The sequence below is a fragment of the Runella salmonicolor genome, from assembly GCF_024158025.1.
Taxonomy (GTDB): domain Bacteria; phylum Bacteroidota; class Bacteroidia; order Cytophagales; family Spirosomataceae; genus Runella; species Runella salmonicolor.
The window spans coordinates 115,343-173,013 of sequence record NZ_JAMZEL010000006.1; the positions used below are offsets into that span (position 1 = coordinate 115,343).

Here is a 57,671-nt window from a genome sequence, read left to right on the forward strand (position 1 = left end):
AAACATAGCGACTGATTCATCCCCTATTGTTGATAAAAACGGCGTTTGGTGCGTAGCTGATGCTCGAATAGATAATCGGGCAGCATTGCTAACTCAATTATTCCCTTCTCTACCCAGCAGTGAAGCAGAGAGTTTGGGTAATACTGCCCTCCTTTTGGCGGCTTACGCGCATTGGGGGGAGGAAATGCTTTTTCACCTAATTGGCGACTTTGCATTCGTTTTGTGGGATGAGTCGCGCCAAAAACTCATTGCTGGACGAGACCATTGTGCGGCACGACCGTTGTATTACTGTTATCAACCTGGTGGTTTTGTTGCTTTTGCTTCAGAAATTAAGTCTTTGTTAACGCTTCCAGAAGTTTCTAACGAATTTAATTTTGATAAAATCCACCGTTATTTGGAATGGGCCTCGTCTCTGAGACCCTACCGAGCGGAGACTTTTTATAAAAATATTCATTCGTTGCCACCTGCCCACTTGCTTACTGTGGAGGCACACGCGTTTAAATCCCGTTTTTGTTGGGATTTGAAATTGGAACGTTTTGCCCACCTCCGTACCGATGAAGAATTCATTGAAGCATTCAAAACAACGTTTTTAGAAGCAGTACGGTGTCGGCTTCAAACGTCATATCCTGTAAGTGCGCATTTGAGTGGTGGGCTAGATTCTTCTTCCGTTTGTGCCACCGCCCATCACCTGCTCGGACAAGAACTGAACACACTCCATTTCGACATGGGAGAGGCCACACAAGCAGAAGAAAAACGATTTGCCGAACGTATACTTCAATGGGGGATTTATCAGCATCAGTACATTACTCCAATGACTGATTTGATGGCTGCTGTACAGACGCTGACCACTCTTTTTGACCGTCCCGACCATTTTACACTTTTGCCCACCTATTATTTGGCGGCGGCTGAGGCTATAAAAAAGCAAGGAAGCCGTCTACTCTTAACAGGACATGACGGCGATAGTGTGGTGGGATACGGAAAAACGTATCCTATGCGGTTGCTTCAAAGCCAAAGGTGGGGAGAGTTTAAAGAATTGATGAAACAATACGCTCAAATTGCGGATTTTAGCCATCGTTTTGAACAATGGCCTGAATGGCCCTTATCAAAAAGGTATGCATTTATCGTGCGGAGTTATACCCAGAGATATTTTGTAAAAATAGCAAAAAATAAAGAATGGAAACGCTTAACAAAGGAAGGATGGGAGAGTGTCAAAGCGCTGAAAATGTTGCCTTTTGGAGTGAATGTGCTGCTGGTTGATGGGGTGCTAAATTGGATTAGAAAATATAAGAAAAAACAAAAGTTCATTGTCGAAACAGACTACGGATTTTTGCCAGAACAGGCGCATTTAGTGGCCGATATTCTCCACGAAGGGATGTTGGAGAGCACCGAAGAATTTGAACAGATTGCCGCGCACTATGGCTACGAAGCGGCGCATCCTTTTTATGATAAACGGCTCATTGAATTGTGTTTGGTCATCCCCGACCGCCTGAAATTTAACCTAGGCTATGGACGTGGCCCCCTCAGGGCTATGATGAAAGAAGTACTGCCCGAGGAGGTTCGATTACGAACCAGCAAAGCCCTGATGAATCAGCCTGTTAAAATGCAAATTAGCCAGCATCAGCGCGAAATCACTGGTCTGTTTGGGCAGGCACAACAACTGCTACCATTGTTATTTACCGAAGCGCAGGCCCTTATTTTGGATGGCTATTTTAAACGAGCCTTGAAAGAAATGGCTAAGAAATCTTCAGGCAGTATACACCTTTACGTGCGAGAAATTCATTTGGCCCAGTGGCTGCTGAACCAAAAACGTTCCTAGAAACTGCCACGGTCGTAGAACGAGCGGCGGCGAGAGAGTTTTAAGTCACGTAGCAGTGCCGATTTGGCCCGGATTTCAAACGAATAGTTGTTGGCCCGAATGCCCGAACCCGCAAATGGTGTCCAGTTAAACGACATTTCCCAGCAGTGTAGGTCGCGGGTGATGCCGATATTGGTGATGGAAGGGGCTTTGGCAACGACATCGACGCCCGTATCAAACACAAATTTCCAGTTGGGCGTAAGGCTGAAATCACCGTTGACGCGCAAAGCCTGAATGGTGGTTCCTTTGGACAGCCCTTGGCGTGAGTACCCAAAGTTATAACTTAAATTGAGCGTCCAAGGAATATTGAAGTCTACGTAGGCGTCTGGGTTGGCATTGATGAGGCGCTGTTGCTCTTCGGTATTTGGAGTGTTGGCTTTTTTGGGCTTATCGGAGCCTTTGGGTGCAAAACGAGTACTTAGTGCTACATTGACGTTGTTGAGCCGGGCCAATCCTTGCTTTTCAGTAAACGACCAGCGGTTGATTTTTCTCCCTACGGCACCATACAGTTCGTCTTTTACGTAGGCGTACGGGTCAAAATTGGCCGAAAAGTTAAAGTTCAAATTCTTGAAAAGCTGGGCATTGGCGTTGAGACTAATGTCCGACATTTTCAATGAATCAGCCAGCAGGTTATAAGAGCCGTTTAGGCTGAGGTTGTCCAGAATAGATTTTTTTTCAAACTGCTTACCCGTTGAATCTGATTTGGGACGCATTTTGGCTTCAAATAAGTTGTTCAAACTCCACGAAATACCCGCCGCCGAGGTGCCCGAAGTGGTGAGGTTACCACCAATGGTGCGGTAGCGATTGAGGTACCTCACGTCGCCGCGTTGGTTGACGACGGTTTTCTCAAAAAGATTTGATTGGTCAGGAACGTAGCTGAAACTAGCCGAAGGAATCAAAGTGTGTCGAATGGCTTCCAGTCTTTTTCCGTGAAAAAAGAAGGTGCCGTACACTCGGGTGTTCATGCTGGCACTAAACGAGACGTTGTTGGCAAAGTAAAAACCCTGAAGGGTATCTACCTTCACTTTGTTGTTGCCCATGTACTCATATTTGAACTTCTTGGTAAAGGTTTCTCCCGACAGTGAAATGCCAGGGGTAATGTTGATGTAGCGGAATAACTTGATATTGGGTAACGAAATCGGGACCGAAAAGCGCCCGGTGAGTTGACCATTTTTAATAAATTCGGGTAAACTCTGGGAGTTTAAGGCGTAGGTTGTAGGTGCTCCTGATTCTGGGGTCACTACCGTGGGTGGGTTAAAGAGCGAAAATCCCAGCCGGGCCGTAGAAGTATCAGCGTAAACCTTGGTATTGTTGGCACTGATGCCGCCGCTAAAATCCATTCCTAAACGGAAGCTTTCGTACCATGCGCCTGTGCCGCCTTTTAGGGCAAACGGGGCGATTTGGTTAATGCCAAAGTTGAAATCTATCCCTGCATCTAGTGCACCGGGATCGGTATTGGTCACGCGCCCCAACGAATCTCGGGTTTCTTTGGAACGGTCTGGAAACCGCTGGTTGACGCGGATGCTGCTTCCTATCCGGGCAAATTGCCCAAATTGCTTGTTGTACTGCACCGACGAGCTTGCCACGTTTTGGATGTACCGCGTGGTGCTAAATTCATTAAACTGATTAAAGCTGTTGCTTCCGATGTTGACCGAAGCACCAAAACTTGAGGTTCCTCGTGGCACGGGCGCATGACTCCACGTGAGGCTGAAATCATTGCGCGGTCTGTTCAATGCTTTCACTTCATTTCCTTGCAAATTGCGGTTGAAGCGCGCGTTGAAACTTCCGCTGTAACGGTATTTTTGGGCATAAGTCGAGGCAACCCCTAACCCCCAACTTCCTTTAGAATAAATCTGCCCCGTAAAATTCATGTTGATTTTTTCGCTGATGGCCCAGTAATAGCCACCATCGCGCAGGTAATATCCCCGGCCGTTGGGTTCTTCACCGTATTGAGGCATAATGATGCCCGAAGTGCCGATTTCTTTTTTCTTCGGAACGGGAAAAAAACCAAATGGCAAGCCCACGGGCAGAGGCACATCGGCAATGACCAAATGAAAAGGCCCAGAAATGACCTGTTTTTCGGGAATCACCTTGATTTTTCGGGCCGCAATGTGAAAGTGAGGCTGGGCTAAGTTGCAGGTGGTATAAATTGAACCCCTTACATACATATTGTTTTCTTCGTCTTTCTTGACGGTGGTGCCTCGGATATTACCGTCGCCTTGTTGGGTTACAATGCCTTTTATAAAGCCTTTTTTACTTTTAAAATTATACCGGAGCTCTTTGGTATCGTATTTTTCACCATTGTCTTGAAAGATGGGCTGCCCAATCCACTTTTTAGCGGTTGAATCGTAATTGCCTCGCGCAAAAACCTCGTTGGTTTTCCAGTTGAGACGGATATAGTCGGCATCCAAAATGATGGCACCATACGTGACGTTTGCTTTGCCGTACAAATGAACTTCCTGCTGCCCCGGGTCCATGACGGTTGAGTCTTGGGCGCTGTATTTTACGGTACTTTTTAAATCACTGTCGGATTGGAGTGAGTCGGTTTTGGTGCTGTCGGCATTGATACCCACGGCAGAAATAACCTTCGGAACCACTGGAGTGGCCCTTTTCATGGAATCCAAAAAAACGGGAGTGGATAGTCTTTTGGGGGCTAATACCTGTGAAAAAGCCTCAAAGCCAACCCCCAGAAAGGTCAGCCAGAGAAGGCTTATAGCCACACGCGCACTGATTTTACGATTGGAAGAGAACAATTTTACACATGCTTTATTTGCAAAAGTACGTCTTTACAGGTTTGAAAAGGCCGAAACATTGTTAAAAGTTATTAAACGAATTAAAATTTTATCAATGAGATGAAAACAGGCATCAGTAAAAATCGGCGGTAAACGCCTTAAAAAGAGACATCTTCTAACCGTTCTTTTGAATGAAACATACCTATTTTCTGCCGGTGGTTGTATGTGCCGCATTCTTTGCTTTTCGCCTTCCGCAGCCTGTACCTGCTTCTGCTCCGATACAAACGAAAACCCCGCCCAATATCTTATGGATTACTTGCGAAGACATGAGTTTTCAATTGGGGGCCTACGGAAATAAACTGGTGAAAACGCCGAATATTGACCGTCTGGCAGCAGAAGGGGTTCGATTTACCAATGCCTTTGCCACCGCAGGGGTATGCGCTCCGAGCCGTTCGGCCATTATTACGGGCATGTATCAGCAGTCTATTGGCACCCAAAATATGCGCACGTTGGCGGCCTCAGCAGCGGCGCTTGATGCCTATCCTCCTGGTTTTAAGGGCTATTCGGCGGTTGTGCCCGAGGAAGTCAAATGTTTCCCAGAATACTTGCGGGCGGCGGGGTACTATTGCACCAACAATTCTAAAGAGGATTATCAGTTTCAAGCGCCCCCCACCGTTTGGGATGAAAGCAGCAACAAAGCCCACTGGCGCAACAGAACGGATAAAAATCAGCCTTTCTTTGCCATTTTTAATCTTACCGTGACGCACGAGTCGCAGGTTTGGGTACGGGCCAAAGAGCCTTTATTGGTAAAACCCGAAGACGTAGTGTTGCCGCCGTATTATCCTGATGTACCAGAAGTGCGTCTGGACGTGGCGCGGCATTTATCCAATGCCATGGTGATGGACGAGCAGGCGGGCAAAATTCTAGCGCAGCTTCGAGAAGATGGCCTTGAGCAAAATACCATCGTTTTCTTTTATTCCGACCACGGCGACGGGCTTCCTTTTGTAAAACGGGAAATCTATGACCGTGGCCTTCGGGTGCCGTTTATTGTAAAAAATCCCTTTGAAAAAAGTAAAAAAGGCGTTGTCGACCACCGATTTATCAGTTTTGTGGACTTGGCCCCCACCATTTTGTCGTTGGTAGATTTGCCCATTCCCGCGCATTTGCAGGGGCAAGCGTTTCTGGGGAAACAGCAGGCACCTAAACCTCGTCAGTATACCTTTGCCGCCCGCGACCGGATGGATTCAGAATACGACCGCGTACGAACCGTGCGCGACAGTCGCTACCGCTACGTACGAAACTATATGCCCGAAAAACCCTACTACCAAAATATTCAGTACCGCTTGCAACAGCCTTCCATGCGGGCCATACTAGCGTTGAAAGAGCAGGGAAAACTCAACGAGGTTCAATCTTTGTGGTTTAGGCCGACCAAACCCAAAGAAGAATTGTATGATTGCCAAAAAGACCCCTATGAGTTTAATAACCTTGCAGAGCTACCTCAATACCAGGCTAAACTGAAAGAATTGAGAAAAGTGTATGAAGCGTGGATTCAGAAAGTCGGTGATACCGCCGCCGAACCCGAAATGGAGATGGTGCGCCGTTGGTGGAACGGTAAAGAGCAGGCGCCCGTCACGGAAACGCCCAAAATACAGTCTGAATTTTCTAAAATTACTTTATCTTGCGCCACCAAAGGCGCCTCGATTGGCTACAAACAACGTTGGAAAGACCCAAGCTGGAAAGTATATACGCAACCCATCAATGCCTCCGCAGGGGATTCGTTGTATGTGGTGGCGCATCGCATTGGTTATCAGAAAAGCCCCGTTGTAGTACTGAAACTCAATTAATAATTCACCGATAAAGAATAAATTCAAACCCACGTTCAAAACCCAAAAATACTATGTCAAAAACCCAAGTAGCCGTTGTAGGGCTCGGCTTTATTGGCCCCGCGCACATCGAAGCACTTCGCCGCTTGCCAGATGTTGAAGTCGTAGGTATTGCTGATTTTTCGGCTGAGATTGCACAGGCCCGCGCTAAGTCGCTGGGGATTCCCAAAGCCTACGATTCGTTTGATGATTTGCTGAAAGACGATTCCATTGAGTGTGTTCACATCTGTACGCCCAACTTTCTGCACTACGAGCAATCGAAAAAAGCATTGTTGGCGGGCAAAAATGTGGTGTGTGAAAAACCCTTGGCCACCAACACCGAAGAAGCTGAAGAACTCGTAGAATTGGCGGATAAACTTGGATTGGTGAATGCTGTTCACTTCAATTTGCGCTACTATCCGCTCATTCGTCAGATGAAAACCATGCGCGAAAAAGGCGAATTAGGCGAGGTGTATTCAGTGCAGGGAAGCTATCTTCAGGATTGGTTGTTTCTGCCTACCGACTACAACTGGCGTTTGGAGCCCTCGCAGTCGGGTGATTCACGGGCCGTGGCCGATATTGGCTCCCACTTGTTTGATTTGATTGAATACATCACGGGCTTGCACATCACGGAAGTAATGGCCGATTTCAACACCGTCCATAAAACCCGGATGAAGCCTAAAAAAGCCATTGCTACTTATTCGGGCAAGTTGTTACAGGCCGAAGACTACGAAGAGGTACCCATCACGACCGAAGATTACGCCTCAATTTTGTACCGTTTCGAAAACGGAAACAAGGGCGTTGCAACGGTCAGTCAGGTAGCAGCAGGACGTAAAAACCGCGCCACGCTCGAAATCAGCGGCTCGAATCAAACTTTTAATTGGTGCTCCGAAGCCCCCAACGAAATGTGGATTGGTCGCCGCGACGGGTACAATCAATCTTTGATTCGTGACCCAGCCTTGGTACACGAAGAGGTGCGTCCTTTATTGACGTTTCCGGGTGGCCACAACGAAGGATTCCCCGATACGTCGAAGCAATTATTTAAGGAAGTTTACGCGGCCATTCGCAACGGTCGTCCCGAAAATCCGACCTATCCGACCTTTGCGGATGGGCTTCGCGAACTTAAATTGTGCGACAAAATCGTCCAAAGTAGCCGCGAGCAGCGTTGGGTTCAAGTATAGATTCTGAGGAATAGTTGAACCGTTCTTGATACATATCGTTAAACGATGATAATATTTCCGTAATTTTGCGGAACGTTTTAACGAACTAAGTTCCATACCGCCACAGCCTTTAAACTCTTTTTTTAAGATTTTAAGTGACGTGGCGGTATGTTTTTTTTCTATTTTTAGCAACACAATTAACGAAAAGCTCATGGAGCGCATTAAGATTGCCGTTTTGGACATGTACGACGGTCATGCCAACGAAGGTATGCGTTGTATTAAAACATTGGTGGAGAATTTTCTAGCACAGGAGGAAATCGAAGGCAGTTATGAAGTGTTTGATGTTCGTCAAAAATGCGAAGTCCCTGATTTAAGCTACGATATTTATATTTCATCGGGCGGCCCCGGAAACCCAGTACCCGTAGGTGAGCCTTGGGAGAAGCCATTTTTTATGTTGCTTGACCAAATTTGGCAACACAATCGCCAGCCGCACCATCCGCAAAAAAAGCACCTGATGCTGATTTGTCATTCGTATCAAATGGCCTGTTTGCATTGGAACGTCGGGCTGGTATGTAAGCGGCGGTCAACGTCTTTCGGTATTTTTCCGATGCACAAAACCCAATTTGGCTTGAAAGAACCCGTTTTTGAGCAATTGTTAGATCCATTCTTCGCCGTTGATTCGCGCGACTATCAAGTCATTGAGCCAAACTATCATGAGCTAGAACGCATGGGAGCCAAAGTGCTTTGCATCGAAAAAGAACGCCCCCACGTGGCGCATTTGGAGCGGGCCGTGATGGCGGTGCGATTTTCAAGGGAGATTTTCGGTACGCAGTTTCACCCCGAAGCCGACGGTGAAGGCATGTTGCGGCATTTTCAAAAAGAAGAAAAACGGAGCTTGATTATCAAAAATCACGGAGAAGCCAAGTACAACGACATGGTCAATTCATTGCAAGACCCCGACAAAATCCGGCGCACCGAGGCGGCCATTATTCCCACTTTTCTTCAACGGGCAGCGGAGCAGTTGGTAGGGGCGCAGTTGGTGTAGTGCTAAATTTGGTATTATCAATTTCTTCTTTATTTTTGATATAAATATTTCAGCATTAACGATGAATGAACTCATTTTTGTAGTAGAAGAAGACCCCGAAGGAGGATATACCGCGCGTGCTTTAGGAGAAAATATCTTCACTCAAGGAGAAACAATGCAGGAGTTGAAAGAAATGATAAGAGATGCTATTGCGTGTCATTTTGATTCACCAGATTTGGCACCTAAAGTTATTCGCCTGCATTTTGTGAAAGAAGAAATTTTTGCGCTCTAAATGAAAATTCCGAGAGACATAACAGGGGCAGAACTTGTCAGATTGTTGAAAAAATTAGATTATGAGGTAGTTCGACAAACAGGTAGTCACATCCGAATTCGTACCGAACTGAAAGGCCAACATCAAGTGACGATTCCTAATCATATTCCCATAAAAATTGGAACGCTTAACGCTATATTGAATAACATTTCTTCTCATTTTGGATTAACAAAAGAACAACTTATTGCAATTTTGTTTGGGTAAATGCCCTCTATAACCTATGATTTCTTCCCTACGACAAGCTTACAACGCTGCTTTTAGCGATGAAAAATACAATGAATTCATCAAAGGTATTCAGGCCGATTGGCCCGGTCAATTGGAGTTTCGAGTGGCAGAAACCCCCGTTTTTGTGCCAGCAGGCCTTAAAAACAAATTGATTGAAGCGGGAGAATCTTTTATTGATGTGATTGTTGGGCCTCATTATAAAGCCAAGACCCAGCACGCTATCCCGCCAGGGCAATTTGTGCCGCACGAAAATGACCATGCTTCATTTTTGGCCATCGACTTTGCCGTTTGTAAAGATGAAAACGGTGAGTTGATGCCTCAATTGATTGAGTTGCAGGGGTTCCCGTCTATTTTTGGGTTTCAGACCTACGTGACCGAGAAGTTCCGTGATTACTTTCCTGTTCCGGCCGAGTTTAGTAACTATTTTAGTGGTATATCTAATCAGGCAGAATACATTGCTAAGTTGAAAGCCGTGATTTTGGGGAATGAAAACCCCGAAAATGTGATTTTATTGGAAATTTATCCGGAGCAGCAAAAGACCCGTATTGACTTTGCCGTGACCGAGGCCTTGTTGGGTGTAAAAGCCGTTTGTTATACTAAAATAAAAAAAGTAGGCCGTCAGCTTTTTTACGAGAAAGACGGCCAGACCATCGAAATCAAGCGCATCTACAATCGACTTATTTTTGATGATTTAACCAATTTTCCTGACCTTCAAACTGAGTTTGACCTCACGGATGATGTTGACGTGACGTGGGTAGGACACCCCAACTGGTTTTTTAGAATCAGTAAGTATACACTTCCGTATTTGAAAAGTCCTTATGTACCAGACACCCATTTTTTGAGTGAATACAGCGATGATTTTCCCGAAGATTTAGAAAACTACGTGCTGAAACCCCTTTTTTCCTTTGCAGGGAGTGGCGTAAAAATCCACGTTACGCGTCAGGATATTGAGGAAGTAACCGACCCCGAAAATTGGATTTTACAACGAAAAGTAACGTATGAGCCGGTCATTGAAGCGCCAGATGGGTTGGTGAAATGTGAAATCAGAATGCTCTATGTTTGGGAAGATAATTCCCCACGTCCACAGCTATTGACGAGCCTAAGTCGACTGAGTAGAGGCGAAATGATTGGTGTAAGATTCAATAAAGATTTTACTTGGGTAGGCGGAAGTACGTGTTTTTATCAACCTTAATGGGGGAGTGAAGTCGGTACAATATCCCCTTTTTCAGGGGATTGAATCTTCCTGATGTTTTGACTTTTTAAGTATCAATCAGTACATTTGTGCAGGTATTTGAAGGTATCTGCACTAATTGCGAATGGAACGTTTAGTCAAAAAAAAATAGAAAGTAAAAATATCCCCAAAAAAGGGTGATTTGTGGAATTATTCCAATGCGCAAATTTGTACTTTCTGTTGTTGAGCCATCATTCATATATTCTGCCCGAATCGGCTCAGGAGCTTAACCTAAACAATCACTCCCTTGCTTTTTTGTAGATACAACTAACAAAAATCTATTTTAGTGGTTTTTTGATTGAATAACCGCAATCGCCTTTTTCGCTTTTTGCTTAAAAGGAGTAGGTTGCTTTTAGATGTATACCTTAGTTTACCGTTTTTAATTTTCATTTTATCAACTCTAACAAATCAAATTGCATGAGACACACTTTACGTATTAGCTTGTGGATGCTGGTATGCTTGTCGTTCGTTGCCGTAAGGGCGCAGGACAAGGTCGTGACTGGAAAGGTCACCTCATCCGAAGAGGGTGCCGGGCTACCGGGCGTTTCGATTACGGTAAAAGGTACCACGCGCGGTGCCAACTCCGACGCCGAAGGGAATTATCGTATTTCTATCCCTGACAATGCCACGCTGGTATTCAGCTTTGTCGGATTTTCTCCTTTGGAGGAAAAAGTAAACGGACGTTCGGTGATTAATGTTCAACTGGCACAGGATACCAAAACACTGAGCGAGATTGTGGTAACGGGTTTTGGTTCACAAATCAAGCGCGAATTGACGGGTAACATCGCTCAGGTAAAAGGAAAAGACATTGAAAATATGCCTACCCCAACCGTAGATGCCGCTTTGCAAGGAAAAGCCGCTGGGGTGTTTATCAATTCAGGTTCGGGTAAATTAGGCCAAGCCGTAACAGTGCGCGTTCGCGGAAACTCCTCTATCAGCGCTAGCAGTCAGCCGCTGTACGTAGTAGACGGAACGCCTATCACTACGGGAGACTTCGGTAACTACGGCGGTGAAACCAACGCTTTAGCGGATATAAATCCAAACGATATTGAATCTATCGAAGTATTGAAAGATGCCTCTGCGGGGGCAATCTATGGTGCCCGTGCCGCAAACGGGGTGGTGTTGATTACCACCAAACGCGGTAAGGCAGGAAAAACCAATATCTCCTTCAATTTACAAACCGGCTCTGCCACTGCCGCCCGTCGTTTGCCTTTCCTTAATTCTGAAGAATTTATTTCTTTTTATAAGCAAGCGGCTGGATACCGGGACCGTTTGGCCAATATTGATCCAAATGACCCAGATTCTTTTACTCAGTCTATCTTTGGAGCAGGCGGATTCTTGGATTATTACAGTTATGGTACCTACGGAACTCCCCAACAAGCCGATGTAAACTGGCAAGAACAGGCGTTTCAAAAAGCACCGATGCACCAGGCTGATTTGCAGTTGAGCGGTGGGAATGATAAAACACGATTCTTTATTTCAGGTCAATACTTAGACCAAACGGGAACGATTATTGGTAACCGATTGAAGCGTATGTCGGGTCGCTTAAACCTTGACCACCAAGCCAACAACTGGCTTTCGGTCGGTTTGACGATGAACTTGGCCCGTACCGAAAATCAACGTTTGCCCGATGATAATGCCTTCTCTAACCCATTGCAGATGGCGGCATTGACACCGCTGACGCCGTTTCTGGATCCCAACACGGGTCTTCCAGCGGGTACGCCTCCGGGGGATATTAACATTCCTTTGTACTACAACCCGATTATTTCAATCAACTACGCCAAATTTGTGGCAACGTCTATTCGTAACCTTACGAATGGTTATTTGCAGGCCAACATTTTTAAAGGCTTGAAATTCCGCAGTGAAGTAGGGGTTGACTTATTAAACCAACAGGAAGAAGGATATTTCCAGAGCCAAACTGTGCGTAACCAAACCCGTGCCACCAACGGTATCGGTGCCAACTACGGTACGTTTGTGACCAACTACAATACCAATAATTTCTTTGCGTACGACAATAGTTTCGGCCAACACGGAATCAGTGCTACGCTGGGGATGTCGTATCAACAATCGCAGACCAAGACCAACTTCGTCGAAGGTACGCAGTTTCCGTCAAACTCCTACCAGCGGATTGCCAGTGCTGCCACGAAATCTGACGGTAGTAGTACCGAAACAAACTTCCGTTTCTTGTCTTATTTTGCCCGCGCCAACTATAAATTTGCCGACAAATACTTACTCTCGGCCAGTGCACGTATCGACGGTTCTTCACGTTTCGGGGCCAACTCACGCTACAGTTTCTTCCCTGCGGTGTCGGTGGGATGGGTGTTGTCGGAAGAGAATTTCCTAAAGAATAATACTGTCATCAGTTTCTTGAAAGCCCGCGCTAGCTACGGTGGAACAGGTAACTCAGAAATCGGTAACTTCCCACAATTAGGCCTGTTTCAGGGTGATGCAGGGTACGCAGGTGCGGCAGGTCAGCGGCCTTCACAAATCGGAAACCCTGATTTGAGATGGGAAACAACCTATCAAACTGACTTTGGTATTGACTTTGGAATTCTTAACAACCGTATCAACGGTGAAATTGATTACTACGTTAAAAATACCTCTGGGTTGTTGCTGAACGTAAACATTCCTGCCACCACTGGTTTTGTAAGCCAAGTGCGTAACGTGGGTAAGTTGGAAAACAAGGGCTTTGAATTTGTGGTAAACACCCAAAATTTTGTGGGTAAATTTAAGTGGAATACGTCATTCAACTGGGCCAACAATAGAAACAAAGTGACTGATATTCAGGGTCAAGTCATTGAAGGCGGGATTCGTAACATGAACCGCGTGGTGGAAGGCCAGCCCATCGGGGTGTTTTATACGGTTGAATATGCCGGCGTAAATCCTGATAACGGTGATGCCTTGTTTTACAAAAATACCACCGGCACCGACGGCTCGGTTGACAGAACAACGGTAACCAACTCGGGTTATAACTCTGCTCAGCGCGTAGTGGTTGGAAACCCCAACCCCAAATTTATCGGAGGAATTACCAACTCTTTCTCTTACAAGGGCATTGATTTGAGCGTATTCTTCAACGGAGTTTATGGCAACCAAGTTAACTTTTATGGGGTAGGTCAGTATTCGTCGGCCAACGGTATTTATGAAGATAACCAAACCAAAGACCAGTTGAACGCTTGGACTCCAGAAAATCGTAACACCGACGTTCCAGAGGCGCGTTATCTGCGTGGCAACGGAAACCAGGCATCAAGTCGCTACATTTTTGATGGTTCGTATCTTCGTCTTCGTACGGCTACATTGAGCTATACACTGCCAACGAGCCTTGTCAATCGTGTAAAACTGGAAAGAGTGAAGGTCTATGTTTCGGGAATGAACTTAGCAACCTTTACCAATTACAAGGGTTGGGATCCTGAAGTAAGTGCCGATAGCTTTACCAGCAATTTTGCCATTGGTAACGATTTCTATACGCCGCCTCAGCCACGTACCATTTTGTTTGGTATCAATATTGGTTTGTAATATCCTCTCTAAAACGACTTTCAGAAAATGAATAGACTATTCAAATATAGCTTTTTAACCGCTGCGGCCATGACGCTGTTGAGCGGTTGCGACCAAAAACTCGATGTAGCACCCACTCAGAGTATTGATGATGTGGCTGCTTTGAGTACTTCCAAAGACGTTGAAGTGACCCTGATTGGTTGCTACGACGGTATTCAGGATGGTGATGTGTACGGGGGCGCTTTTCAGTACGTAGCCGATTTATACGGTGATGCTGGAGAAATTCGTTTTGGCGGTACTTTTGCCAACTTATTAGAAATCTTTGATAAGCAGTTAACAACCGCCAACTCAACCGCCAGCACTACGTGGATTGACACTTACAATGCCATCAACCGTTGTAACAATGTATTGTCGGCGTTGGATAAGGTAGAAGAGGCCAAAAAGGCCCGTATCGAAGGAGAAGCGCGTTTTATTCGCGGGGCTTTGTACTTTGAACTGGTACGCCTTTATGCCAAAACATGGGGTGATGGCGACAATGCCGCCAATCCAGGGGTACCACTTGTGCTTGAGCCTACGCGCAGCGTAACCGATGCTGATTATAGAAAACGTAACAGTGTGGCCGAAGTGTATGCTCAGGTATTGGACGATTTGACCAAAGCCGAGAATTTATTGCCCGCTTCCAACACCATCTACGCCACCAAAAATGCCGCCGCTGGTATGTTGGCCCGGGTGTATTTGCAGCAGGGAAATTATGCCTCTGCCCGCGACGCCGCCAATCGCGTCATCACTTCTGGTCGTCAGCGTTTGGTAACTCCTTTTAGTTCTTTGTTTTATACATCTTTGAGAAACGGTGGCGCAAACCCCGCAGAATATATTTTCTCAACGACCGTAACCGCCCAAGATGGTGCCAATAGCCTCAATACGTTTTTTGGGGTGACAGTAAGTGCAATTCCAGGTACCGCAGGTCGCGGTGATTTTCGTATTTTGCCCGCTCACCGTGCCCTTTATGGAGCAGGAGATACCCGAGGAGAATTTTTTGTTACTCCCCCAAGCAACTTAACGTATACCCAAAAGCACCTAGATCGTTTTGGGAATGTGCCAATCATGCGTTTGGCGGAGATGCATTTGATTCGTGCCGAAGCTAATTTCCGCCTTGGTACTACCGTGGGAGCGGCTCCTTTGGCAGATATCAATGCGATTCGTGCCAGAGCGGGTGCAACGGCTTTAACCGAGGTGACCATTGCTGATATTTTGAAAGAACGCAAGTTGGAACTGGCCTTTGAAGGGCACACATTGCACGATATTAAGCGTTTGAAAGGAAAAGTGGGTGCGTTGGACTTCAACAGCCCGCGCTTGATTTTCCCGATTCCGCAACGTGAAATAGATGCAAATAAGCAATTGACGCAAAACGTGGGTTACTAGAAACCGCCCCACGGTTTTGTTATTCTTAAAAACAAAAAACCTTCGGCCTTGGTCGAAGGTTTTTTGTTGATATTTGCAGCTGAAAAATGGAATTCTCAATGACCAACGCACTTTCTCACCGACAACAGCTTTTTTATAACCACCTCGCCCAAACCTCCGATTTTCCGTTGGCACTGGACATCGAACGGGCCGAGGGAATCTATTTATACGGTCAAAACGGCCAACGCTACATCGACATGATTTCGGGGATTGCCGTCAGCAACGTGGGGCATCGGCACCCAAAAGTATTGGAAGCTATTCATAATCAGTTGGATAAATACCTGCATTTGATGGTGTATGGCGAATACATCGAAACCCCGCAGGTCAAACTGGCCGAAGCGTTGGTTGAAACCTTGGCAGGACTCAAAACCCTGCCAAGGTTCCGGTCATTAGATAATGTCTATTTCACTAACTCTGGCACCGAAGCCGTGGAAGGAGCCATGAAGTTGGCCAAGCGTTTTACCGGACGTTCCGAAATTATTTCCTGTTTTAATGCCTACCACGGCTCTACGCAGGGCGCGTTGAGTTTGGCGGGGGCGGAATTTTTTAAGCGGAGTTTTCGGCCTTTATTACCTGATATTCGTCATATTCAGCACGGGATACTCGAAGATTTGGACAAAATTACGACCCGTACGGCAGCGGTGATTATTGAGGTGATTTCGGGAGAAGCGGGCGTGCGCGTACCCACCGAAGCCTACCACCAAGCCCTCCGAAAACGTTGCGACGAGACAGGCACGCTCCTGATTTTTGATGAAATTCAAACGGGTTTTGGCCGAACGGGTACCTTCTGGGCGTTTGAACACTACAACGTGGTGCCTGATGTGCTTTTGTGCGCCAAAGGCATGGGCGGTGGTATGCCCATCGGAGCCTTTATTGCGTCCAAAGAAATCATGTCTGTTTTTAAAAATAATCCTATTTTGGGGCATATAACCACTTTTGGCGGGCATCCAGTGAGTTGCGCGGCATCGTTGGCCACGTTGGAAGTAGTGCAGGACATTTTGTATGGAACACAGAAAAACGAAGAAACCGAGGGATTGAGCGTTAATCAGAAAGGAGATTTGATAAAAAGCTTGTTGGTTCATCCAAAAATAAAAGAGATACGCGGCAGGGGGCTGATGTTGGCGGTGGAGTTTGAATCTTTTGACGTATTGAAACCCGTCATCGACCGGGCCATTCAAAACACCCAAAACGGCGGTGGCGTTATCACGGATTGGTTTTTATTTTGTGATAATTCTATGAGGTTGGCGCCACCTTTGGTTATTTCTGAAGCGCAGATTCGCGAAGCCTGCGCGATAATTTTGGAAGCGATTGATTAACAAATTTTGATACCTTTGCAGCGAAAGTCGTGACCCGATTTTTAACCTCCACCAATCTCAATTAATAACTAACGGAAAAAGTACCCAATGGACACCAGATTTTTAGGCGTAGGCGTTGCGCTTGTGACCCCTTTTGACGCTAACCACGACATTGATTTTCCTGCTCTCCAAAAACTCCTTCACTTTGTAAGCGATAGTGGCGTTAACTACCTTGTGGTACAGGGTACTACGGGAGAAACATCGACCACCACCGCACAGGAAAAACTCGATTTGCTGAAGTTTGTGCAGGAAAACAACCCTAAAAAGCTCCCCATTGTGTATGGGTTGGGAGGAAACAATACCCGCGCAGTGCTGGAAACATTCAAACAAACAGATTTGACGGGCGTCGATGCAGTTTTGTCGGTATGTCCTTACTATAACAAACCTTCGCAAAAAGGGCTGATTGCGCATTTTACGGCCATTGCTGACGCAAGCCCCGTGCCCGTTTTTCTGTACAATGTACCCGGACGAACGGTGGTCAACATGAAGGTAGAAACCATCGCTGAATTGGCAAAGCACCCAAACATCATCGGTATCAAAGATGCGTGTGGAAATTTTGACCAGTACATGGAACTCGCCAGCGAATGTCCGAGTGATTTTCTCTTGATTTCGGGAGACGATAACCACGTAACACCGATGGTAAGCGTGGGTTGGAGAGGGGTTATTTCGGTGATTGCCAATGCATTCCCGAAAGAATTTACCGAAATGACCTGGCACGCCATTGAAGGCCGCATGGAAGAAGCCGCCGCGATTCAGTACCGTTTTCTGGACATGGATGCACCGTTGTACGCTGAGTCTAACCCCGTAGGAATCAAAAAGTGCCTCGAAATCAAAGGCATTTGCAGCAGTGAGGTCCGTTTGCCGTTGGTCAAAGCGTCAGACGAACTGGGGGTTACGCTGAAAGCAATTATGGAAAAAGAAGGGCTGATCTAAGCTCTGTGACATTGATATACAAAGCAAAAGCGCGAGACCCAGTCTCGCGCTTTTGCTTTAGAGTGGGCAGGTTTTGAGAAACCTGCCCCACATTCTACGAAAACCTGTACCACCTTCTCGTTAAGGAACCATAAATACCGCGTTGGAAAACAGCAGTTTGCCGTTGTACCAGAAACCACGGAAGAGCGGGTCGTTGGCCATGTAAATCACCTTGCCGCGACCAATTTCTTCTACGCCGTAAAACAGCGCATTTTGTAGTTTTTCTTTGGCATTTTTGCCCGTAAAGCCAGCCACGTAGCTATCTTTTTCTTTCTTCAAATACCCCACGTTCCAACCATCTTTCAGGAAGTCGTAGTTGTAAGTGTTGTTGACCAAAGCAAAGAAATGGTCAGGAAAACCAAAAGCTAACGGGTGAGAATTGTCAAGTTTGATGCGGTAAATACTACCTGGGGTATCGTCAGAAACCGCCTCACGCTCACGGTTGCCGTATACTTTGAGTGAGTCGGCCGATGTTTTTTTGTCCATTTTTTTGCCGTCCTCTTTTTTGTTTTTGAGGCCAAATCCTTCTTTGTCGGCCAACAATGAGGTTGCGTTTTCTAACAAAATCAATTTGCCGCCACCGCGCAACCACTCGCGCAACGCAGGGAATTGGCTTTCGCGCAGGATATTTGCACCAAACGAAGTCGGAATAATCAACACGTCCAGTTTCGCAAACGGTAAGCTGCTTGTAAAACGGCTGTTGGGGTCAATCAGTGTGATGGGGTATTTGAGTTCTTGATCGAAGAAATGCCACACCTCGCCCACGGCGGTCATTGAGGTGCCTTCGCCCGCAATCAGGCCGATGCGCGGAGCTGCTTTCAGGTTAAAGACATAATCAGAACCAAAATCAGAGCCTTTGGTCGCACCACCGCCCTCGGTGGCGTTGAGGTTTACGCCAAGTTTGGTGGCTTCTGCCCGAATGATTTTGTCAAAGGCATCACCTAGTTGCTCATTGCCTGCGCGGGTAATGACAAGCGTTCCTTGCGCGTAAGCCTTGCCGCCAATTTCAAACGGCTTTTCGGCCGCCCGAACGCGGATTTTTTGTTTCAGAATGGCAGCCAAAAACTTAGCATCTTCGGCTGATTTCCAATTGACAAGGTACGCGTAAGGCTTGTTTACCATTCCAGTTGCGGGTTGAGTTGCGGCGGTTGGTTGCGCGCCCGGCGTAAGTTTCTCTTTAACACCGTAGGTTTTGGCCCCAAATGCCAACGGAACACACCACGACGTAATGTCATACGTCACCGAATCTTCCAGTTTTGGCTTGGTTTCAAATAATATTTTCAACAGGTTGGATTTGGGCTGATAGGCGCTGATGACCAAGTCGCCAGCGTCGGTTTTGAAGGCTTCGTCTTTTTGATTTAAGTAATTATAACCGGTCAATGACTTGGAGTCGGTGGCGTATCCGTAGCGAATCTGGTTTTTGTCCAACAACTCTTTCAATGCCTTGATACGGCCTTCTTCGCCAGCGGTTTTTATCACGTACGACTTATAAGTGCCAAGCGGGTTGTTTTGGTTACGGTCATAAAATTTAATGAATTCATCCACCACTTTAGCGGAGCGGTCGGCAATGGCTTCCATGGTGGCAATGCTGGCCGCTGCTACGTGGGCTACGCGGTCGGTAAGGCGCAAGGTGTCGCCTTCTTCGGTGCGCTCATATGCCAATCCGGCGATGCCGCCGCCACCCTGTTCGTAGGTCATCGCAATGGCACCGTTGTAGGTAGGCCAAGTGTCGCCGTAGCTGGGGTAAAACAAATCGAAGCGCTCGCGGGTGTAGTACAACCAGTTGTTGCGGTCAAAATAACGTTTGTTATAAGTTCCGACCACATCCTGCATTTCGCGTTGCCAAGGGGTAATATCTTCGTGGTAGGGCTTGGCAGAAGGGGCAAAATAATACGGACTGTTGGGGCCCATTTCGTGAAAATCGCCGTGAACGTGCGGCATCCATTGGTGATATACGGCAACCAACTGTTGCATGATTTCCTGCGTTTGCCAAGCCCAATCGCGGTTGGGGTCAAACAAATAGTGGTTGTAGCGACCACCTGGCCACGGCTCGCCGTGCTCCCAAGCGGAGGTATTGGCGTTGGGCGAAGTGCCTATTTTTTGGTTGTACCAGTTTACATACCGGTCGTGGCCGTCGGGATTGAGACAAGGCGCGAGAATGACAACGGCATTTTTTAGGATTTTTTCAGACACGGTTCCACCCGCCAATAGCTCATGTAAAACTTTGGGGAAAGCGGCTGAGTTGGTGGCTTCGTTGCCGTGTACGTTGTAGCTCATCCAAATCACAGCTGGGCGGGTTTTGCTCGTGGGCTGACCGGCCAACATTCCAATGCTTTTGAGGTGGTCGGTGCGAATTTGCTCCAAGTTCTTCATGTTTTCTTCGGAACTAACCACGACCATCATCAGCGGGCGTTTTTCAAACGTTTGTCCATACGACATCACTTTCACCTTGGCAGGAACCTGAGAGGCTGCATGGTCGGCGTATTGGTACAACCGATGCGTAGGAACCATTTGTTCGCCAGGGGCAAAACCGAAAAATTGTTGGGGAGATTGGAGTTGAGCAAAGGATTGAAGCGTCAGGAGTAATCCTGCTAAAATGAACGTAAATTTTCTCATTGGGTTTTGTTTGAAGATAAATGGCATTCTAAGGACTTTTGTAACAAAGATAGACAAACTTCTTTTGAATGTATTTGACAAATTTAGCCGTAGTAACCATAGAAAACGACGTATTGGTGCTTTTTAGAGAAACTAACTGTAACAACTTCATGAAATCTCGTCGTGATTTTCTTCTCAAGATTGGTGGCTCGGCGCTCACCCTGCCTTTGGTATCTGCACTGACCCCAGCACAGGCCGCCGTACTTCCTGAAACTAGCCCTGTAGCCGACAAACAACTTCGGGTGGTCTTGGTAGGCCTTGGAAGTTATGCTGAGCGGGTGGCTACTGCCATGAAAGACTGCAAAATAGCCAAGTTGGTGGGGGGAGTAACGGGAACACCCGAAAAAGTCGGTAAATGGTCGGATAAATTCGGTTTGGACAAAGCCAATTTTTACGATTATAAGGACTTTGAAAAAATCAAAGATAATCCCAACATCGACGCGGTCTACATTACGCTGCCCAATTCAATGCACCACGAATATACCCTTCGGGCCGCTAAAATGGGCAAACACGTCATTTGTGAAAAACCCATGAGCGTCAGCGTAAAACAGGCCCAAGAGATGATTGCCGCCTGTAAAAAAGCAAATGTGAAGCTATATATCGGCTACCGACTGCACTTCGAACCCTACACCCGCGAATTGATACGGATGCGAGAATCGGGCGAATTGGGCAAAATTATGCATGTAAATACCTACGACGGCTTCAAAAGCGGCAACCCTAATCAATGGCGACTCAAAAAAGCCCTCGCGGGAGGAGGTGCCCTGATGGATGTGGGTATTTATTGTATCAATGGTGCTCGCTACGCCACGGGTGAAGAGCCCATTTGGGTTTCGGCAGAAGAAGCCAAAACTGACCCCATAAAATTTAAGGAAGTAGACGAGACCGTGACCTGGCAAATGGGCTTTCCTAGTGGCGTAATAGCCTCCTGTTCAACTACTTACAATTTCAATAATTTTGAACGTCTCTACGTAATTGGCGAAAAGGGCTTTGTCGAACTCGGTCCTGCTTTTGGCTACGGCCCCATGAAAGGCCGCACCCACAAAGGCGAAATGAGCTGGGACACAACCAAAATGCACCAAACTTGGCAAATGGACGGCATGGCTGATTGTATTCTGAACGGAAAACCTGAGCCCAATATATCGGGCGAAGAAGGGTTGAAAGACATGAAAGTGATAGAAGCGATTTATAAATCCATCGCGGCGGGAGGTAAGAAAGTACCCGTTTAGCTTCTTAGCTACCTCATTCATCAAAAAAGGCTTGCCATCGGCAAGCCTTTTTTGATAAGTAATTGTCCTGTTTTTTATGCTTCGTCAATAAAACTTCGGCCTGAAGGCGTCAAAAATGCGTCGTGTGCCTCGTCGGGTTGGCCATCATCGTGGGTGTTTTGAAGAATGGACCATTCTGGAAAGTCCTTGGCTTCCTGCGCTAAATTTCTGGGATTTTTTGGTTCATCATACACTTCGTTGGCGGCCTCGTTGGGCTGCTCGGCATCTGGAATCCACAAGTCAGATGCAGAATTTCCAATGGATGCACTTGAATTGTTATTTGAAGGTGTTTGCATGTCTTTTATCGGTTTTGGAGGAATACATTATCCTGTTTATGATAAACAATTGGACCACCTACCTTATGCCTGATTGGGCTATTTCTGTTTTTTGGGTCGGGTAGTTTATTACCCTTTTTGTAGAAAGTTGGGGCTGGCTTTTGCCCTCTTTTAGCTGATTTACCGATTGGTACAAAGTTTTTACCCTATCAAAACATATCAATAATTATCGTTAAAATCTAAGTTGAAAATTATGAAAAAGTACATAATAACAGTTGCGCTATTGGTTGGGGGATTGGTGTTTGTGGGTTGTGAAAGCAAGCAGGAAAATGCCCAAGAAGAATTGACCGAGGCCCAAAAAGAAGCCAAAGAAGCAAGCGCCGAAGTAACCGAAGATTTGACAGAAGCTAAGGAAGAGGCTACCACCAAGCGCGAAGAAATTTCGGCCGAACTCAAGCAGGAAGAGCGGGAGTTTTTGGTGACGATGGAGGAAAGAAGAATGGAAATAAAAACCCGTATTGAGAAGTTAGACCGCGATATAGACAAAGCCAACAGCTCTGAAAAGATTCGTTTGCGGGCGCAAAGGGACCGATTGGATGCTAGATTGAAGGACGTAGACAATGATATTACCGAGCTTAAAGGAGGATTGAAACGCGATTGGAGAGAATTTAAATCGGATTTTCAGAAAAATATCGACGAACTCAAGCGTGACTTAAAAGATTAATTAGCGCCATAGGATGTTTCTGGTGAGAAAAATCAAAAACCTTCTAAATCTATTTGCCCAAAGAATGCCGTACGTTAAAAAGTAAAGCAATAACGGTTGCGGAAAGACGATAAACGAGTACCCCTTGCTTTTGCCTTTATTAGTTTCAGTACTATTTTTTAACAAACCAATTGTATGAACATTTTAAAAAACACACCATCATCCCTTGAAAGCAACAGTGGTTTGCTGGTAAAGGGTGTGCATCGGCGCTCATTTCTCAAATGGGCTGGAGGAACGGCAGCGGCTACGTCGCTGATTTTGACGGGATGTAAAGAGGACGATCCAGTGATTGTGGCGGGAGAGGTGAATTTTGGTACTGGCGACAACGCGGTGTTGAATTATGCGTATGCATTGGAACAACTGGAAGCGGCTTTTTATCAGCGAGTTATCGAGTCTCAGTTCTCGGGAATTACCGCCGATGAAAGGTCTTTATTGACCGACATCAGGGACCATGAAATGGCACACCGCGAGTTTTTCAAGGCGGCTCTTGGGGTCAATGCCATTGGTGGATTGGAAGTGGATTTTAGTTCTATTGACTTCTCAAAACGTGAAAGTGTGTTGAATGCCGCGAAGACCTTTGAAGATTTGGGAGTGGCAGCTTACAACGGAGCGGGACGCTTCCTGACTTCGCCCGATTTGCTGGCCATTGCTGGAAAAATCGTGTCGGTAGAGGCACGTCATGCGGCCTATATCCGTGATTTAATCAACAACGGCACGTTTGCCGACAGCACCGTCATCGACGCCAACGGCTTGGAAATGTCCAAAGAGCCATCGGCAGTGTTAATGGCGGCGGCTCCATTTATCAAAACAAAAATCAACGCCGGTACATTGGCCTAACCAAGGGAACATCATGGATTTTTTGAAAATATTAAATATGATTGAGGAGCGTGACCCTGAAATGAGTGACCGCCTCAACAGTCGCCGCAAGGCACTGCGTGACTTTGCCGATTTAGGTAAAAAACTAACCATGGCGGCGGTGCCGCTGGCGGTAGGCAGTATGTTTCAGAAGGCTTACGGCCAATCGACCACCAATGTGGTGGATGTGCTCAACTACGCGCTTACCCTCGAATACCTTGAGTATCGTTTTTACGAAAAAGCGCTGGCAAGTGCGGGCTTGATTCCTGCGGGAGCGCCCACTGCGGCCATCACGACCATCATGAACCACGAAAAAGCGCACGTGAATTTTCTAAAAACGGCCATTACGGGAGCAGGTGGAACGCCAGTTGCAGAGCCAAAGTTTGACTTTTCTGGTGGGCAAGGTACTGGTACGGGGCCGTTTGCCACGGCTTTTACCAATTACCAATTGTTTTTGGCCGTTGCCCAATCGCTGGAAGATACAGGCGTTCGTGCTTACAAAGGACAAGCCCCCAATTTGGTACAGCAAAATGCCGTCCTCACCGCCGCGCTCAATATTCACTCGGTAGAAGCCCGTCATGCGGCTCATATCCGTATGATGCGGAAAGCCAATGGCGCTTCGGTCAAGCCGTGGATAACGGGTAAAGACAGTGGCATTGATAACGCCGTTGTTCAGGCCATTTATAATGGCGAAGAAAATACCACCCAAGCAGGGGTAGATGTCAAAACGCTCGGTGGCTTCTCGGCCAATGCCATCACTGAAGCATTTGACGAGCCATTGACCAAAGAGCAAGTACTGGCCGTGGCTACGTTGTTTATCGCTTCGTAGGTTTGAGTCAGAATCAGTACAAAAAAAGGGAGGCTTTCGAGTCTCCCTTTTTTTATACTTAAAAAATGAAATGTCGGGCGGCTTTTAAAAGTTAAGTACAAATACGTATGTTTCTTAGAATGCTGAGTAGTAGAACTGTATAGACAAATAATGACTTTTTGTCGATAAAATTATATTTTTTGTAGAATACGAAAATTCAAACTGTATGAATCTTTAATTATCTAAATAACTATTTTAAATTTTCTCATAATAGCCGAATTAAATTTTGAGTTAGCGCTTTTGGTCAGTAAGTTATGTTGACAATTAACCTAAACAACAAACTAAATGCCCATTATGAAGTGTTCTCTACTCATTCTTTTGCTTGGTTTGATTGGTATATCTACCTACGGACAAACCCGCAAGATTACCGGTAAAATTACCGATGCCGAAAATGGCTCCGTCCTACCTGGGGTCAACGTTTTGCTCAAAGGCACCAACACAGGGGCCAACTCTGACTCTGAAGGAAATTTCGCCCTCAGTGTGCCTTCTGGGGGAGGAATTCTGGTGGTTTCATTCATTGGAATGTCTACCCAAGAATTGCCCATTGGCGACCAAAGCAATTTTTTAATTAAGCTTAAAACCGATACCAAACAGCTCATGGAAGTGACCGTGACGGCGTTGGGTTTTGAGCAAAACAAAGACATCCAAGGCGCGACCTCCTCCAAAGTAACGGGCGTAGCCATAGCCCGAACGGGCGAAACGGGCGTTATCAACGGTTTGGCTGGTCGAGCCGCCGGGGTCCAAATCTCCCGTTCATCAGGTGACCCAGGCGCAGGCTCGTACATTCAAATACGTGGGCAAAGCACCATCACTGGCGATAATCAACCTTTGGTCATCATTGACGGGATTCCGATGAGCAATAGCAGCATTGGTGAATCGGCTGGTGGGGTACGCCAACAGTCGCGACTCAATGACCTGAATCCCAATGATATTGCGGATGTGCAGATTCTTAAAGGAGCCGCCGCTGCCTCTCTGTGGGGCTCGCGCGCGGCCAATGGGGTGATGGTGATTACGACCAAAAAAGGCCGGAACAGCAACAAAGTTGATATTTCGTTCAGCTCGTCGGTTTCCATTGATAAAGTAAATCTTTTGCACCCCATGCAAGACAAATACGGGCAGGGGGTCAACGGGGTTTTTAGCCCTACGGCCTCCAACTCGTGGGGGGATAAAATCGAAAACCGTTCGGGGGGCGCCGATGAATTCAACACCACGGGGCAGTATTTTGAAGCCCTAGACGGAACGAAGCATTATCCGATTACAAAGAAAAATTCCAAAGAAACCTACAACGATCAACGCATCAATCAGGTGTTCAGGACGGGATATTTTGTGGATAACAACATAAGCCTCAGTGGCGGAAATGAGCAGGGAACCTATTATTTGAGCGTGGGCGACCTGAACCAAAAAGGGATAATTCGCGGACAAAGTGACTATCGCAGGACTACCTTCCGCCTCAATGCCGACCGTAAGTTTGGAGATATGCTCTCACTTTCGACTAAGACCTCATACGTTAAATCTAAATCGAATCGAATCCAGACGGGGTCAAACGTCAACGGACTTTACTTGGGGATGGTACGCACGCCCCCTGATTTTGACGATACTGATTACAAAGGCTATTACTATTCTTCTCCTACGGCCGCCCCGATTTTGCGCCAACGGTCTTATCGTCGCTATTTGGGCAACGATAATCCCATTTATGATTCGCCGCTGTGGGTGATCAATGAGTTGCAAAACCCTACGCTCGTCGACCGTTTTATCACCGCCACCGAAATCAGTTTCAAGCCGCAGAAATGGTTTGAGTTGAAAGCACGCGGAGGGGTAGATTCTTATACCGATACGCGCAAAAGTTATTATCCAGTAGGCTCGGCAGGGAGCGCATTCACGGGAAGTTATACTGAAGAGATGTTTAAAGAAACCGAGCTTAACTTTGATGTGATAGCCCGCGCCGTGAAAGACATTACGCCTAATATTTCGGGGACGTATATTTTGGGTTGGAACGTCAACAATCGTGATTTTTTGAATTTGGGCTACTCAATGGTCAATTTCTTGATTCCCAATGGCCCGATGGATGCCAGCAACTCCACCGCAGCCAACCGCACTCCTTTTGACGAAGAGCGCCGGATTCGTACCACACGACTTTACAGCACTGCCAATTTTGGGTTTTATGATCAAGTTTATCTGAACCTCGGTGCGGCGGCGGAGTCGGGCTCTCCTTTTGGTGAAAAAACCGACCGAACCTTTCTGTATCCTTCGGTAGATATGGCGTGGCAGTTTACCAAACTAGACCCGTTGAGAGAAATCGGTTGGTTGAGTTTTGGCAAACTACGCGGGTCTTACGGCGTAGTGGGTGTACAGCCGCAACCGTACCGAAGTACGACCGATTTTGTGACGGCGGAGTTTTCGGGGGGCTGGGGCGGTACGGCCAGCGGCGTGGCGTACGGCAACGGTGCTTTTGTGCAGTCGTCGCAACAGGGAGATGCTTTTTTGCGTCCCGAACGTAAAACGGAGTGGGAAATCGGAAGCGATATGCGCTTCTTCAGAGACCGCCTTTCGCTGGGCTTTACGTATTATCGCAATACCATCAAAGACCTGCTACTAGAAGTGGCCGCCGCGCCGAGTACGGGTTTTACGAGTCGTTATACCAATGCCGGAACCATGTCTAACAAAGGTTGGGAAGGTGAAGTTTCGGCCGAGGTGTTTCGCCAAGGAGCGCTTGATATTCAACTCATTGGAAACATCAGTCGGAACATAAATCGGGTGGAAGATTTGGCGGGAACCGACCAGATTGTTTTGGGAGGATTTAGCACGCTTACCAGCTCAGTAGCTAAAGTTGGTTATTCATTATCAGCGCTTTATGGCGGAACGTATCTCCGTAAGGCCGACGGCTCATTGAGTTTGAACGCCAACGGTTTTCCGCAATTGGCACCTACCTACGGTGTGATTGGTGATCCTAATCCCAAATACCGGGCAGGTTTCGGAACCAATGTCAATTACAAAAACTTCTCGCTCAATGTGCTTTTTGAAACCTTCCAAGGCTCCACGTTTGCGCCCAATACCCAATCTGTTCTCTATAATTTCGGAACACACGCCGATGTAGGAAATGAAGTGACGATTCCCGCTGGCGGCCTCAAAAACTACGACGGAAAAGTGTTTGAAGCAGGCAGCGCAGTACGCGGCAATATTCAGGATTTTGGCGCAGGGCCCGTATTGCTTGATCAAGCTTGGTACACAACTTTGGGGCAGGGATTCAGTGCTTTGCAGGAACAATTCATGGTGGACGGCAGTTGGACCCGACTCCGCGAGGCTACCCTTGCCTACAACTGGCGCAGCCCTTGGTTGAAAGAAAAACTCAAATTGGGTTCGATTAGTGTATCGGCTACGGGGCGTAATTTATTGCTTTGGACGGATGTGGTGGGTATTGATCCCGAAACGTCGCTCAATGGTACTGGCAACGGTCGTGGTCAAGATTACTTCAACAACCCAGGCTCTAAATCGGTCGTTTTTTCGGTCAGAATCAATTACTGATAAAACAAATACGAGCCTTCCACATTTTTTAATCTCCAAAATGACACAAAAAATGAAAAAATATATTTCAACCGCCGCCCTTGCCATCACGTTGTCTCTGACGGCCTGCGACTCCCTCGTGAGTAATCTTAACGATGATTTAAACAACCCGACCGATGCGCCCGCAGAGCTGATGTTTACGGGTATTGAGTTGGCCGCGGCCTCGGTACACGAAGGCTACAACTCGCTTTTGTCGAGTATTTGGAGCGGCTATTACTTCGGTTATGACCGTCAGTGGGCCGATTTTCACGTTTACAACGTGGCGGGTTCTTATTTTGACGGCATGTGGAGTAGCAGCTATTACGGTATTCACCGCAATGCACGCCTGTTGTTGGCCAAAATTGAACCGCAGGGCGTCAAGGTTTTAGCGGGGATGACCAAAGTACTCATGGCCCACAACATCGGCACCATGACATCGCTTTACGGAGATATTCCTTTTTCGCAGGCGGCTCAATTGGAGGAATTTCCGAATGCAAAATATGATACCCAAACCGAAGTCTACGCTGGCGTGCAAAAACTGCTGGACGAAGCCATCAAAGACCTCGAAACGGGCGTGGGCGTACCGCGTGCCGGCACGGATGTGCTGCTGGGTGGTGATCCCAAAAAGTGGATTGAAGTGGCCTACACGCTCAAAGCCCGGTTTTATACCGATACCAAAGAGTACCCATTGGCGGCGGCCGCGGCGACAAAAGGCGTAAGCAAAGCCACCAATTCTATGTACATGCCGCACGGGGTTATTCAGGGACAAAATCAAAATTTTATTTATAACTTCTTGGCCGTGAGTAGGATTGGCGATGGGGCGGCCGTTACCAAAGCCAATGCGCCTTGTCATCTGTTAAAACTGATTGACCCCACGCTCACCACCACCTACCGGGGCAATGCCAAAACCGACGAAACCGCCCGTTTCAATTTTTATTATTTGCGTCAGGGGGTTAATGTGCCCAATCGGGTGGAGCCGAATACCCAAAAACGGGCCACGCAGGTAGGTTTTATGAGCGTAGATGCGTCGTTTCCGTTGGTGACGTTTCAGGAAAATAAACTAACTCAGGCCGAAATGGCCCTACGGGCGGGTAGTTTTGCGGATGCACTTGCGTATCTGAATGAATACCGGGCGTTTATGAACACGGGTGGCGGCTACATCAACAGTGTGACAGCCGCCAATTTTTCGTATAAATACCTGCCTTATGTAGAAGCTGATTTTGTAAAAGGAGGCATGGAAAATACCGACGGAATTGCCCAAAATGATGCCCTCATGCGGGAAATTTTGGAGGAGCGCTACGTGGCTTTTTATTGTCAAACCATCGGTTGGAACGACGAACGCCGCAATCGCACCAGCCCAACAGGGATAAAGTTGACTCCCAACGCGGGGGATAAATTGCCCATGCGTTTTATCTATTCACAAAACGAAATCAACGGAAATCCGCTTTCACCCAAACCTGTGCCGGGGGTGTTTGACGCGATGGCAATTTATAAATAAGCTCTTTTATTCGTAGTATTAGGAACGTTTGCCCCTTTGCTGATTCAGACCAGTAAATGGGCAAACGTGTTTCCACCCAAACCTTTTTATTTTCTGTATCTTAACCTGCTGCAAATGAAATTTTATACAATCGCATTTTTATTTTTTTCGATGCACGTCGCGGCCCAGCGTCTGGATTCCAAACAAATTACGGTCAATGAAGGAACCAATATGGCGATGGCGCTCTCGCCCGACGGCCAAACCATTGCCATTGATTTGCAGGGAACTATTTACACGCTTCCCGCCAAAGGTGGAGTGGCTAAATCACTGACCGATGGCATGGGCGACGACCGCCAACCCTGTTGGAGTACGGATGGGCAACGGGTTGCTTTTCAGTCGTATCGGGGTGGTACGTACCATATTTGGAGTGTAAATAAAGACGGAAAAGAGCTCAAACAACACACCTCTGGACCCTACGACCACCGCGAACCTTTCTGGGCACCCGATGGCAAAAGCATTGTTTGCTCATCGGACCGAAAAGGCAATTATGACATCTGGAAAATTGACCTTTCAACGGGTACCGCTACCGCGCTCACCACTCATTTGGAGCACGATTATACCCCTGCTTATTCGCCCGATGGCAAGACATTGGCTTTTGCGTCAAGTCGGGCCAATGGCGCGGGTATTTATCTGCTATTGGAGGATGGTACGGAAAAATTACTCGCTCCAGCGGGAAAAGGCACACCGAGCGCGCCCGCGTGGAGCAGAGATGGGAAATGGATTAGTTACCAATTATTGACTGTTGCCGAAACGTCGCTGTTGTCGGTCGAAGTGGCAACGGGCAAAATTGTTCCGTTGAGCAAAACGGGCGATGATGTGTTTCCTTTCCGGGCGGCGTGGGCGGCTAATGGGAGTATTTTGTATACTACTGACGGAAAAATCAAGCGGCGTGGTGACGAAGATGGTGGTAGCGTAGAAGTGCCGTTTCAGGTGACGATGACGGTCAGTACGCCCGTGTATCAACGAAAAATCTACGATTTTGACGGCCCTTCTTTAAAAACAGTAAAAGGCATTCGTAGCCCAGTGGTATCGCCTGATGGCAAGCAAGTGGCTTTTATTGCGCTCGGTGATGTGTGGCTGCTGACGATTGGCCTACCTAAACCCGTAAAGCTGACCGACGATGTGTATTATGAAACCGACTTGGCGTGGTCGCCAGATGGCGCAAAACTACTCTTTTCTGCCGACCGAACGGGCAACATGGATTTGTACACGTTGGAGCTTTCGACCCGAAAAGTCACTCAATTGACCCAAACATCTGACGATGAATTTCAGGGTTCGTGGTTGGCCGACGGCAAGAAGATTGCGTTCATGAAACAGGGCCTGCGCAATACGCTGGCCGTGGGAACGGTGCTGCAAATCATGGATTTGACCACTAATGTGACCAAAGCGGTCTACAAACCCATGTTTCAGCCAGGGCAGCCTTCGTGGTCGCCGAATGGAAAATACGTGTTGCTGGCGGCACTGGAAGCGTATTCTTCCAAGTTTCGTGAAGGGATAAGCAAGTTTTTATTGGTCAATTCCGAGAGCGGACAAGCGGTTAGTTTCGATACGCCCATACCCTACCAAACCCCCGCGATGCGCTACCGCAACGGCCCGACTTGGTCGCCCGATGGCACCAAACTGGCCTACGTCAAAGACGCTTTGCTGTGGGTCATTGATGTCAACGAAGACGGTCAATTTAAGGGTCAACCTCGCGCCGTTACGTCGGAGTTGGCCGAAGCGCCTACGTGGACGGGTGATTCAAAATCGTTGGTGTATGTGGCCACCGACCACCTTCGGAAAGTAGCCCTCGCCGACACTAGCAAGCAGGATATTCCGTTTGATTTGACGTGGACCAACGCCAAACCCAAAGGCACCGTCGTGATTCATGCAGGGCGGTTGTTTGACGGGAAAAATGAAAAATTACTTACCAACGTCGACTTGGTGGTGGAAGATAGTCGCATCAAAGCAATTCAACCGCACCGCACTAATTACCCCGCCAATTACCGCAAAGTAGATGCGTCCAACCTGACTGTGATGCCCGGATTGTTTGAAACCCATTCTCACCTCGATGCGCAGTTTGGTGAAAAAACGGGGCGGATTTGGTTGGCCTACGGCATTACGACGGTGCGTGAGCCGGGTTCTGACCCGTATGATGCCGTAGAGCAGCGTGAAGCATGGCACAGCGGTAAGCGCCCGGGGCCGTTTCACTTTTTGACGGGAGCCCTCACCGACGGTGGTCGCATTTATTACAACATGGCCACGGCCATCGGCTCCGAAGCACAGCTTAAACTCGAACTCAACCGCGCCAACCGATTGGGCTACGACCTTATCAAAACCTACGTGCGGATGCCCGATGAATGGCAGCAAAAAATCACCGAATATGCCCACCAAAACGGCATGACGGTATCGTCGCACGAGATTTTTCCTGCTGCCCGGTACGGCGTGGATGCGGTGGAGCACCTTGGCGCAACGAGTCGCCGGGGGTATTCGCCCAAGCTGACCTCAACGGCCCACAGCTATGACGATGTAGTGCAAATCATCAGTCAATCAAAAATGGTGATTACGCCTACATTGGCGCTTTCGGGTGGGTATTGGAGCACCATCACGAAAGATACGAGCCTGTTTGATACGCCGCAGTTTCGGCAATTGTATCCCGCCTATTACCGCGCTGGAATGTTGGAGACTGCCCAACAGATGAAAAGCCAGCCTTCGGCCATTGTGCTGAATTATGCCAATTCGGGCAAAGTTGCCAAGCGCCTGCTGGACAGCGGAGCGCGCATCACGAGCGGCACCGATTCGCCCATTATGCCCTACGGTACGAGCTTGCACGTAGAACTGTGGAGCTACGTAGAAAGCGGGTTTACGCCCTTTCAAGCCTTACAAACGTCGATGATTAATGCTGCAAAAAGCCTCAATGTTGATAAAGATTTGGGGACGTTGGAAGTGGGAAAAATTGCCAATATCAGCATCGTAGAAGGCAATCCTCTCCAAAATATTCATGATGCACAGCGCGTACGCTACGTGCTTGTCAATGGAAAAGTATATACGTTGGAAGAGTTGTTGAAACGGCCTTAAGCCGCATTTTTTCACACAAAGTCGCAGAGACGCAAAGAGTCTGTTTTCGGCGACTTTGCGTGAGTAAACTTAGTCTTGGGTCGTTTCTAAATCACATTCCATGCGGTACATATCGAAGCCTTCGGCCCAAAAATCTTCCACGATTTCTTTGAGTTCGAGACCGAATTTTTGATAAAAAGGATACACCAACTGCGACGTTCGGACCGAAATGGTTTTTATCCCTTCCATTTCCCTGATTCTTTCGATTCTGTACTTTGTCAAAGCACTGCCAATGCCTTTTCCTTGGTGGTCAGGATGTACAATATCCCAAGATATTTTGGCCGTGAGGCCGTCGTCGGCGAGGTTGATGCCGCCGCAACCAACCACCACGCCAGCTATCTCCACCACGTAATAGTATTCGACGTGGTGCGCTAAATAATACACTAAATCTTCCTCCTCGTCGGGCGAAAAGTACTCGGGGGTGTTGAGACGTAGGAGTTGGATAATCTGTTCTTGATCAGCACTTTTGTATTTTCTTATCTCCATTGGATGGGTATTTATTCGAGATGCTCTTTTTTGTAATTGCCAATGTGGATTTCACTTTCCTTTATTTTTTTGCTTTGTCTGAAATAGTTGACAGTACCCACGGTGAGAAGGCTGAATGAACACCCAAAGAAGAGGAGTTGAATGGACAAAGCGCTTTCTATTTTCAACAGACTTTTCATGCTTAGCCCAGCCACTAGAAAATACATCGACGTGCGCAAAAATGACAAAAAAGTGGATTGATTGGCCAAAATTGTTCGTTGGATGGCCAGTTTTTCCCGTAAAATCAGGTCCTTGTTTTGAGTGTTGTCCATTTTCTAGTGGCTGTTTTTTTTACTTGATAAGTTCTAAACGAACAGCGTTCCCCGAAACTGAAACCTGCTCTATATCGCCGACGGTTTGGGGTTGCACCAGTTTGCCGTTCAAAATCCATCGGGCATATTTGCCTTTGGGCTGGGCCAAAACGATTTTCCAATCGGCTGATTTTTGGTTGATATTAAACGTATCGCTGCCCGTCGTTTGTTTGAACGTAACCGAAATTTCATTTGTTCCGACGATCACATTTTCAATTTTTCCTTCTGTCAAGGCGGCAGGGAGCAGCGGCGAAAGCGTGATTTGTTTTTGGTAGGCGAGGGGCTTGATGCCAAAAAACTGCTTGATGATGGGCTCCCCAAAAGCGTACATGTTCCAGGCTTGGGTCATCATGCCGTAGTCGGGCGAAACCTCATAAATGGAGCCGGGAAACGCGTAACTAAACGACTTGGTCATCTTTTTGAGCAAATTATATGCCTCATTAGGGCGACCATAGTTGTTTTCGGCCACGGCTTGCACCCCCGTGGGTAGCGTCATGACGGCACCCGTGTAGGTAAATATTTTTTTGTCGGATACGGCTGCAAAAGAGCCTTCATCGGTGCCAGCTGTTTCGTCGCGGTCGATGCCCGTCACAAACATTCCGAAGGGGTTGGTAAATTTTTTGGCGGTTTCCAACGCCGCAAGGGCCTTTTCTTTGTCGGCAATGCCCATTTCCATCGGGGTATTGACGACCCAGTTGTGGTGCATCACAAATCCCTTTTTCAGGCCAGCTTCGTAAGTTTCAATTTTGGCTTTTGTGTCTTTGAGTTCTTTGACTGCCCAAGGTTTTTTGAGGGTATCGGCGCGCACGATGGCATCTTGGGCCAAATGCAATGCTTGTTCTTTGGTGCCGATAAAATCAGCATACGAGCCAAATTCTTCCACCCAAAAGTCTTTATTGATTTTTGCTTTGATGAGGTCTGCTTTGCCTTGGTAGTTTTTTACCAACGCATTCTTTCCCAAAATCGCCGCCATTTGGGCCGCATCGGCAAAGCCTTTTTGGGAGTAGGCCGCTACGTCAATCATCTCGGAATTCATGCCGTGAATCTCCATCATTCCAAAGCCATCGGGCAGCGAATTGCCGTCTTTGTCGTTTTCTTTGATGAGCCAATCCAGCCCTTTTTCAATGCCAGGAAAGTATTTGTTCAGAAATGCTCGGTCGCCCGTCCAGCAAAAAACATCCCAAATCAGGGACGCAAATTGTGGCGTTTCGTTGACGTTGCCCGGATTAAAAACCGCCCCATTCGTAGATACTTCATGAACGATTCGGCCGTTGCCGTTGGTCTTTTCGGAGATGCGATGGATGAGGTCAATCGTGCTGTAAGTCAGCGACTTTTGGCCAGTAGCAACCAGCCCTTTGAGGGTGTAGACCATGTCTCCACCAAACCACCACGGATAATCGGGCAGGCCTGCACTCACGCCCCGGCCTTGGCCCGCCACGTCGACGATGAGCCAGTCGGTGTTGTATTTGACCCAACGAAACGCCGTTTCAAGTTCTTTGTCGTTGAGCGTAATGCGGGATTTTTGATTGATTTGCTCAAATCTTGCTTTCTTTTTTGAAACCAACGCAAAGGCATTTTCGCGCACTTCCTTAAAGGCCTGAATGGCCTCGGCTTCGCTTTTGGAAGACCCCGCAATAATCAACGGAAAGCTAAAAACGCCATTCGGCGCGATTTCAAAGGTGTATTGGGTGCGGGTCGTTGAGGCGTTGGGCTTGGTGAGATTGGCTTCTGAAGTACTTGAGGGGGTTCCCTTTATGCTAGAACCATACACCGCATACCACGGATTGAGGGCGTCTTTGGCGACCCAAAAATTGTCCACCGAATGATAGGTCGCGGCATCTTTCCCGTCCACCATTCCGGTGCGCTCACCCAGCCAAACGGGCATGAGGTTGGAAATAGCTTTGAGGTCTAGCGTCACATTGAGTTTTTTGTTGGTCTTGTTTTTGACCAAAAACTCGACGTAGACCGCACTTTTTCCATCGGGTACAAATTGAAGGCGTTCGACGGTTATTTTTTCTGAAAAAGTATTGAAAATATGTTTGTTGCCAAACGGGTAATTGACAAACGCATCGGCCTTGGTGAGAGCTACGGTGGCACCGTCGGTGGTGACGCTCGCCTCAAAACCGTCCATGAGTTTGATGGGATGATGCCAAATGCCGCCCATTTCGCCTTTGACGTGCCAGCCCAAATCGGGAAACGTGCCGTTTTGGTGACCTACCATGTAGAGCCGGTCACCAGCGGTGTTGAAAGGACTATCGAGGTAGTTTGGTCGGCCAGTGATGCTTTCGGCATGGGCAAAAACGGGGGCAATGCTTTGCGGAATAACCTTTTGCGCGGGAAGGTAAAAGCTGATTCCTGACGCGAAAAAGAATCCAAGGAAGTGTTTATGTTTCATCATAGGTTTGAATAATTATCGCCCCTAAATTAGTATAATTACAGACACTCTACGCAAGGAGTTCAATTTGGAATAGCGTAGTTGACTTTCCATCTTATTTGTGTTACCCATAATTTGGTAATAGGCCATCGGCTTGTGTAATGTCCTATTTTTTGTACTTTTGACCTATTAAAATCTCTTTATAAAATATTGACGCTTCTTGTTACGAAAGTCCAAAAGGCTTTTGCTGGTTCGTTTTGTCTATTTGGATAAATACGGATGTAATTGTTTGCTCAAATTTTATAAAGAACGAGAATGAAAAATAATATAAAAATTGCAGTAATTGGCGGTACGGGTAAATCAGGGAAATACCTCGTAAAGCAACTAATAAATCAAGGGTTTCAACTCAAAATTCTTCTCAGAAACCCCGATAATTTTCCTATCAATAGCCCACTTATCGAAGTTGTTAAGGGTGATGTAACGATTTACAGCACCGTCGATACCTTGGTTAAAGGTTGTCACGCCGTAATTAGCACACTAGGTTTGGGAATTCCTCCAAGTGCACCTACCATCTTTAGCGAATCAACTGCCAATGTTATTCAGGCGATGAACAAGTATAATGTTCATCGTTATATCGTAACTACTGGGCTGAACGTGGATACTCCTTTGGATAATAAAAGCCCCAAAACAGCTTTCGCAACAGAATGGATGAGAAAAAAATATCCCATTTCAACGGCTAACAAGCAGTCTGAATTTGAGATTTTGACAAATAGTGAGGTTGATTGGACTTTAGTAAGACTTCCTTTAATTGAACAAACCGACGAATATGGTCAAATTCGTGTCAGTTTGGAAGATTGTCTTGGGGACAAAATAAGCGCGACAGATTTGGCACATTTTCTTATTCAACAGCTGTTTACCCAAACGTTTGTTAAAAAAGCGCCATTTATTGCCAGTGTCTAAATTTGCCAATAGTGAGTCTGAAAATGGCTCACTATTGTTCATTTTTACTTAATCCTCGATTGCCTCAATCCCAAGTTGCTTCAGTCGCGCAAGGTGCTCCTTCATGGCATTTAGCTGTTCGGGGGCGTGTCCTTGCCAATCGGTGACCTCGCCCGAGACCCGAAGCGGGCTCTTTGTACGATAAGACTTGGTTGGGTTGCCCGGGTATTTTTTGTCTGTCAGATTGGGGTCCTCTTCTATGGGGCCTGTTGGCTCTACGATGTAAATTCGGCCGGGTGCGTCGCCCAAAGCAAGTTCCGCTCCCCAGATTGCCGCATCCAAGGTGGCGGTTAGATAGACATAAGACGCCTTCTTGCCTTTACCATAGTTTGAATTGAAGCCAGGTTCAATCAGGTCTCCCTGCTTCAAATTGGCCTTCGTTCCATGATAAAATGTATGTAAACTCAGGTCTGGCTTGTCTTCACTGCTGTTTGTTTGCATTGTTATATTGCGATCAGTCAACCTTTTTGATTAGAATTCCTTTTTCCACACTTTCGTTGATTAAGTTCTCTGCATAGCTCCAAATGGATGCCGAACCGTTTTTAATTGCTTTTTTCTTATCGTAAACTTTTTGATAGGGGACATTGAATTCGGTCCAAGTACCGCCATTATTTGAGGTATTTTGTAGCAATGGTTCAAATCGGTCCATTGCTTTGGCAAATTTTGCTTCGTCGGTCACACCTTCTTCAAATTCTTTCCAAATGGCAATAAATTCTTCTGCTTGTTCGGCGGGTAAAAGCCCAAATATTCGGTTTGCGGCGATAAGTTCTTCGTCGGTATTTGTATGGTTTTTTTGAGCGTCGTAAATAAAAGCGTCGCCAGCGTCAATTTCTACGATGTCGTGAATTAAAACCATTTTTACAACTTTCAGCACGTCAATGGGTTTGTCTGAATGTTCGGCCAGCACAATTGTCATCATTGCTAAATGCCAACTATGTTCGGCGTCATTTTCGTGCCTATCGCTGTTGAATAATTTAGTTTTACGTTGAATGTATTTCAACTTGTCTATCTCTTTGATGAAACTTACTTGTTTTAATAAATTATCGGTCTGCATTGTTCAAGTGTGAGGTCATGGATATCATTCTTAATTTTCTACATCAATTCACCGAAAACTTCACGCCGCCCATGCTTTCTAGCAGTTTGAAAAAAGCGTTGGTGGGGGCTACGCGGTGGAGGCGAGATTGGAGTTTTATCTCGGTGCGGGTGAGGTTGTCTAATACCGAAACCGACAGCGAGCAGTTGCCGGGGTGCGCCTGCACGGCTTCGTTGAGCTTGGCCACCAACACTCCGTCGAGCAGGTCTAGATCCAACTGCAACCGAATCTCTTTGGTGAGTTTTTCGCGCACTTCGCTCAGTAGCTGCATCGAACTGATTTTAAACTCGTATTGGTCTTCTGACTTCCAGCGGTTTTGGATTTTGCCTTTCACAAACAGGAAGTGACCCGTTTGGATGTAGGCCGAAAACTTTACGAAATCTTCGCCGAAAAGCGCCATTTCCATCGAGCCGGCGTAGTCTTCCAGTTTGAAAATACAAAACGGATTGCCCGTTTTGGTGGTCCGAATCTGAAAACTGCTCACGATGCCCGCCACGGTCACGTCTTTGCCAAACAGCAGTGGCTTCCCGCCGATTTCGACGTTGACGGGCCCAGTGGTTTCGGGGCTTTCCTCGTCGCTCGTTTCGACGAGTTCGGAGGTGGCCATGACGCGGTCGAGCGTACAGGTACAGAAGTTGTCCAGTTCAAGCCTGAACATGTCGAGGGGGTGGCCAGAGATGTAGAAGCCTACCACGTCTTTTTCAAAACGCAACCGCTCAATATCGCCCCATGGCTCCACGTTGGGCGCTTTGGGCCGCGCAATGTCGGACCGACCGCCGCCAAATCCGCCAAACAGCGAGGCTTGGGCGTTGGATTTTTCGGCCTGCACGGCGTTGGCGTAGCGGATGAGCTTTTCGATGAGATTTTGTTGCTCCCCGTCTATCGTCGTAAAATATTGCGCGCGGTGGAAGTCCTCAAACAAATCAAACGCCCCCGCGTAGGCCAACGATTCAATGGTTTTCTTGTTGACCGTCCGCAAGTTGACGCGGGTCATAAAATCATAAATATCTTTGTAAGGGCCGTTTTTGTCGCGCTCCTCGATGATGCTTTCCACGGCGGCGTCGCCCGTGCCTTTGATACCGCCCAGCCCAAAGCGAATCTCGCCGCGTTTGTTGACACCAAATCGCCGCTCAGATTCGTTGACGTCGGGGCCGAGTACCGACAGGCCGATGGCCTTACATTCCTCCAAAAAGAAGGTAAGTTTTTCGATGTTGCCCAACGAACTCGTCATCACCGCCGCCATGTATTCCGACGGATAGTGCGATTTGAGGTAGGCTGTTTGGTAGGCCACAAACGCGTAGCAGGTCGAGTGCGATTTGTTGAAGGCATACGACGCAAAGGCTTCCCAGTCGGTCCAAACTTTGTCGAGTTTCTTTTCGTCGAGGCCATTTTTCTTACCGCCCTCCACAAACTTACTCTTCATTTTGTTCAAGACTTCAATTTGCTTTTTACCCATTGCCTTCCGCAAAACGTCGGCGTCGCCTTTCGTAAAATTGGCTAGCTTTTGCGAGAGAAGCATGATCTGTTCTTGATAGGTACAGTTGTGAAGAATGATGTTGTTACCCACAAAATTGTGGATTCCTGCTACCGTAATGTCATAAACTTTTTCCGTACCGATTGACCGAATTTCAGTAATTTCCTCCCAACGAACATTTAAAATCCGCGAAGTGCGTTCGAGCGGAAGTTGTTTGGTGAGCGGCAAAACGGCACTACGACTAATGCGAGGACATTTTTCAATCTTATGGGGTAAAAGATGCTGACGGTCAAAACCGTATTTTTCCATTAGCCCTCGTCCTGACCCTTTCCAAACTTGCCCCAATTCATCTAAAAATAATTGTCTTGAAATAGAATCGTGTACTTCGTGACCCGTTAATTTTACCTCTTTCATTGATTTCACAACCAAATGAGGGGCAATGAACTCAGCAAATGATTTCAAGTTATAGACCGTCACTTGGTAAGCGGTCATTTCTTGGTCACGGCGATTATTATGATAATGAGATTCGTAAGTGGTACTATATATTCCTAACCGTAAAAGTAAGGTCTTGACGTCGTTGGCCAATCGTGGCGAAATGGTTTTGAAATGGCATAAATCATGGGCAATATGACCATCGCAATCCCAAAGTGATGCCAAGAAAAAAGCAATCCTATCTTCCGAAAGGCCAAAAATAAACTCAGGCACAAATTTTTCGTCTGAACGACAACCGCCTTTCATTGTTTTTAATCCCCATTCACGTAGTTGAAGTACCAACGAATTGGTTTCGTGGTAATGCGTTTTCTCAGTGCCTGCCACCATCACACGGGTTACGTCTCGTACTTGTTGTAACGTGCGGGCTTCCACGCGTTCAAAGGCATTCAGGCTATCGGTATAAGCATGAATCAGTTCGGGGGATTTTGAAACAAAATCGGCAGTAGCACCACAACCACTCAATGAGCCATCGGCTAAAATGTAGGCCAAAACGCGCAGTTTGTCACGGTCGTATTCCTTTTCATTTTCTACCAGCAATTTTCGAGGTGTAGCAATGGCACTTCCTACACCTAATTCTCCTGCTTTACGCCAGCCTGTTTCGGTCAAAACTTGGTGGTCGGCGGTAAGTTTCACGCGACTACCATTTTTTAATGTAAGTTCTAACACTTCTTTTTCACCGTTGCAGACCCAATGGGTAATAGGGGCGCTTTCGGGCTGCAAAGCTTCGTTTACTCCCTGTACCCAGAACGTGCCTACACGGTGCTGAAGGCTATCAATACGTACTCTTTCTCCCGTTTTAGCATCATGAATGAGCGTATCGCCTGTCACACAAATCCCATAGGTATCTGCCAAGTATTCTTCCATTTCGGGAAGGTCATACTCTACCTTTTCACGTCCATGTTTACGATTAATAAAGTTGGGAATATAAGCAATTGGCCCAGGACGATAGAGGGCGTTCATGGCGATGAGGTCTTCAAAACGGTCGGGTTTTAGCTCGCGCATGTATTTTTTCATGCCGTCGGATTCAAACTGGAACACGGCGTTGGTATCACCGCGTTGGAAGAGTTCAAAAACTTTGGGGTCGTCGAGCGGAATATAGTCGATGTCGATTTTGACGCCGTGGTTGGCCTCAATCATGCGCAGGGCTTCTTTGATGATGGTGAGGTTGCGCAACCCCAAAAAGTCCATTTTAATAACGCCCGCATCTTCAATGATTTTTCCTTCGTACTGCGTAATGAGCAATTCTGATTCTTTTGATGTACTAACGGGAATCAGATTGGTCAAATCCTCGGGCGCAATGATAATCCCTGCCGCGTGAATACCCACGTTGCGGACGGTGCCTTCCAGCTTCTGCGCCTCCTTCAATACTCTGGCAGTGAGGTCGTTGCCTTTGAGCATTTCGCGCAGTTTTTTCAGGTTTTCGACCTCATCGGGCGAAATGACTTCCGCCATTTTTTCGATGGGTACATTAAAAACCTTGTTCAGGTTCATGTTGTAAGTAGGCTTATCAGGCACCAACTTCACCACGGCATTGGCTTCGGCCAGCGGCAGGTCCATGACCCGCGCCACGTCTTTGATGGACGATTTGGCGGCCATGGTGCCGTAGGTAATGATTTGCGCTACTTGGTTTTTGCCGTATTTCTGCACCACATAATCAATCACTTTTTGGCGGCCTTCGTCGTCGAAGTCCGTATCAATATCGGGCATGGAGATACGGTCGGGATTGAGAAAACGCTCAAACAGCAGGTCGTACTTGATGGGGTCGATGTTGGTGATACCAATCGCGTAGGCCACCGCGCTCCCCGCCGCCGAGCCGCGCCCAGGGCCGATGAGTACGCCCATGTCGCGGCCCGCCTGAATGAAGTCGGCCACGATGAGGAAGTAGCCAGGGAAACCCATGTTTTTGATGGTGTTCAACTCAAAGTTGAGGCGCTCTTCAATTTCGGGCGTAATCTCTTTGTATTTCTTCCGTGCGCCTTCAAAGGTCCAGTGTTTGAGGTATTCCCACTGATTGAGGACGTCGGCGGTGAGTTCTTTCATCTTGCCGTTGAAGTCAATCATTTGAGAAATAGTGTGCTTCTTAAATTCTTCTGGAATGGGGAAGTTGGGCAGCAGAATGTCGCGGTTGAGCTTCAGTAATTCTACTTTATCCACGATTTCCTGCGTATTGTCCAGCGATTCGGGTAGGTCGCTGAACGTCTTGAGCATTTCGGATTTGGTTTTGAAATAAAATTCATCGTTGAAAAACGCAAAGCGGGTGCCTTTGGGCATCGGATTGGCGTCGTCAAAATCCTTATTGGTGGGGGTGGCTTGTTTATCGCCGGTGTTTACACAGAGCAAAATATCGTGCGCGTTGGCATCGTCTTGTTCTACATAGTGGCTGTCGTTGGAACATATCACCTTGACGTTGAACTCTTTGGCGTATTTGAGTAGTGCGTCGTTGGCAATGATTTGGTCGCGTATACCGTGACGTTGAATTTCTACGTAGTAGTCGTCACCGAATAAATCCAACCACCATTTAAACTCTTGTCGCCCAGCTTCTTCCCCTTTTTTGATGATGGCCTGCGGCACACTTGCCCCAATGCAGCAGGTAGTGGCGATAAGTCCTTTGTGGTATTTTACCAACAGTTCTTTGTCGATACGCGGGTACTTGCCATACATCCCTTCAATGAACCCCAGCGAGCAAAGTTTGGCTAAGTTGCGGTAGCCTTCGGCGTTTTTGGCCAGTAGCAGTTGGTGGCGGCGTACGTCTTTTTGTTCTTTGGTAAACTGCTTTTTGTGGCGGTCTTCCACCAAATAAAACTCACAGCCCACAATGGGCTTGATGCCCGTTTTGTGGCCTTCGGCCACGAATTCAAACACACCGAACATGTTGCCGTGGTCGGTGATGGCAATGGCGGGCATCTCGTCGGCTTTGGCTTTCTTAAACAGCTTTTTAATATCGGCCGCGCCGTCGAGTAGGGAGTATTGGGTATGGCAGTGGAGGTGGGAGAATTGCATGTTGGGGTATTAATCAATGTTTTTATAATCAAATTAAAATCCTAAACTATCAGTCGTGCCGTCGAGCAGGGAGTATTGGGTTCGGACCGACGCTTCGGTGGCAGTGGAGGTGGGAGAATTGCATGTAGTGTTAGAATGTCTTGTAAGCAAAAATTTAAGAAATGATTAAGCGCCAAGTATCAACATTAGAAACTTCCAGAGATAGTTTAACTTTTACAGAATGATGAATAAACTCTGATTCCCTGCTTCTAATTATATTATTCTTTAAGCCAATAGGTATATCCACATTTAACAGTTTAAAAACTTTATCAGTTAAATCTGCAAAAATTGATTTGGCCTTCTCCTCGTAATCTGAGTTATGGATATTTAGTACAATTTTTAATTCTTCTACGGTTGATTCATCTTTAGACTCTAAGTAAACAGCTAAGTTATTATGAATAGTATATTTTGTATTAATGCCCTCAAGAGTATATTCATTCTTAGGACTGAGCACATCATTCTCATCATTAATTTCAAAATAATTACTTAATGAATACCAACGTGGCGAATCCCAGTATATATCCCTTTTCCACTCCGATAACTTTCCAATACCAAGTTCTCCCAATAATTGAACTAAATGTTTGGGACTGTTCGAAATAGGATTTTTCTTAAAATCAGTTTGTAAAGAGGCGGTAGCCTCTTTTTCAAGAATTACCCCTTTTTTTCTTAGCTTTTTTAGAATATTTTCTATTATTTTATTAATCGTCACTGTACGAAAATCAAGATATCCAATTGTTAGAGGAATTCCTTGAATTTGAGTATCATCTAATCTAATTGGAAGAATATATTCTTCACTTGAACGAAATGCTCGTGCAAAAGCACTTTTAATTTCATGTCTGGGCCACATTTTCTTTGCATAATTGCTTGATATTAACGGAATAAAAAACAATGATTGATTTTCGTAGATTTCTGACAGATAGACATAGGTATCTTTTCCCCAAATTTCGTCTTGATAATCATAGTCATAAAAAACTTTAACCCCGTTAGAGTTTAGTAAAGTAACTATTTGTTCCGCTATGCCTCTATCTTCTCCTGCAAATGAGATTGCTACGTGGATTGGGTATTCCATTGATTAGTTTATTATAAATTTATCTGTATTTCACGCCACAGCAAATCCCGTATCAGGGCGAACCACAGGTGCGCGGAAACCCAGTACGATGTCTTCCTTGGGTACACCAGCTTCCAATAATGATTCGGCAATGACAAGGTCAGTGCCATCGTGATGTAACCAGATTTTGCCAGCGGGCGTTACTTCTAAGTGGAGCATAGCTCCATACATACGTCGCTCATTTCGCCAATCATTCTGATACAATAAAAACTGACCATGACTTTCATCCACTATCAATTGCACCTTAATGGGGTTGGAAGCCGTTTCAAAAGATTTAATAATATTATTCATTAAATTTAAAACGACTGATTTGTAATACGTTAGCTTATCCATTTTTCAATTTTTTCTTCTTGAACGTGATAAACAATGATTTTAAGACCGAATCTTTCAATTACTTTTTGAGTAAGGGGTTCTTCAAAAAGCGTATCGTATATGTCAAGCGGTACTGCTAAAAACAAAATACGTTCAGGTTGCGTTTCTTCGATGGCCAATTGGTAATAATTAAACTGGCCCAACGCCTTGTAGAATTCATGAATTTCAGACAGGCCAATGAAGCTTTTAATCTCGACTGCTATTTTCAGATTTTCCTTTTCTGCTCCAATTAACCGCTCAGCGCCTAAATCAACCTGTACTGTTCTTTTGAAAGTGGGAATATACAGCGGGTCATCTGTCACAGTCCAGCCTTCGGCAATGAGGGCATTCTTTACAAGCTGATGGTATCGGTCTTTGGCCATTTGGATAGTTTACAATAGAAACCAAAGTTAAGCATTTTTACTATTCATTCAGACCGTCTTTCACTCCAAAGCCATCATTTCGGGCTCCCCATCATCCACACCGATTGCAAGACCAATGTGGCCCGTTTTTGGAGGATTTTGTAGTTGATTTTGTTGGCCGTATCCGAAGTTTGGTGATAGTCAGGGTGTTGGTTGTCCATAAAAAAAGCGTTTGGGATGCCTTTTTTGGCAAAACTATAATGGTCGGATGAGAGTGGCAATAAAGAATAATCTCCTCAATCGGTTATTGGCCAATTACAGGCAGCGTTATAACAAACTCCGTCCCTTCTCCTTCGGTACTCGTCACATCCAACGTTCCCTGATGGCCTTTGGTGACAATATCGTACGACAACGACAGCCCGAGCCCAGTGCCCTCGCCCGTGGGTTTGGTGGTAAAAAACGGTTGAAAAACCTTTTGAATAATGGCTTGTGGAATGCCCAGCCCATTGTCGCGGATGCGAATTTCCACCGTTTTAAGGTCTTTTAGGGTGGTACTTACCCAAATTGTTGGCTCGTAGGCTTCGGCAACAAGTTGCTGTTTTTGGTGAAGGGCATAAAAGGCATTGCCAAACAGGTTGAGCAATACGCGTCCTATGTCCTGTGCGGCAAGGTTGAGCGTCGGAATATCAGTGCTGAAATCGGTGATTAATTGGCAGTTAAAAGTTGGGTGGGTTGCTCGTTGGCCGTGGTAGGCGAGCCGCAGGTATTCGTCGGCCAAGGCGTTGAGGTTGGTTGGCTCCATTTGGCCCGATGATGTGCGCGAGTGCGCGAGCATACTGCGCACAATCGAACTGGCCCGCTGCCCGTGATGGGTGATTTTTTGGAGGTTTTGTCGTAAGTCGGCCAGTATTTCCTGTTCGAGTTCAGGGTCCTGTTTTTCCGCGGCTTTTTCTCTTTCTTCTTGTAGCTCGTCCAATAAATCCACGGAGACTTCTGAGAAGTTATTGACAAAATTGAGCGGATTCTGTATCTCATGGGCCACGCCCGCGGTCAACTCTCCCAATGAGGCCATTTTTTCCTTTTGGATGAGTTGGGCTTGCGTAGCTTTCAAGGTCTCGAGCGACTGATTCAGCTCGGCGGTTCGCTCCATTACCTGACGCTCAAGGGTTTCGTTCTGGGTAGCCAGAATATGTTGTTTTTCCTGCTCTTGAGCTAATGTTTTGGCCGATAGTTTTTGAACTTCTTCCAGATGCAACCGCATGGATTTGTACGTGTGGGTATAGTCTTGCACCAAAGAGAGCGATAGGCCAATAGGAATGCTTAGCACTACTGAAAAAACAAAAATAAGCAGCACAAAAGCTAAGATAAAAGCATTGTCTCCCAGCCCAGTGAGGCTTTGCACAATTCCCATGATGATTCCCGAAAGAATCAATAGCAGTAAAGCAAAAAAGGAGAAACGCAGCGAATTCCAAGGTAATTTATTATCAGCCCCCCCCTGCCGTTTTCCCAGCCAACTCACTCTGATATAATCGATTAGCACCAGAAAAAAAGGAATGAAAAATTGGCCATTAGGTAAAGGCCCGATAAAGCATTGATAGCCAAAACTAACCACCAATGAGGTAATAATAAAGTAAAAGAACCAACCGTGTTGGCGTTTTAAAAAAGTGTAAACGGCCGTCAACAACAAGCCAAAAGCCAGATGAATGCTTAACGTCTGCCCTACATCCAGCAATGATTTTTGGGTAAGAGTTCCCGTAAAGCCATCAATAATACTGAGCGCAAACAGGACAGTAAAGCCAAAAGTGGCAAAGGCTAAGATCAGGTGTACCTTTTGATTAGAGTTGGCACGAAAAAAAAGAAAATGAAGTAGGGAGAGTATCCCGAACAATCCCGTCAGCATACCGCCGACGCCCGCATTCCAAGCAGTATTGACCAATTGGTTGAGCATAGACTGATGCGATGGTTCAAGCCAGAGCTTGAAAGCGTCCTCATCGGTTGAGGCGTAATAGTGCGGGGACGAACGAAATGAGTATCGCAGGGCCATGACGTGGGTATTGGTGTCTTTAACCGTAAACGGAATTTGCATGAGCCTGAGCTGCGATGCTGAATCCTGTGGATCAGAGGTGTTGGTTGTCGCCACCAATTTCCCATCTAAATACAACTCAGAGTGGCCAAATTGTTTTATAATGAGGGAATAGTCCGTTTTTAAGGACTTTTTAGAAAGGTTGAATTTTAGCCTGAACCAGCCTTTTTTTGCATTCCAAAGAGCCTTATTGTCCCGTAATGAGCTGTTTGCTCTTTTCCAATGACGATCATCGTAGCTTGGATTCGCCCATGCTGACGAATCTCCAGCCATAAATTTCCAGTGGTCATCCTTGAAAAATAGCTGCCCCGTTTGAATAGTAATTCCAGTTTTTTGGCATTGACCCAAATACGGAAGTAAAAAAAAGCAGAGGCAAAGCAGTCTTTTCATAGATAAGGGGCTGTTTGCAGCTAAAAGGGGACGATGGCTGCTTTGGCAAATTTAGACAACAATCATTATATTTTAATAAGACATACACGACTTACTGTAGATTGACTCTCAAAACAGATACTGTTTGCGCTGTAATGAAAAACAGCATTTGCCCACTGCGACCGAAAATAGGGCATTCATAGAGTCTCGATAGTCGTAAAAATAGTACAAAAGCGATATAAAATAAGCAAATTCCTACCTTGGGCATTGGGTAAATGGGCTAGGTTCTGCTATATTTGCCCGAATTTTTTTTAAACCTTAAATCAAATATCCTAACTACTACGCATGAATAATATCGTTTATCTCGTTCCTGCTTTTGGTGTCTTGGGGCTATTGTACACGGCCTGGCGTTTCAGCTGGGTGTCGAACCAGCCAGCCGGTGACGCAAACATGCAAAAACTCTCTGGCTACATCGCCGACGGAGCCATTGCTTTTCTTAAAGCTGAGTGGAAAATCCTGGCTTATTTCGCCATTCCCACGGCCATTTTATTATTTTGGTTAGGTTCTGATGAAGGCACGCCTGAGCATCCTATCCATTCTTCACCCCTCATTGCCGTCGCGTTTTTGATTGGTGCGTTGTTGTCGGCTACTGCGGGTTACATTGGTATGAAAGTCGCCACCAAAGCCAACGTACGTACCGCACAAGCGGCGCGGACGTCGCTGGCCAAAGCCCTTGAAGTTTCTTTTACGGGTGGTTCTGTGATGGGAATGGGTGTAGCAGGTTTGGCGGTTTTGGGCTTAGGAGGCCTTTTTATCTTGTTTTATAACATCTTCGCGGCGGGTAAACCGCTGACCTCCGACGAAATGAAAACCGCCATCGAAGTATTGGCTGGGTTTTCGTTGGGTGCGGAATCCATCGCGCTTTTTGCGCGTGTGGGTGGTGGTATCTATACAAAAGCGGCCGACGTGGGCGCCGACCTTGTGGGTAAAGTGGAAGCGGGTATTCCAGAAGACGACGTGCGTAACCCTGCCACTATCGCCGACAACGTGGGCGATAACGTAGGTGACGTGGCGGGTATGGGTGCCGACTTATTTGGCTCGTATGTTGCCACTATTTTGGCAACAATGGTTTTAGGCCAAGAAATTGGTGTAGAAGATAACTACGGAGGCTTTTCGCCCGTATTGCTCCCGATGCTGATTGCGGGGGTAGGTCTGTTGGCGTCGTTGGTTTCCACGTTCTTTGTACGTATCAAAGGAGAAACTTCATCGGTACAAAATGCCTTGAACATCGGTAACTGGGCTTCAATTGGTATTACCTTTGTGGCTTCTTACTTTTTAGTAAAAAATATTTTACCCGAAACCCTCAACCTGCGCGGTTTTGAATTTACCTCTGACGGGGTGTTTTATGCAATCGTGGTGGGTTTGGTTGTAGGGGCGTTGATGTCTTATATCACCGAATATTACACGGCCATGGGCAAGCGTCCTGTGTTGTCAATCATCGAAAAATCAGGAACGGGTCATGCCACCAACATCATCGGAGGTTTGGCCGTGGGTATGGAATCAACGGTGTTGCCAATTTTAACGTTGGCGGGTGGTATCATTCTTTCGTACAAGTTTGCGGGTCTTTATGGCGTGTCTATCGCAGCCGCAGGAATGATGGCTACGACGGCCATGCAGTTGGCGATTGACGCTTTCGGGCCGATTGCCGACAACGCGGGTGGTATCGCTGAAATGTCGCAGTTGCCTCCAGAAGTTCGTGAGCGTACCGACAACTTGGATGCCGTTGGTAACACCACTGCTGCCACTGGAAAAGGTTTCGCCATTGCTTCGGCAGCTCTGACTTCGTTGGCATTGTTTGCGGCTTTCGTTGGAATTGCGGGCATTACCCAAATTGACATTTACAAAGCCGACGTACTTGCGGGCTTGTTTGTTGGCGGTATGATTCCGTTTATTTTTAGTGCGTTGTGTATTTCAGCGGTAGGTAAAGCGGCCATGGAAATGGTGAACGAAGTGCGTCGTCAGTTCCGCGAGATTCCGGGTATCATGGAATACAAAACCGAACCCGAATACGAAAAATGCGTAGCCATCTCTACCGAGGCGTCTATTAAGCAAATGATTTTGCCCGGTGCCATTGCCTTGATTACGCCGGTACTTGTTGGGTTTACCATGGGGCCTGAAGTATTGGGTGGTTTGTTGGCAGGGGTGACCGTATCAGGTGTGTTGATGGGGATTTTCCAATCAAATGCAGGTGGTGCGTGGGACAACGCTAAGAAATCATTCGAAAAAGGAGTAATGATTGATGGTCAGATGTATTTCAAAAAATCGGAACCACACAAGGCTTCCGTAACGGGAGATACCGTAGGGGATCCATTCAAAGATACTTCGGGGCCTTCTATGAACATTTTGATTAAGTTGATGTCTATCGTGTCGTTGGTAATTGCTCCTTATATCGCCGTAAAAGGTGGCCATGACCATACTGCCATGAAAGAAACAATGGAGGTAAACGTAACTAAAAACAACGAAAACGGTACCATCACTAGCGCTGCAACGTTGAAACTTGACAACGGCTTAGAACTCAATATTGCCGCCAATGGCAACCCCATTGAAGTAGGCTTGATTGACTTTATTCGTTCTGACAAACCCGTTGATAAAACGACTTGGTTTGATTTTGACCGTTTGTTGTTTGAAACAGGTAAAGCAACGTTGAAGCCGGAGTCGCAGGAGCAATTGAAGAACGTTTCCGAAATTATGAAAGCATTTCCAGCGGTAAATATCAAATTGGGCGGTTATACCGACAACACAGGTGATGCTAATGCCAATCTCAAACTGTCGAGCGACCGCGCGGCTGCCGTTGAAGCTGAATTGGTAGCGATGGGCATTGACAACAGCCGGATTGACTCAGAAGGCTACGGCGACCAATATCCAGTAGCGTCCAACGACACCGAAGAAGGGCGTGCTCAGAACCGCCGTATCTCGGTTCGGGTGACGAAAAAATAGGAACTATTCCTGATTTATATCATAAAAAGCCTTGCTCTGACCGTTTTTGGAGCAAGGCTTTTGCTTGTGACAGGGTGAACACATAAATTTGCCATAAACGTTTTGCACACCCAATGACTGTTTTTAGTAATCGTATTTCGGAAATAATACTTTACAAATCCGCTAATTTTTCTTCTGACTATGAACCTAACTAAGATTGTTTCCCTGCTGTTTGCCCTTTTGTTTGTTTATTTCGTGGTTGTTCAATACAACGACCCCGACCCTCAGGTATGGATGCCCATCTACGGTATTGCCGTGGCAGCTTGCTTGAGTATCTACTTCGCCAAGGCGCCGCGTCCTTATGTTTTTGTAGTGATGGCACTGGCCTATTTTTTTGCTTCCTATCAGCAATGGCCACCCCAGTATGAAGGCGTATTTTGGGGAGAAATGAAAATGCGTAGCATCAACATCGAGCTCGCCCGCGAATCTCTGGGATTAACGGTGAGCGGAGTAGGAATGCTGTTGATGGCTTACTTACGCACCAGATTGGGGAAGTAAAAGACGCTCGTTACTTGCTTCTTTCGATGGTATATTGGACTAAGCCTTCCAGTGAATTGCGGTAGTTGGACTCAGGAAAGGAGTGTAAAATAGCCTTGGCTTCCTCGACCAGTTTTTGCATGGCCTGTGTAGCGTACTGAATCCCGCCAGAGTCACGAACAAACTGGATGACTTCGGCTACTTTTTGGGGCTTGTCGCTGTGATTTTTGATGATATTGATGATCTGCCGTTTTTTGGTCCAAGTAGTTTGACGTAAGGCGTAAATCAACGGCAGGGTCATTTTTTTCTCTTTGATGTCAATACCGAGGGGTTTTCCTACCTCGGCATCTCCAAAATCAAACAGGTCATCTTTGATTTGAAAGGCGAGCCCTACCTTCTCGCCAAATTGGCGCATTTTGTCAACCAATTCTTCAGATGCTCCCGCAGAACGTGCCCCCACGCCGCAGCAGGAAGAAATAAGCGAGGCGGTTTTTTGGCGAATAATTTCAAAATAGACATCCTCCGTGATGTCCAAGCGGCGCGCTTTTGAGAGTTGAAGAAGCTCGCCTTCGCTCATTTCTCGAACAGCGTTGGAGACAATTTGCAGAAGACTAAAGTCTTGGTTATCAACCGAGAGCAATAGTCCGCGTGATAAAAGATAATCTCCCACCAATACCGCAATTTTGTTTTTCCAGAGGGCATTGACCGAGAAAAAACCGCGTCGGTAGTTGGAGTCGTCAACCACGTCGTCGTGGACGAGCGTGGCGGTGTGGAGCAATTCAATGAGGGCTGCTCCCCGATACGTAGCCTCGGTGATGGAACCGCTAATACCAGCCGTCAAGAAAACAAACATCGGACGGAGTTGTTTTCCTTTTCGACGCACGATATAATTCATGATTTGGTCAAGAAGCATGACCTCACTTTTCATAAATTGCCGAAATTTTCGCTCAAAGGCGTCCATTTCGGAGGAGATGGGGGCTTGAATATCTTTAATGGAAAGAGACATAATTTCAGGGAAAAGTGTACGGGCAACCATGAGTAAGGGGTGGGCCGGTTAGCCGTATACTAATGACAAATTCAGCCTATCGGTATCTTTACTTGTTTTGTTATGGGACAAACGCCAAATTTGGGACAAAATCTGTTAACATTACACGAAAGTTCTATAATTTGTTTCAACCGAGCGACAATAACTGTGATGTCATTCCCCTTTTTTTAGGATGAGAAAATATTTTTGAGGGTAAAATACCAAAAACGGCATTGTTTATGAATACAAAACAAAGGATAGAAAAGGGCAATGTTGGCCACTTTTTGATAAATAATAATAACATACTATGAAGGCATTGGTACTCGGAGGAGGCTCCCTGAAAGGGGCCTTTCAGGTGGGGGTGATTCAGGCGATATTGGAAAGTGGTTTTGAACCCGAAATGATATACGGGATTTCTGTCGGTAGCCTTAACGCTGGCTTTTTGGTAAATGCTGCTGGTAAGCAACACATTGAGGAAAAGGCAATTGACTGGCCAGGTATTAGCCGTCAATTGATTGAGTTCTGGATAAAAAACATTACCCACCCCGAAGACATCGCCATCGTGCGGTCGCGCCTTACCTTGGGGATAGATACCCTGATGAGCCGTTTTGATGGATTGCTAGACACTACTCCTCTGCATACCCTTATCCGAAAAAACCTCAATGAGTTTATTCTCAAAAATAGCCCTGTTAAACTCAAAGTAGGGGCGGTAGACGTTGTAAGCGGTAAAATGGTGTATGCCACGCCCGAAGATGAAAGCTTTTTGGAATACATTATGGCCAGTAGTTCGTTGCCAACGCTGATGCCAGCTATCCATATCAAAGGTCAACGGAAAGCGGCGTACTTAGACGGAGGGCTTCGGGTAGTAGCCCCGCTCAAAGCAGCACTGGAAGATGGAGCCACCGAAATTGTGTGCATAGCCTGCCATGCCGAGCATATTTATGATGAGCCCGTAAACTATCGTAATCTGCTGAAACTGCTGGACCGGGTCAAGGATATTAACGTAAACCAGATTGTTAATAGCGACATTGCGTGGGGGCAAAACTACGTTGAAAAAGAAGGACTAAAAGGTCGGGCGCTGAAACTATCGGTGGTGCGCCCGCATGAACCCTTGCACCTCGATATGTTGAAGTTTAATTCGGACGACATCGTGCGGTTGATTGTTCAAGGCTACAAAACGGGGTTTGAATACATTCAGGAAAATGGATTGCCCATTTTGAATACGCCCAGTGCGGCTCCCAGTGAGTCGCCCCAAAATGCATAGATGCATTTCGGCGGTCAAATGGAGGAATTGAAATTTACTATACTATACTTTTATTTTAAGAATGAATATTACGATTCGCAGAGGTACCGCTGAAGATGTACCCCAGGCATTTGAGTTGGTTCAGGAACTTGCTTTGTACGAAAAAGCCCCCGAACAAGTCACCAATACCCCCGAAATGATGCTCAAAGATGGATTTGGCCCCGAGCCGATTTTTGGCTTATTTGTGGCGGAGGTCGACGGTAAAGTGGTGGGGATTTCGTTGTATTACTATCGTTATTCTACGTGGAAAGGCAAACGCCTCTACTTGGAAGACATCGTGGTGACGGAGTCGATGCGCGGGTATGGCCTAGGCAAACAACTTTTTGACGTGACGGTAGAAGAAGCAAAAAATACCCAATGTACTGGTATGATGTGGCAGGTGCTGGATTGGAACGAACCAGCCATCCAGTTTTACAAAAAATACGGCACCCGCTTTGACGAAGGCTGGATTAATTGTCACTTGGATTTTTAGCGATTTTATAGTCTGCTTCTTTATTTCTTTTTGAGCAACTCACGGAGTTGTTTCTCTATCATTTCTCCTTTTTTTCGGGCATCCTCCATTGGTAGACCCACCTTCATTTCGGGGCGGGTGTGGCCAGTGGAGGTCAGCCAAGCATCTTTCATGAGTTGTTGCCGCTCCGCGACCAATTTCAAAATCTCCTCTCCGTTTGGATGAATGGCCAAAGTGGTTTGGACGTCCTCTGCTGCTTCCAGCCCTTTTTCTCCCAAATACATCAAGACTTGTTTAGCCATCAGCCAATGCCCCAAAGCGTCGGGATGAACGCCGTCTTTGGCCAGTGCAAAGTCGGGATTGTTTTGGCGGTGTTGTTCCAAATAAGTTTTCATTGGAAAGTGCAGGTCGGCTACTTCCCATTTTTGGGCCTTGCGTTGGCTCAATAACCACTCCGAGTAGGTGTCGAGTACGGCGGCATAGCCCACGGCCTTGCCTTTGAGCTCGTCATAAATAGGCGGTGTGAGGTGGACAATCGGTACGCCTAAGTCGGCAATTTGGGTGTGCAACCAAGTGATACCTTCGCGGAATTTTCGGAAGCGTTCTTCATCCAAAGGAAGATAGATGCCATCGTTCATTCCATAACAGGCAAAAACAAAGTCAGGTTTGGTTTGCGTGAGTACCCGTTCGAGACGCTCATGCAAATCGGGTCGGGGAAATCTTCCGCCCGCGTGGTTGGGCTCTGAAAGTCCCGAAACGGTTTCGCTGGGCAAACCCACATTGATGAATTCAAAACGCCTGTTGGGATAATGCGCCAGGAGATAGGCCTCGATGTCGGTGATAAATTGCCCCGCATAGGTGATACTGTTGCCGATAAAGACAATTCGGTGGATTTTTTTGGGGAAGGGTTTGGGGCCGCTGGCTACGGTTGTTGAAAGAGAAAAAAAATAAAAGATAATATACCAAAACGTCTTTTGTTGATGGCGTTTTTTGAATGTTGAATTCATACCTAAAATAGTCAATTGGAAACATAATAAATAAAGTGATTATGGATGAAAACTAATCTTGCAATTCAGCAATAATTTCCGAACCTGTGGTATGAACTATTCAAATGTAATAAAAAGAGGCGTGGACACTTTTTTTAAAGAATGTAACTCTTTAAAATCCAAAGTGCTTCATTTTTCGTATATATACTTTCAATTTAGGATAAAAATGAGAATTCAAGCTAATTTTTGACTTTTTAACTTTAGTTTTTTGCTTGAAAAGTAAAGTTATATTAAAGAAGCAAGGAGCGAATTGAATTCGTTTAATAAAATCTTAACATATTGATATATAGCTTTCTGAGTTGAAGAATTTATTTTAAAAAAATATACCATTTGTCAAGTTTATATATACTATTTCATATTTTTACAGCTTAATACTTTACCCTAACTCATTCATGACAAATATTAAAGCACTCCTTCTTCAGGACAATACGGCCTGTACCCATCCGATTGAAAAGATGATAGAAGAGCCGGGATTCGAAGTACTACGTGTGTTGGCTTCGGCTTCTGACGAGCTTCTCAAAAGCATTTTTACGCTTCAGCCTGATTTGATTATCTGCGAAGACTCTTACAGTAAACTCATTTTGAGTGCCGAGCGGAGAATTAAAAAAAACATCCCTATCGTATTTGTGGGGGCTAATGAAGGCGGTTTTACGGAGATGCCTATTCCCAACCGACCGACGGCGTATCTAAAATGGCCTTTTACGGGTGGTGTTTTACGGGCTATGATTCATCTGCTTATTTAAGATTTCTGGTCCTCTACCTCATTTTTGGAAAAAACGAATGCCTCCGATTTTTGGGGGCATTCGTTTTTATGAGCAAGCCATACGGACGTCAAAAGGCCGTGAATTGATAAAAGTAAAGGCAGAATTAAGTAGATAGCTAATGATTGACCATTTTATGTTTTAGCACCTAATTCAAACCGATACATGAAAAATTACAAAATAATATTGATTGCTCTCATGCCTCTTTTTGCAGGAATAACGACCGTTTGTGCGCAGAAAGGGAGAGAAGTAAGTTTTAAAAAACAGGTACTTACCAAGATGTTCTTTTCGGAAGGCGTGGCGGTGGGAGATGTGAATCATGACGGAAAGAAGGACGTTATGGCGGGGGCATTTTGGTTTCAGGCACCCAACTGGGAACGCCACGAAATCGCCAAAGGAGATACTTTTACGGTCAATGGAGGCTATAGTAATTCGTTCTTGAATTTTAGTATGGATGTCAATCAGGATGGCTGGATTGATTTGATACGGGTAGATTATCCCGGAATTCCGGTGGTATGGCACGAAAACCCGCAGAATAAACCAGGTCACTGGAAAGTACATGTAATTAGCAAATCGCTGGGCAATGAATCTCCGTATTTTGGCGATATTGACGGTGATGGCCGCCCCGATATTGTGGGTAACGATTCTGAATCAAAACAGATTATATGGTTGAAATCTCCCACCAAAAAAGGCGATACCCAGTGGGAAAAAACGGTGATTGCGGAAGGGAATATTCCCGGCACGCACCGATTCACCCACGGCTTGGGGTTGGTAGATATGAACGATGATGGCCGGCTAGATGTGCTTATCAAAGAAGGTTGGTGGGAAGCACCTGCCGACCGTAAACAGCCGAATTGGGCATTTCATAAGGCAAATTTGGGTGAAGATTGCTCGCAAATGTACCTGCTTGATGTGAATCAGGATGGGTTGAAAGACGTTATCAGCACTTCGGCACACGCCTATGGCATGTGGTGGCACGAGCAGGGCAAAGACGGACAAGGTAACGCCACTTGGACGAAGCATGAAATATATAAAGCGTTTTCGCAGACACACGGATTAAGTTTAGTTGACATCAATGGCGATGGACAAAAAGATTTGGTGACGGGTAAACGTTATTTTGCGCACAATGGCAACGACCCCGGAGAGTTTCAGCCAGCGGTATTGTACTGGTTTGAGTTCAAGCCCGGCCCAACGCCTACTTGGACCCCGCACGAAATTGATAATAACTCGGGCGTAGGCTTGCACGTTGTGACGGAAGATATGAACAACGACCGCCTTCCTGATGTTGTGGTGGCGAATAAAAAAGGGGTACACGTGTTTTTGCAACAAAAAAAGTAACCATTTCGAGCGCATTAAATTTCTTTAACAGGTGTCCACAGGACAGCATTTTAACGGGGAATGATGTAAGTTTGTGTTATGAAAGTCGGCTTATTTATTCCCTGCTATGTAGACCAGTTTTACCCGCAAGTGGGTATTGCTACGCTTCAATTATTAGAGAGGTTTGGATGTCAGGTTTCGTATCCTGCCAAACAAACGTGCTGCGGTCAGCCCATGGCCAATTCTGGTTATGAGCATCTGACACATGATTGTAACCGTTTGTTTATCAACAACTTCTCGGAGTTTGATTATATTGTTTCCCCGTCGGGAAGTTGTGTGCTGCACATCAAAGACCACCTGCATGACGACAAACGCGAAGGCGAAGCAACGCACGTGCGGACGCACATTTATGAACTCACGGAGTTTTTGACTGATATCCTCAAGGTTGAAAATTTAACGGCCCATTTCCCGCACCGCGTTGGAGTACATCAGAGTTGCCACGGGCAGCGCGGGCTGCATGTAGCCCAGATGTCGGAGTTGGTGGCACCGCCATTTTCCAAACCCGAAAAACTATTGAAGATGGTTACTGGTTTAGAGTTAGTAAAGCTCGACCGGGTGGATGAATGCTGCGGCTTTGGCGGTACATTTTGCGTGGCCGAAGAAGCCGTTTCGGTACGGATGGGTATCGACCGCGTAGATGACCACGTCAAAAACGGCACCGAAGTTCTGACCGGAGGCGATATGTCGTGTTTGATGCACTTGGAGGGCGTTATTCGTCGTCGTCAATTGCCCATCAAAGTAATGCACATCGCTGAGATTCTAAATGCGAAATGATTTCGAATGTAGTGGTAGATTCTCAAATTTGCTACGAGATTGTTGATTGTGGTGAGAGATTCTCAAATCTGCCACGTGATTGTCGTATCGGGTTGTGAGCAACCTTTAATACCTGAAAAAAATGAACCACGCTGACGCCGCCGAAAAGTTTAATAAGGATTTTGACCGTACTACTTGGCACGACGAAACGCTCTGGTGGGTGCGCCAAAAGCGCGACCGCGCGGCTTTTGCCATTCCCGAATGGGAACAACTCCGCGAAACCGCCTCTCAAATCAAGCACAACGTGTT

General features: G+C 46.4%; 43 protein-coding genes (2 of these 43 running past the window's edge). 27 read left to right on the top strand and 16 right to left on the bottom strand.

Annotation, left to right across the window (positions count from 1 at the left end):
* Window positions 1-1,816, top strand: partial view of an asparagine synthase-related protein gene (locus tag NCI00_RS15785; protein ID WP_253529080.1) — the 3' portion only. 158 nt of this gene lie to the left of the window's left edge; only the last 1,816 of its 1,974 coding nucleotides appear in the window; its start codon lies beyond the left edge, outside the window; its stop codon occupies window positions 1,814-1,816.
* On the opposite strand, the gene NCI00_RS15790 is transcribed toward NCI00_RS15785, so the two are convergent.
* Complete coding sequence (locus tag NCI00_RS15790; protein WP_253529083.1) at window positions 1,813-4,575, bottom strand: putative LPS assembly protein LptD; 2,763 nt, start codon at window positions 4,573-4,575, stop codon at window positions 1,813-1,815. The genes NCI00_RS15785 and NCI00_RS15790 overlap by 4 nt on opposite strands.
* 203 nt (window positions 4,576-4,778) lie before the next feature.
* On the opposite strand from NCI00_RS15790, the gene NCI00_RS15795 reads away from it, so the two are divergent.
* From NCI00_RS15795 to dapA, 10 genes are all read left to right on the top strand, one after another.
* Complete coding sequence (locus tag NCI00_RS15795) at window positions 4,779-6,431, top strand: sulfatase-like hydrolase/transferase (protein WP_253529086.1); 1,653 nt, start codon at window positions 4,779-4,781, stop codon at window positions 6,429-6,431.
* Window positions 6,432-6,484: 53 nt separating this feature from the next.
* On the top strand, window positions 6,485-7,630 hold the full coding sequence (locus tag NCI00_RS15800) for a Gfo/Idh/MocA family protein (RefSeq protein ID WP_166560642.1): 1,146 nt from the start codon (window positions 6,485-6,487) through the stop codon (window positions 7,628-7,630).
* Window positions 7,631-7,820: 190 nt separating this feature from the next.
* Entirely contained in the window at window positions 7,821-8,654 is an 834-nt protein-coding gene (locus NCI00_RS15805; RefSeq protein ID WP_253529088.1) for a type 1 glutamine amidotransferase, read from the top strand.
* A gap of 61 nt (window positions 8,655-8,715) precedes the next feature.
* On the top strand, window positions 8,716-8,925 hold the full coding sequence (locus NCI00_RS15810; RefSeq protein WP_114462052.1) for a type II toxin-antitoxin system HicB family antitoxin: 210 nt from the start codon (window positions 8,716-8,718) through the stop codon (window positions 8,923-8,925).
* Complete coding sequence (locus tag NCI00_RS15815) at window positions 8,926-9,168, top strand: type II toxin-antitoxin system HicA family toxin (RefSeq protein WP_253529091.1); 243 nt, start codon at window positions 8,926-8,928, stop codon at window positions 9,166-9,168. It abuts the gene before it with no gap.
* A 16-nt stretch (window positions 9,169-9,184) separates the two neighbouring features.
* Complete coding sequence (locus tag NCI00_RS15820; protein WP_253529094.1) at window positions 9,185-10,381, top strand: hypothetical protein; 1,197 nt, start codon at window positions 9,185-9,187, stop codon at window positions 10,379-10,381.
* A 456-nt stretch (window positions 10,382-10,837) separates the two neighbouring features.
* Window positions 10,838-13,933, top strand: coding sequence for a SusC/RagA family TonB-linked outer membrane protein (locus NCI00_RS15825; RefSeq protein ID WP_253529097.1), 3,096 nt, complete (start codon window positions 10,838-10,840; stop codon window positions 13,931-13,933).
* 27 nt (window positions 13,934-13,960) lie between these two features.
* A complete protein-coding gene (locus NCI00_RS15830; protein ID WP_253529100.1) occupies window positions 13,961-15,334 on the top strand; it encodes a RagB/SusD family nutrient uptake outer membrane protein in 1,374 nt (457 codons plus the stop codon).
* Between the two features lie 98 nt (window positions 15,335-15,432).
* Window positions 15,433-16,689: an aspartate aminotransferase family protein gene (locus NCI00_RS15835; protein WP_253529102.1), complete on the top strand. Its 1,257-nt coding sequence runs from the start codon at window positions 15,433-15,435 to the stop codon at window positions 16,687-16,689.
* A gap of 87 nt (window positions 16,690-16,776) precedes the next feature.
* Window positions 16,777-17,661, top strand: coding sequence for a 4-hydroxy-tetrahydrodipicolinate synthase (gene dapA / locus NCI00_RS15840; RefSeq protein WP_253529105.1), 885 nt, complete (start codon window positions 16,777-16,779; stop codon window positions 17,659-17,661).
* Window positions 17,662-17,781: 120 nt separating this feature from the next.
* Here dapA and NCI00_RS15845 read toward each other — a convergent pair whose 3' ends face one another.
* The gene (locus NCI00_RS15845; protein ID WP_253529107.1) at window positions 17,782-20,316 is read right to left on the bottom strand and encodes a M14 metallopeptidase family protein; all 2,535 of its coding nucleotides are present in this window, start codon (window positions 20,314-20,316) and stop codon (window positions 17,782-17,784) included.
* 149 nt (window positions 20,317-20,465) lie between these two features.
* On the opposite strand from NCI00_RS15845, the gene NCI00_RS15850 reads away from it, so the two are divergent.
* Window positions 20,466-21,581, top strand: a complete 1,116-nt coding sequence (locus tag NCI00_RS15850) for a Gfo/Idh/MocA family protein (protein WP_253529108.1) — start codon at window positions 20,466-20,468, stop codon at window positions 21,579-21,581.
* A 74-nt stretch (window positions 21,582-21,655) separates the two neighbouring features.
* Here NCI00_RS15850 and NCI00_RS15855 read toward each other — a convergent pair whose 3' ends face one another.
* Entirely contained in the window at window positions 21,656-21,916 is a 261-nt protein-coding gene (locus NCI00_RS15855) for a hypothetical protein (RefSeq protein WP_253529109.1), read from the bottom strand.
* A gap of 232 nt (window positions 21,917-22,148) precedes the next feature.
* On the opposite strand from NCI00_RS15855, the gene NCI00_RS15860 reads away from it, so the two are divergent.
* From NCI00_RS15860 to NCI00_RS15885, 6 genes are all read left to right on the top strand, one after another.
* Window positions 22,149-22,619 carry a hypothetical protein gene (locus NCI00_RS15860; RefSeq protein ID WP_253529110.1) on the top strand — a complete coding sequence of 157 codons (471 nt, stop codon included), beginning with the start codon at window positions 22,149-22,151 and terminating at the stop codon, window positions 22,617-22,619.
* A gap of 174 nt (window positions 22,620-22,793) precedes the next feature.
* Window positions 22,794-23,495: a ferritin-like domain-containing protein gene (locus tag NCI00_RS15865; RefSeq protein WP_253529111.1), complete on the top strand. Its 702-nt coding sequence runs from the start codon at window positions 22,794-22,796 to the stop codon at window positions 23,493-23,495.
* Window positions 23,496-23,508: 13 nt separating this feature from the next.
* Entirely contained in the window at window positions 23,509-24,342 is an 834-nt protein-coding gene (locus NCI00_RS15870) for a ferritin-like domain-containing protein (protein ID WP_253529112.1), read from the top strand.
* Window positions 24,343-24,675: 333 nt separating this feature from the next.
* On the top strand, window positions 24,676-27,903 hold the full coding sequence (locus NCI00_RS15875; protein WP_253529114.1) for a SusC/RagA family TonB-linked outer membrane protein: 3,228 nt from the start codon (window positions 24,676-24,678) through the stop codon (window positions 27,901-27,903).
* A 52-nt stretch (window positions 27,904-27,955) separates the two neighbouring features.
* Window positions 27,956-29,419: a SusD/RagB family nutrient-binding outer membrane lipoprotein gene (locus NCI00_RS15880; RefSeq protein ID WP_253529116.1), complete on the top strand. Its 1,464-nt coding sequence runs from the start codon at window positions 27,956-27,958 to the stop codon at window positions 29,417-29,419.
* 114 nt (window positions 29,420-29,533) lie between these two features.
* Window positions 29,534-32,515, top strand: coding sequence for an amidohydrolase family protein (locus NCI00_RS15885; RefSeq protein WP_253529117.1), 2,982 nt, complete (start codon window positions 29,534-29,536; stop codon window positions 32,513-32,515).
* A gap of 69 nt (window positions 32,516-32,584) precedes the next feature.
* On the opposite strand, the gene NCI00_RS15890 is transcribed toward NCI00_RS15885, so the two are convergent.
* The 3 genes from NCI00_RS15890 to NCI00_RS15900 are packed head-to-tail and all read right to left on the bottom strand — an operon-like array spanning window position 32,585 to window position 35,788.
* Complete coding sequence (locus NCI00_RS15890) at window positions 32,585-33,040, bottom strand: GNAT family N-acetyltransferase (protein ID WP_253529118.1); 456 nt, start codon at window positions 33,038-33,040, stop codon at window positions 32,585-32,587.
* Window positions 33,041-33,051: 11 nt separating this feature from the next.
* On the bottom strand, window positions 33,052-33,351 hold the full coding sequence (locus tag NCI00_RS15895; protein WP_253529119.1) for a DUF202 domain-containing protein: 300 nt from the start codon (window positions 33,349-33,351) through the stop codon (window positions 33,052-33,054).
* A 19-nt stretch (window positions 33,352-33,370) separates the two neighbouring features.
* The gene (locus NCI00_RS15900) at window positions 33,371-35,788 is read right to left on the bottom strand and encodes an alpha-L-rhamnosidase-related protein (RefSeq protein WP_253529120.1); all 2,418 of its coding nucleotides are present in this window, start codon (window positions 35,786-35,788) and stop codon (window positions 33,371-33,373) included.
* A gap of 291 nt (window positions 35,789-36,079) precedes the next feature.
* On the opposite strand from NCI00_RS15900, the gene NCI00_RS15905 reads away from it, so the two are divergent.
* Complete coding sequence (locus tag NCI00_RS15905) at window positions 36,080-36,724, top strand: NAD(P)-dependent oxidoreductase (protein ID WP_166560623.1); 645 nt, start codon at window positions 36,080-36,082, stop codon at window positions 36,722-36,724.
* A 48-nt stretch (window positions 36,725-36,772) separates the two neighbouring features.
* On the opposite strand, the gene arr is transcribed toward NCI00_RS15905, so the two are convergent.
* The 8 genes from arr to NCI00_RS15945 form a co-directional block, all read right to left on the bottom strand.
* The gene (arr, locus tag NCI00_RS15910; RefSeq protein ID WP_253529121.1) at window positions 36,773-37,204 is read right to left on the bottom strand and encodes an NAD(+)--rifampin ADP-ribosyltransferase; all 432 of its coding nucleotides are present in this window, start codon (window positions 37,202-37,204) and stop codon (window positions 36,773-36,775) included.
* A 13-nt stretch (window positions 37,205-37,217) separates the two neighbouring features.
* Window positions 37,218-37,817: an HD domain-containing protein gene (locus NCI00_RS15915; protein ID WP_253529123.1), complete on the bottom strand. Its 600-nt coding sequence runs from the start codon at window positions 37,815-37,817 to the stop codon at window positions 37,218-37,220.
* 43 nt (window positions 37,818-37,860) lie between these two features.
* Window positions 37,861-42,822 (bottom strand): DNA polymerase III subunit alpha, encoded by a 4,962-nt coding sequence (dnaE, locus tag NCI00_RS15920; protein WP_253529126.1) that lies wholly within the window; start codon window positions 42,820-42,822, stop codon window positions 37,861-37,863.
* Window positions 42,823-42,976: 154 nt separating this feature from the next.
* Entirely contained in the window at window positions 42,977-43,930 is a 954-nt protein-coding gene (locus NCI00_RS15925; protein ID WP_253529128.1) for a TIR domain-containing protein, read from the bottom strand.
* Window positions 43,931-43,960: 30 nt separating this feature from the next.
* Entirely contained in the window at window positions 43,961-44,260 is a 300-nt protein-coding gene (locus NCI00_RS15930) for a XisI protein (protein ID WP_253529130.1), read from the bottom strand.
* A gap of 29 nt (window positions 44,261-44,289) precedes the next feature.
* Window positions 44,290-44,703 (bottom strand): element excision factor XisH family protein, encoded by a 414-nt coding sequence (locus NCI00_RS15935; protein WP_253529132.1) that lies wholly within the window; start codon window positions 44,701-44,703, stop codon window positions 44,290-44,292.
* Window positions 44,704-44,777: 74 nt separating this feature from the next.
* Entirely contained in the window at window positions 44,778-44,963 is a 186-nt protein-coding gene (locus NCI00_RS15940) for a M28 family peptidase (protein WP_256498269.1), read from the bottom strand.
* A gap of 23 nt (window positions 44,964-44,986) precedes the next feature.
* The gene (locus tag NCI00_RS15945) at window positions 44,987-47,155 is read right to left on the bottom strand and encodes a sensor histidine kinase (protein WP_253529136.1); all 2,169 of its coding nucleotides are present in this window, start codon (window positions 47,153-47,155) and stop codon (window positions 44,987-44,989) included.
* 324 nt (window positions 47,156-47,479) lie between these two features.
* Between NCI00_RS15945 and NCI00_RS15950 the strand changes: the two genes are divergently transcribed.
* Window positions 47,480-50,131, top strand: a complete 2,652-nt coding sequence (locus NCI00_RS15950) for a sodium-translocating pyrophosphatase (RefSeq protein ID WP_166560612.1) — start codon at window positions 47,480-47,482, stop codon at window positions 50,129-50,131.
* A gap of 180 nt (window positions 50,132-50,311) precedes the next feature.
* Window positions 50,312-50,668 carry a transmembrane 220 family protein gene (locus NCI00_RS15955; RefSeq protein ID WP_166560611.1) on the top strand — a complete coding sequence of 119 codons (357 nt, stop codon included), beginning with the start codon at window positions 50,312-50,314 and terminating at the stop codon, window positions 50,666-50,668.
* Window positions 50,669-50,678: 10 nt separating this feature from the next.
* Here NCI00_RS15955 and NCI00_RS15960 read toward each other — a convergent pair whose 3' ends face one another.
* Window positions 50,679-51,653 (bottom strand): polyprenyl synthetase family protein, encoded by a 975-nt coding sequence (locus tag NCI00_RS15960; RefSeq protein ID WP_114462026.1) that lies wholly within the window; start codon window positions 51,651-51,653, stop codon window positions 50,679-50,681.
* A 325-nt stretch (window positions 51,654-51,978) separates the two neighbouring features.
* On the opposite strand from NCI00_RS15960, the gene NCI00_RS15965 reads away from it, so the two are divergent.
* Together NCI00_RS15965 and NCI00_RS15970 are read left to right on the top strand one after the other, a co-directional pair.
* Window positions 51,979-52,935, top strand: a complete 957-nt coding sequence (locus NCI00_RS15965) for a patatin-like phospholipase family protein (RefSeq protein WP_253529137.1) — start codon at window positions 51,979-51,981, stop codon at window positions 52,933-52,935.
* 61 nt (window positions 52,936-52,996) lie between these two features.
* The gene (locus NCI00_RS15970) at window positions 52,997-53,446 is read left to right on the top strand and encodes a GNAT family N-acetyltransferase (RefSeq protein ID WP_114066840.1); all 450 of its coding nucleotides are present in this window, start codon (window positions 52,997-52,999) and stop codon (window positions 53,444-53,446) included.
* A gap of 20 nt (window positions 53,447-53,466) precedes the next feature.
* Here NCI00_RS15970 and NCI00_RS15975 read toward each other — a convergent pair whose 3' ends face one another.
* Window positions 53,467-54,432 (bottom strand): SGNH/GDSL hydrolase family protein, encoded by a 966-nt coding sequence (locus NCI00_RS15975; RefSeq protein WP_253529138.1) that lies wholly within the window; start codon window positions 54,430-54,432, stop codon window positions 53,467-53,469.
* 431 nt (window positions 54,433-54,863) lie between these two features.
* Here NCI00_RS15975 and NCI00_RS15980 point away from each other — a divergent pair, with 431 nt between their 5' ends.
* The 4 genes from NCI00_RS15980 to NCI00_RS15995 all read left to right on the top strand — a co-directional run.
* Complete coding sequence (locus NCI00_RS15980) at window positions 54,864-55,214, top strand: ANTAR domain-containing protein (protein ID WP_253529140.1); 351 nt, start codon at window positions 54,864-54,866, stop codon at window positions 55,212-55,214.
* 183 nt (window positions 55,215-55,397) lie between these two features.
* On the top strand, window positions 55,398-56,570 hold the full coding sequence (locus NCI00_RS15985) for an FG-GAP repeat domain-containing protein (RefSeq protein WP_253529141.1): 1,173 nt from the start codon (window positions 55,398-55,400) through the stop codon (window positions 56,568-56,570).
* 78 nt (window positions 56,571-56,648) lie between these two features.
* Window positions 56,649-57,383 carry a (Fe-S)-binding protein gene (locus NCI00_RS15990; protein WP_253529142.1) on the top strand — a complete coding sequence of 245 codons (735 nt, stop codon included), beginning with the start codon at window positions 56,649-56,651 and terminating at the stop codon, window positions 57,381-57,383.
* Window positions 57,384-57,504: 121 nt separating this feature from the next.
* On the top strand, window positions 57,505-57,671 hold the start of the coding sequence (locus tag NCI00_RS15995; RefSeq protein ID WP_253529145.1) for a lactate utilization protein B. It continues 1,192 nt past the right edge of the window; the window shows 167 of its 1,359 coding nt (coding positions 1-167); its start codon is at window positions 57,505-57,507; the stop codon falls past the right edge of the window.

What these genes read in the sequence shown, in the direction of transcription:
- NCI00_RS15905 (WP_166560623.1), top strand. Translation starts at nt 36,080, where the DNA reads ATGAAAAATAATATAAAAATTGCAGTAATTGGCGGTACGGGTAAATCA.
- NCI00_RS15865 (WP_253529111.1), top strand. Translation starts at nt 22,794, where the DNA reads ATGAACATTTTAAAAAACACACCATCATCCCTTGAAAGCAACAGTGGT.
- NCI00_RS15895 (WP_253529119.1), bottom strand. Translation starts at nt 33,351, where the DNA reads ATGGACAACACTCAAAACAAGGACCTGATTTTACGGGAAAAACTGGCC.
- NCI00_RS15915 (WP_253529123.1), bottom strand. Translation starts at nt 37,817, where the DNA reads ATGCAGACCGATAATTTATTAAAACAAGTAAGTTTCATCAAAGAGATA.
- NCI00_RS15830 (WP_253529100.1), top strand. Translation starts at nt 13,961, where the DNA reads ATGAATAGACTATTCAAATATAGCTTTTTAACCGCTGCGGCCATGACG.
- NCI00_RS15900 (WP_253529120.1), bottom strand. Translation starts at nt 35,788, where the DNA reads ATGATGAAACATAAACACTTCCTTGGATTCTTTTTCGCGTCAGGAATC.
- NCI00_RS15970 (WP_114066840.1), top strand. Translation starts at nt 52,997, where the DNA reads ATGAATATTACGATTCGCAGAGGTACCGCTGAAGATGTACCCCAGGCA.
- NCI00_RS15845 (WP_253529107.1), bottom strand. Translation starts at nt 20,316, where the DNA reads ATGAGAAAATTTACGTTCATTTTAGCAGGATTACTCCTGACGCTTCAA.
- NCI00_RS15960 (WP_114462026.1), bottom strand. Translation starts at nt 51,653, where the DNA reads ATGTCTCTTTCCATTAAAGATATTCAAGCCCCCATCTCCTCCGAAATG.
- NCI00_RS15955 (WP_166560611.1), top strand. Translation starts at nt 50,312, where the DNA reads ATGAACCTAACTAAGATTGTTTCCCTGCTGTTTGCCCTTTTGTTTGTT.
- NCI00_RS15875 (WP_253529114.1), top strand. Translation starts at nt 24,676, where the DNA reads ATGAAGTGTTCTCTACTCATTCTTTTGCTTGGTTTGATTGGTATATCT.
- dapA (WP_253529105.1), top strand. Translation starts at nt 16,777, where the DNA reads ATGGACACCAGATTTTTAGGCGTAGGCGTTGCGCTTGTGACCCCTTTT.
- NCI00_RS15870 (WP_253529112.1), top strand. Translation starts at nt 23,509, where the DNA reads ATGGATTTTTTGAAAATATTAAATATGATTGAGGAGCGTGACCCTGAA.
- NCI00_RS15880 (WP_253529116.1), top strand. Translation starts at nt 27,956, where the DNA reads ATGAAAAAATATATTTCAACCGCCGCCCTTGCCATCACGTTGTCTCTG.
- NCI00_RS15945 (WP_253529136.1), bottom strand. Translation starts at nt 47,155, where the DNA reads ATGAAAAGACTGCTTTGCCTCTGCTTTTTTTTACTTCCGTATTTGGGT.
- NCI00_RS15805 (WP_253529088.1), top strand. Translation starts at nt 7,821, where the DNA reads ATGGAGCGCATTAAGATTGCCGTTTTGGACATGTACGACGGTCATGCC.
- NCI00_RS15935 (WP_253529132.1), bottom strand. Translation starts at nt 44,703, where the DNA reads ATGGCCAAAGACCGATACCATCAGCTTGTAAAGAATGCCCTCATTGCC.
- NCI00_RS15980 (WP_253529140.1), top strand. Translation starts at nt 54,864, where the DNA reads ATGACAAATATTAAAGCACTCCTTCTTCAGGACAATACGGCCTGTACC.
- NCI00_RS15800 (WP_166560642.1), top strand. Translation starts at nt 6,485, where the DNA reads ATGTCAAAAACCCAAGTAGCCGTTGTAGGGCTCGGCTTTATTGGCCCC.
- NCI00_RS15815 (WP_253529091.1), top strand. Translation starts at nt 8,926, where the DNA reads ATGAAAATTCCGAGAGACATAACAGGGGCAGAACTTGTCAGATTGTTG.
- NCI00_RS15850 (WP_253529108.1), top strand. Translation starts at nt 20,466, where the DNA reads ATGAAATCTCGTCGTGATTTTCTTCTCAAGATTGGTGGCTCGGCGCTC.
- NCI00_RS15885 (WP_253529117.1), top strand. Translation starts at nt 29,534, where the DNA reads ATGAAATTTTATACAATCGCATTTTTATTTTTTTCGATGCACGTCGCG.
- NCI00_RS15860 (WP_253529110.1), top strand. Translation starts at nt 22,149, where the DNA reads ATGAAAAAGTACATAATAACAGTTGCGCTATTGGTTGGGGGATTGGTG.
- arr (WP_253529121.1), bottom strand. Translation starts at nt 37,204, where the DNA reads ATGCAAACAAACAGCAGTGAAGACAAGCCAGACCTGAGTTTACATACA.
- NCI00_RS15925 (WP_253529128.1), bottom strand. Translation starts at nt 43,930, where the DNA reads ATGGAATACCCAATCCACGTAGCAATCTCATTTGCAGGAGAAGATAGA.
- NCI00_RS15810 (WP_114462052.1), top strand. Translation starts at nt 8,716, where the DNA reads ATGAATGAACTCATTTTTGTAGTAGAAGAAGACCCCGAAGGAGGATAT.
- NCI00_RS15975 (WP_253529138.1), bottom strand. Translation starts at nt 54,432, where the DNA reads ATGAATTCAACATTCAAAAAACGCCATCAACAAAAGACGTTTTGGTAT.
- NCI00_RS15835 (WP_253529102.1), top strand. Translation starts at nt 15,433, where the DNA reads ATGACCAACGCACTTTCTCACCGACAACAGCTTTTTTATAACCACCTC.
- NCI00_RS15820 (WP_253529094.1), top strand. Translation starts at nt 9,185, where the DNA reads ATGATTTCTTCCCTACGACAAGCTTACAACGCTGCTTTTAGCGATGAA.
- NCI00_RS15985 (WP_253529141.1), top strand. Translation starts at nt 55,398, where the DNA reads ATGAAAAATTACAAAATAATATTGATTGCTCTCATGCCTCTTTTTGCA.
- NCI00_RS15990 (WP_253529142.1), top strand. Translation starts at nt 56,649, where the DNA reads ATGAAAGTCGGCTTATTTATTCCCTGCTATGTAGACCAGTTTTACCCG.
- NCI00_RS15795 (WP_253529086.1), top strand. Translation starts at nt 4,779, where the DNA reads ATGAAACATACCTATTTTCTGCCGGTGGTTGTATGTGCCGCATTCTTT.
- NCI00_RS15930 (WP_253529130.1), bottom strand. Translation starts at nt 44,260, where the DNA reads ATGAATAATATTATTAAATCTTTTGAAACGGCTTCCAACCCCATTAAG.
- NCI00_RS15890 (WP_253529118.1), bottom strand. Translation starts at nt 33,040, where the DNA reads ATGGAGATAAGAAAATACAAAAGTGCTGATCAAGAACAGATTATCCAA.
- NCI00_RS15855 (WP_253529109.1), bottom strand. Translation starts at nt 21,916, where the DNA reads ATGCAAACACCTTCAAATAACAATTCAAGTGCATCCATTGGAAATTCT.
- NCI00_RS15965 (WP_253529137.1), top strand. Translation starts at nt 51,979, where the DNA reads ATGAAGGCATTGGTACTCGGAGGAGGCTCCCTGAAAGGGGCCTTTCAG.
- dnaE (WP_253529126.1), bottom strand. Translation starts at nt 42,822, where the DNA reads ATGCAATTCTCCCACCTCCACTGCCATACCCAATACTCCCTACTCGAC.
- NCI00_RS15950 (WP_166560612.1), top strand. Translation starts at nt 47,480, where the DNA reads ATGAATAATATCGTTTATCTCGTTCCTGCTTTTGGTGTCTTGGGGCTA.
- NCI00_RS15825 (WP_253529097.1), top strand. Translation starts at nt 10,838, where the DNA reads ATGAGACACACTTTACGTATTAGCTTGTGGATGCTGGTATGCTTGTCG.